Origin of the sequence: Methylobacterium sp. J-067, from assembly GCF_022829465.1 — a bacterium.
In the GTDB taxonomy this organism is placed as follows: Bacteria; Pseudomonadota; Alphaproteobacteria; order Rhizobiales; family Beijerinckiaceae; genus Methylobacterium; species Methylobacterium litchii.
The window spans coordinates 386,689-441,309 of record NZ_JAKSXZ010000110.1 but is presented as its reverse complement, the minus strand read 5'-3'; the positions used below and the strand labels follow the sequence as shown (position 1 = coordinate 441,309).

The window sequence follows — 54,621 nt, the reverse complement described above, 5'->3', positions numbered from 1 at the left end:
GCCGAGGCGGGACAGGGACCCACGGCCAGTGTTGGGCCCGTCGCCGGAAAGGCCCGATCCGCCCGCCTGCTTATCGACGTGCCGCGCTTGTCCCGCCCCGTCGAGATCCTCCGCGACCACCTCGCCGCATAGCCACTCAGGAGCACTCCATGGCAGATCGCACGCAATTCCGGCTCGGCCTCGTCGGCTACGGCGAGATCGGCAGCACGCTGGGCGCCGGCCTGCGCGGCGCCGGCCTCGAATCGATCGCCTGCTACGACAAGTACGCATTCGAGGGCCCCTACGCGGACCTCATCCAGGCACGGGCGAAGGAGGTCGGCGTCACCCTCGTCCGCTCGAACGCGGAGCTGGCCGAGGCCGCCGACCTGATCGTCAGCGTGACCCCCGGCGCGTCCTCGCTGGAAAGCGCCGACGCCTTCGCCCCGGTGCTGACGGCGCGCCACACCTTCCTCGACTTCGCCTCGGCCACGCCGAAGATCAAGCAGGGCGTCGCGGGCAAGCTCGAAGCGACCGGCGCGCTGCTGGGCGACGGCTCGATCGAGGGCACGCCCCTGCACGGCTATGCCATGCGGATGCTGTCGAGCGGCCCGGCCGGCGAGCGGGTGCGCGACCTTCTCGTGCCGTGGGGAATGCAGATCGAGTTCACCGGCCCGGTGCTCGGCACCGCCTCGGGGATCAAGATCATCCGCTCGGTCCTCATCAAGGGTATCGAGGCGCTGACCGACGAGATGCTGCTCGCCGCCCGGCAATACGGGATCGACGAGGTGGTCCTGGCCTCGGCCTGCAAGACCCTCGCCCGGCCGTGGATGGACACGGTCCAGAGCCTGACCCCGTCGGGGGTGATCCACGCCAAGCGGAGGGCCGAGGAACTGGAGATGTCGGCCGACGCCGTCGCCGATGCCGGGGTCGAGCCGATCATGACCCGCGCCGTCGCCCAGCGCCTGCGCTGGAAGGAGAGCCTTGGCCTCAAGGACCACTTCAAGGGCGTCGTCCCCCGGACCTACCAGGAGGCCCTGGACGCCATGGTGCTCAAGGCCGGTCTCACGCCCGTCGCCTGACACGCCCGCCCATCCCCCCGCATCGAAGGACGAACACCATGGCCATCGGTTTCAAGATCCATCCGCGCGCCCGCACGGTCGATATCGCCACCGTCGAGAGGTTCAAGGGCATCGCCGTCGCCAACATCAGCGATTCCATGAGCCGCATGAGCCATGGCGGCGCGCGACTTCGCCCGCTCCATGCCGGCGGCGTGCTCTGTGGCGTCGCGCTCACCGTCCGGGTGCGCCCCGGCGATAACCTGATGGTCCAGGCTGCCCTCAACCGCGCAAAGCCCGGCGACGTGCTCGTCGTCGATGGCGATGGCGACCTGACCAACGCCCTGATGGGCGAACTCATGCTCTCCCACGCCCAGCAGATCGGCATGGCCGGCGTCGTCGTGAACGGGGCGGTGCGCGACTACGGCTGGATCCGCAGCGGCGTGTTCCCGGTCTTCGCCGCCGGCATCACCCATCGCGGCCCCTATAAGAACGGGCCGGGGGAGATGAACGCCACCATCGCCATCGAGGGCATGGTGATCGAGCCCGGCGACCTGATCGTCGGCGACGACGACGGCTTCGTCTGCGTGCCCTTCGATCGGACCGAGGAGGTTTTCGCCGCCGCCGACAAGAAGCAGCAGGGCGAGGCGAAGACCATGGCGGCGATTAAGGCCGGCACCGTGGACCGCTCCTGGGTCGAGCGCGCCCTCGCGGAGGCGGGCTGCGAGGGGATCTGAGCCGCCGCAACGGCGGTGTCGTCGCACGGGAACAGGGAGGAAGGAACGTGAACGTCTCCGAGCAAGCCAAGCATCCGCTTGAGACCACGACCATGCGCCGGGTCACCCTGCGCCTCGTGCCGTTCCTAATGCTCTGCTACTTCTGCGCGTTGCTGGACCGGGTGAACGTGGGCTTCGCCGCCCTGCAGATGAACAAGGACCTGGGGCTCACCCCGGCCATGTTCGGCTTCGCGGCGAGCCTGTTCTTCATTTCCTACTTCCTGGTCGAAGTCCCGAGCAACCTCGCCCTGCAGAAGGTCGGCGCACGGCGCTGGATCGCCCGGATCATGATCACCTGGGGTTTCGTCACCATGGGCATGGCCCTCGTGACGGGACCTCACTCCCTCTACGTGATGCGCTTCATCCTCGGCGCGGCGGAGGCCGGATTCTTTCCCGGCGCCATCCTCTACCTGACCTACTGGCTGCCGAGCGCGTACCGGGCGCGGGTCCTGGCGACGTTCACGGTGTCGATCCCCCTGGCGACCTTCCTCGGCTCGCCCCTGTCGGTGTCGCTTCTCGAACTCGACGGCCTTCTCGGGCTGAAGGGCTGGCAATGGCTCTTCGTGCTGGAGGGCCTGCCCACAGTCATCCTCGGCATCACCTGTTTGTTCGTGCTGACCGACCGGCCCCGCGACGCCCGCTGGCTGAACGACGATCAGCGCGCGTGGCTCGTCGGGCGGCTCGAGGAGGAAACGGCACAGCGCAAGCCCATCGGCCACATTTCCCTCTGGCAACTCGTGCGCAACAAGTACTTCCTGACCATGGCGCTGGTCTGCTCCGGCGCCTCGGCGACCGGGAGCGTCCTGTCGGTCTGGCAGCCGCAGATGATCAAGTCCTTCGGGCTGACCAACCTGCAGACGGGCTTCGTCAACGCGATCCCCTACGGTTTCGCGACGGTGCTGATGGTGCTGTGGGGCCGCCACTCCGACCGGCGCAGCGAGCGGCGCTGGCACACGGCGATCCCGCTGCTGCTCGCGGCCTTCGGCCTGTCCTACCTGAACCTGACCGCCGGGATCGCCACCGCCGTCCTCGCCGTCACCTTCGCCCTCGTCGGCGCCTACTCGTTCAAGGGACCGTTCTGGGCGCTCTCCGCCGGGTGGCTCTCGCCGGGGACGCTGGCGGCCGGGCTCGCCGGGATCAACGCGATCTCGAACCTGATCGGCGGCGGCCTGATGGTGAACGTGGTGGCCTCGTGAAGAACGCGACCGGCAGCTTCCCCCTCGGGATGCTCCCCGTCGCCGCGCTGGATGCCGCCGCCGCGATCAGCGTGGTCCTGATCAGCCGCGCCCATGCCCGCGAGGTGCAAGCCACGGCGCTGCCCGCCTGAGCCCCAATCTTCGCCTCCTCGCCAGGAGCGGAACCTTGTTCATCTCCGAATCCGAGACCGGCAGCTTCCTGACCGCGCGGATGCCGGCCCCGGGCGAAACCCTCTTCTAGCATCGTTGAACGGACTGGACGGATGACCCCCTCGATGACCCGGCGCGCGCATCTCGCGGCCCTGATGGCCGGCGCTGCGGCCAGTGCCGGGCTGCGGCCGGCGTCGGCCCAGACGGTGCCCTGGTCCTCGGGCACGGAGCGGCCGACCATCACCGTGCCGCCGGGCGCCACGGACTGCCACCACCACATCTACGATGCGCGCTTCCCCGCCTCGCCCGCCGCGACCCTGCGGCCGCCGGATGCCAGCGTCGCCGATTACAAGCTCCTGATGCAGCGCCTCGGCCTCTCCCGGCACGTCGTGGTGCAGCCCTCGACCTACGGGCTCGACAACAGCCTGCTCGTGCAGTCCGTGAAGGAATTCGGGCCGACCGCCCGGGGCATCGCGATGCTCGACGCCTCCGTGACGCCCGAGGAGCTGAAGCGCCTGAACGCAGCCGGCATCCGTGGCGTTCGCTTCGGGACGCGCCTGCCGGGCGGGGCGCCGATCAGCGACCTGGTGCCTGTCGCCCGCAAGATCGCCGATTTCGGCTGGCACATCCAACTCGTCTCCGACGGCGACAAGATCGTGGAGCTGGCCGGCACCCTGAAGGAGATGCCGGTGCCGGTCGTATTCGACCATATGGGGCACCTGCCGGAGCCCGCCGGCCCCGACTATCCAGGCTTCAAGGTGATCGCCGACCTGATCGAGAAGAACGGAGCCTGGGTGAAGCTCACCGGCGCCTACATTCTCTCGAAGGTCGGGCCGCCGAGCTACGCGGACCGGAGCCGCCTCGCCCGCGCCTACGTGGCGCTTGCCCCCGAGCGCGTGGTCTGGGGGAGCGACTGGCCGCATCCGACCTCGCCGGCCGATGCGAAGCCGGACGATGCCGTGCTGCTCGACCTCCTGGCGAACTGGGCGCCCGACGAGGCGGTGCGCAACCGGATCCTCGTGGCCAACCCCGCCACGCTCTACGGGTTCTGACCTCGCTCGGCCTCAAGGATGATTTCCATGACAGATCCCAGGCCTCGAACGCGGCGGAGTTGTCTCGTGCAAGGCGGCGGCGTCGCCCTCGCCGTGGCCGCTGGCTTCAAAGGGTGGCCGGCGGGCGCGGTGGACTCCGTCCCATTCTCGGCCGGGACGGAGGCGCCCTCGATCCGCGTGCCGCCGGAGGCCTGCGACTGCCATATCCACATCCTCTCGACCCGCTTCCCGGCCTCGTCCCACTGGCGGGGTCAGCCGGTGCTGGACAGTGACGTCGCCGCGTACCGCCAAGTGCAGGCGCGCCTCGGGACGAGCCGGGTGGTGGTCGTAACGCCCTCGACCTATGGCACCGACAACCGCGCGACCCTCGACGGCGTGGCGCAGTTCGGCCGCTCGGCCCGCGCGGTGGTCGTGGTCGATCTCGACATCACCGAGGCCGAACTCCGGGCGATGGCGGCCCAGGGCGCGGTGGGCATCCGGGTGAATTTCGGAACGCCGCAATCCTGGGGGACGACCACCGCCGAGCGCCTGGAGACGATGGCCCGCAAGGTCGCACCGCTGGGTTGGCACGTCCAGATCTACGCGACCGGCGACCAGATTGTGGAGCTCGACCCCGTCTTGAGCCGCCTGCCGACGCCGCTGGTCATCGACCACCTGGCGCGCCTCCCGCCGGCCCAGGGCATCAATCATCCCGCCTATTTCATCGTGCGCCGCCTGCTCGACAGCGGCCGGGCCTGGATGAAACTCTCGGGGGCCTATCTCAACACCACGAGCGGGCCGCCCGCCTATGCCGATGCCACGGCGGTCGCGAAGTCCTTCGCGGCGGCGGCTCCGGAGCGGATGGTCTGGGGCAGCGACTGGCCGCACCGGGGCGAGAAGCACCTGCCCGACGATGCCCGGCTGCTCGATCTTCTGGCCGAATGGGTCCCCGACGAGCGGGCGCGCGCGCGAGTTCTCGTGGACAATCCTGCCGCGCTGTACGGGTTCGGCTGAAGGGACGTGGAGGATGAGTGCCGAGGTGAATCCTCGGCGCTCATGCCCGCGAGACCGATATGAGTGTTCGCTTTCTGTTGAGATCGGTGCGCCACCGGCGCAAATCCGGCAACGTTTGCAGCCAGTAAGCTTCGGTGGTAGCCGCGTTTCGAGCGCGGCGTCACGAGATGATCGGCCATGGGTCTGCTGGATGGATTGCTCGGTCATGGCTCGGCCGTCGATGGGGCCTCGCTGGAGCGACGGCTGGACGGGATACTGATCGAGGGTGAGACGGCGCGGCTCGCCTTCAAAATCATCCGTGACGTCTTCGTCTTTACCGAACGCCGGGTCATCCTGATCGACGTCCAAGGCGTGACCGGCAGCAAGGTCGAGTTCCTCTCGGTCCCCTATCGCGCCATCACACGGTTCTCGGTCGAGACGGCCGGCACGTTCGATCTCGACGCCGAACTGAAGATCTGGGTGTCGGGCGCGGCGGAGCCGATCCAGCGGACCTTGAAGAAGGGCGCGGACGTCCGGGGCATTCAGCGCGCCCTCGCGGAAGGCGTCTTGCGGTGAGCGACCGGATGACCGTCACCGTCATGATCTCCGGCGGCTTCGCGCTGGCCTACCAGACGGCCCTTCCGGAGTTCCAGCGTCGGACGGGGATCACGGTCGAGACGCTGTCGGGGGCCTCCCAGGGCAAAGGCCCGAAGACGATCCGTCATCAACTGGCCCACGGGGCCGAGGTCGATGTCGTGATCCTCTCGAACGAGGGACTGCACGAACTCGCGGAAGACGGCCGGGTCGCCGAGGGGACGGCCGTGGAACTCGCGACGGCTCCCCTCGCCGCCGCCGTGCGTGTCGGGGCGCGCAAGCCCGATGTCAGCTCGGTCGCGGCGCTGACCCGAACCCTGTCGGAGGCACATCTGATCGGGTTACCCGGCAGCACCAGCGGCCTTTTCATCCAGACCGACGTTCTCCCGGCCCTCGGCATCGCCGAGACGGTGCGCTTGAAGGTTTATCCAAGGGGAACGGATTCGACCGCTGCCCTCGTCGCGGGGGAAACGGACATCGCGCTGGGGCCCATCAGCGAACTGGTCAACATCCCCGGTGTCGAGCCCATCGGGCACCTGCCCGACGCGGTGCAACTCGTCCAAACCTTCACGGCGGCCATCGTCGCGGACGCGCGGCACCCGGAAGCGGCGAAGCGCTTGATCGCGTTCCTTCAGTCCGACGAGATGAGTGCCGCGATCAGGAGTGCGGGCATGGAGCCGGTGCGGGCGTAAGCCCCTCGCCTCAGCCTTGCAGGCTCTCGGCGAAGTCGTCGGGAATCTCACCCCATTGACCGAGGATGGTGACGCTTTCCAATTCGCCCGTCTCGTCGTCGGCGACGACCTTCAGCGCGGCCGCGCCCGGCATCCGCTTCGCCAGATTCTCGGCCTTCTTGACCGCGCCGCTTTCCGTCTGGGCCTGCTCCTGGCGGGCGGGCCGCAGGCGTTTGCGGTGAAGCTCGAACGGCTGCACCACGTAGCTCGTCTTCATCGCCATCGGCGGTCGGTCCTATCCTGAAGCTCAGTGGCGGCGGCCGAGGGCGGCGACGTAGAACCCGTCCGTTCCCGTGCGCAGCGGCGTCATCTGCACGCCGTGGGTCGTATGGCGGATGGCGTCGCCCAGGGAGGCCGGAGCCCCGGCCAGCAATGCGGCGGCAGGAACCGGCGCAAAGTCGCCCCGGCGCGAGAGCAGCGCGGCCACCGCGTCGTCGTTCTCAGAGAGGAACAGCGAGCAGGTGATGTAGACGACGCGTCCCCCCGGCCGCACGAGGCTCGCAGCGCGGTCGAGTACCGCCGCCTGCTCTGCGTGGCGGGTCGCGAGGCTGCCGGGACGAAGACGCCACTTGGCGTCCGGGTTGCGGCGCCATGTGCCGGAGCCCGTGCAGGGGGCATCCACCAGCACGCGATCCACCGTGCCGTCGAGGTCGGCGATCACGTCGGCGCGCTGCTTGCCGCCGCGCGGGGTGCGCACCTCGGCCTGCGCGCCGGAGCGGCGTAGGCGTTCGTGGATCGGGGCGAGGCGGCGCGGGTCGCCATCGGTGGCGATCAGCCGGCCGGCGTTGCCCATCGCGGCGGCGAGGGCCAGGGTCTTGCCGCCCCCGCCCGCGCAGAGGTCCACGACGGTCTCGCCCGGCTTCGCCCCCGCGAGCAGGGCCGCGAGTTGCGAGCCCTCGTCCTGAATCTCGTACCAGCCGTCGAGGAACTCCGCCTCGACATGGAGGGCGGGACCGCGCCCGTCGGCGCCGACGGGAACTCGCAGGCCCTGCGGCGCGTGCGGCGTCGGCGCGGCGCCGTAGCTTTCGAGGGCGGAAAGGATGGTGTCGCGCGGGCCGCGCAGGGCGTTGACGCGCAGGTCGAGGGGCGCGCGGCGGGCCAGTGCACGCAGTTCAGGGATCAGGTCGTCGCCGAGTACGGCTTCGAGCTCGGGCAGGACGAAGGCCGGGGCGTCGCCCGCGATCTCCGGTGGGGCGTCGTCGAGAGTCGCGGTCTCGATGCGCGTGCGCTCCTCGGCCGTGAGGGCGGGCGGGGCGTAGCCTTCGCCGGAGAATAGGGCGGCGATCGAGGGGGCGGCGAGGCCCTGCTGCAGGCGCAGGGAGCCGATCACGATGGCGCGCGGCGTGTCCGCACCCATGATCCAGGCGGCGGAGGCGCGGCGGCGCAGGGCATCGTAGACGAGGCTCGCGATCCCGGCGCGGTCGCCGGAGCCGGCGAAGCGGTGGGCGAGGCCCCAATCCTTGAGGGCGTCGGCGGCCGGGCGGCGGCGCTCGGTGATGTCGGACAGGACTTCGATGGCGGCAGCGCAGCGGGCGGCGGGGGTCAGGGGATCACTCCTCGAATCGGTTGGGTTCGCAACGGGATGTTCAGGGCGATAGCCCCGAAGTCGGCGGCGCGGAAGGGGTTTCGCGGCGGCCACGATAAGGCCAAGCTTTGGCGCGACGATGGATGGTCATGCCTCGCGGCCCGTTCGGGCGGCGGGCCTGCACCGGAGTCGCAACGTCCATGTCGTCCCACACTCAAATCGTCAGCCGGATCGTCCTGCTCGGCTTCGCCACGTCGCTGCTCGCCGCCTGCGCCACCGCGCCGACCGCCACCGATCTGACGCCGCCCCCTCGCCGGCCGGTCGATGCCAAGACGCAGCTGGAATACGGCAACCCGCCCCCGCCGCCGCCGCGCTACTGATCCCGCACGGGCGGCGCTTCGGCGCCGTCCTTCACGGGGCCTTGGTCTCGCGCGCGCGTCGCGCCTCGTAGGCCTTGAGGCCGGTATAGGCGAGGTCGAGCATCGGCGTCGCGATGCCCTGCGCCTGGCCGCGCGCGATGAGGTCGCCGATCACATGGTCGGCCTCGATGCGGCCCTTGCCCTCGATGTCCCGCAGCATCGACGCCGTGAAGGTCGAGCCCGCCGCCGTGAGTTGCCCCCGTGCGCCCGAGGCCACCTTCTCACGCGGGGCGAAGCCTGACGCGTCGGCGATGGCGGTGCATTCCTCGTGGAGGGCCGTCAGGAGGGCGGTGCCGCCCGGCGCGGCGACGATGTCGCCAATGGCCGCGCGCATCAGCGTCGTGCCGGAGGCGAGCGTCGCGAGGAAGACCCACTTCTCCCACATCTCGAGCTGGATGCGGTCGGAGAGGCGCGGCTGGAACTTCGGCGCGGCCATCTTCATCAGCGCATCGACCGAGGCGATGCGGTCGGAGGTGCCGCCGTCGCGCTCACCGTAGGTGATGCTGCACAGCTCGCTCATGTGCCGGATCGTGCCCTCCGGCGTCAGCATCGCCGCGATGGCGCAGCTTCCGCCGAGCACCTTCGCGGCGCCGAACCGGGAATCCAGCGCGTCGAGATGGGCCATGCCGTTCAGCACCGGCAGGATCGCGGTCCCCTCCCCCACGGCCGGGGCGACGTCGGCGATGGCCGCGTCGAGGTCGTAGGCCTTGCAGGACAGGAGCACGAGGTCGAACGCCCCGGCCTGCGGAAGGTCGGCGGCGATGATCGTGCGAGGCTCGCGCAGGTGCAGGTCCCCGAGGGGGCTGGCCACCTTCAGCCCCTCGGACGCCAGCCGCGCGGCGCGGGCCGGGCGGACGAGGAAGGTGATGTCGGCGCCGGCCTCCGCGAGGCGTGCGCCGTAATACCCACCCGTCGCACCCGCTCCGACCACCAGCGTCCGCATCGGCCTCGTCCTTCGTTCGTCAGGTCCGGGAGGGGTAGTTGGGGCTCTCGCGGGTGATCGTCACGTCATGGACGTGGCTCTCGCGCAGGCCCGCATTGGTGATGCGGATGAACTGCGCCCGCTCCTGGAACTCCGGCACCGTCGCGGCGCCGACATAGCCCATCGCCGCGCGCAGGCCGCCCGAAAGCTGGTGCAGCACGGCGGCCACCGGGCCCTTGTAGGGCACCTGACCCTCGATGCCCTCCGGCACGAGCTTGTGCGTGTCGCTCACCTCGGCCTGGAAGTAGCGGTCGGCCGAGCCGCGCGCCATGGCGCCCACCGAGCCCATGCCGCGATACGACTTGTAGGAACGGCCCTGGTGCAGGAACACCTCGCCGGGGGCCTCGTCGGTGCCCGCCAGCAGCGAGCCGAGCATGGCGACCGAGGCGCCCGCCGCGATGGCCTTGGCGAGGTCGCCCGAGTACTTGATGCCGCCGTCGGCGATCACCGGCACGCCGGCCTCAGACGCGGCCTCGACGGCTTCCATGAGAGCGGTCAATTGCGGAACGCCGACGCCGGCCACGATGCGGGTGGTGCAGATCGAGCCCGGCCCGATGCCGACCTTGATGGCGTCCGCCCCGGCATCGATGAGCGCCTGGGCGCCCTCACGGGTGGCAACGTTGCCCGCCACCACCTGCACGGCGTTGGAGAGCTGCTTCACCCGGCGCACGCTGTCGAGCACCTTGATCGAATGGCCGTGGGCGGTGTCGACCACGATCACGTCGCAGCCGGCATCGATCAGGCGCTCGGCCCGCTCGAACCCGCCGTCGCCGGTGGTCGTGGCGGCGGCGACGCGCAGGCGGCCCTGTTCGTCCTTCACCGCGTTCGGGTAGGCGACCCGCTTCTCGATGTCCTTCACCGTGATCAGGCCGATGCAACGGTAATGGTCATCGACGACGAGAAGCTTCTCAATGCGGAATTGATGCAGGAGGCGCTTGGCCTCGTCCTGCGTCGTGCCCTCGCGGACGGTGATGAGCCGGTCGCGGGTCATGAGCTCGGAGACGGGCTGACTCGCCTCGGTGGCGAAGCGCACGTCGCGGTTGGTGAGGATGCCGACGAGCTTGCCGCGGTTGCCGTTCGGCCCACGCTCGACCACCGGGATGCCCGAGATGCGGTTCGCCCGCATGATCTCCAGGGCGTCCGCCAAGGTCTCGTCGGGGTGGATGGTGATGGGGTTCATGACCATGCCGGACTCGTACTTCTTCACGAGGCGGACCTGTGCGGCCTGCTCCGGCGGCTCTAGGTTGCGGTGGATGACGCCGAGGCCACCCATGGCCGCCATGGCGATGGCCATCGGCGCCTCGGTCACGGTGTCCATCGCCGAGGACATGATCGGCATGTGGAGGGCGATGGTGCGGGTGAGCCGCGAGGCGATGTTCACCTCGGTCGGCATCACCGAAGAGGCGGCGGGCCTCAACAGCACGTCGTCGAAGGTCAGGCCCTCGATGATCGACGCGGAACTGAGTCGGGCCATGTGCCAACGGTCCTTGAAGCGAGCGGCGCGGGTCGCGCCGCGGGGAGCGGGTTGGCAAGTGGCCCTATCACGCAAGATGCAGCCACGCCAATGCGAGGATGCCGCGATGCGGTAGGCTTGTGTGCATGGCTGACAGGCGCGGACGCCTCAGCGCGCGGGGACGGCCGGTCCCTTGTCGGTGTATTCCGGCGGAAGGCCGATATAGTCCGCCGCGATGCCGTCGAGGCCGGGCGCCCGGCCGAAGGCCTCGCAATCCGGATCGAGGGGGGCCTCGCCGAGGATCGTCACGCGGATGCGGTCCCAGGTCGGCAGGGTGTTCGGGGCCAGGAACGGATCCTCGCCACGGGCCATGAAGTACCCGAAATCCTGCCCGAACTCGCCCGCGAGGTCGTAGGGATCGCTGGAGGCCGCGAAGCGCGGCTGGCTCGTGAAGGAGTTGGCGGCGCCGCCCCAGACCATCGCGGCCCGCTGCTGGTGGCGGCGGTCCAACGCCTCGGCCTCGACGGTGAGGCTGCCGAGGCCGATGGGCAGGCGCGGGATCGGGATGCGGCCGATGCCGTCCGCGAAGCCGACGCCGAGCTGCGAGGCGATGCTCACCGCCGCCGAGCCGGCGATGGTGCCGCCCGCGCCGATGAGGTTCGTCGGCACAACGCGCGTCACCTGAGCCCGGACGGTGAGGTCCGCGTCGCGGCTCGTCACGATGTCGTAGCGCAGCGACAGGTCGTAGCAGAGCGCCCGGTCGGCCGCGTTGGCGATGAGGCGACGGTCGGCGGCCGTGAGCGGCGCCGAGCCTTCCACCTCAGCCGGGAAGGAGGTCGGGATGATGCGCACGGTGCGCGCGCGCTCGACCGCGGGCTTGTCGATGTAGAGCCGCGCCTCGGTGGCGGTGGCCGCGGAACGCTGGAGCCGGTCGTAGCGAGTGAGCGAACCGGAAGTGTTGATGAGCACGGTGCCGCATGCCGCGACCCCCGTCATCAGGGCCGCCGCAGCAAACAGGCGAGACAAGGCGCGACGGTCAGGCCGGCTGGATTGCATCCGCTCTCTCAATATCACGCTCTCGGTGGAGCCCCCGCCACGCGGGCCGGACGGCGCAACGCCGGTCCTTCCCGAAAGCTTATCCGTCACGCCTCCGTGAGGATAGCGGCCAAGCTCCCTGAGCCATGCCGCCACGCTTCGGCTGTGGCTTCGCGGATACAATTCTGAAACGCCTAGGTGGAAAACGCCGCAACCCCACATGGCCTTGCGCGTCTCCCGTCCGATGCCCCGTTCCCTGACCCTCTCCCAACGGATCGTCCCCCTCACGGTGGCGACCGCCCTCTTCATGGAGAACACCGACTCGACGGTGATCGCCACCGCGCTGCCGAGCATCGCGGCGAGCCTTCACGAGGACCCCATCGCCCTGAAGCTCGCGCTGACGGCGTATCTCGTCAGCCTCGCGATCTTCATCCCCGTCAGCGGGTGGGCGGCCGACCGGTTCGGGGCCCGCACCGTGTTCCGCGCGGCCCTGTGCGTGTTCCTAGCGGGCTCGCTCGCCTGCGCCGGAGCGAACGGCCTCGGCGGGTTCGTGGCGGCCCGGTTCCTCCAGGGGATGGGCGGGGCGATGATGGTGCCGGTGGGGCGCCTCGTGGTGCTGCGCTCCGCGCCCAAGGCGCAACTCGTCACCGCCCTCTCCTATCTGACCCTGCCGGCCATGGTCGGGCCGGTGATCGGGCCGCCCCTCGGTGGGCTCATCACCACCTGGCTCGACTGGCGCTGGATCTTCTTCATCAACGTGCCCATCGGCATCGTCGGCTTCATCCTCGCGACGCTCTACTTCGAGGATCTGCGCGAGGAGGAGCGCCCGCCCCTCGACGTGCTGGGCTTCCTCCTGCTGGGCGCCGGCCTCGCCTCGTTGATGCTGGGGCTCGCATCGCTGGGGCGGCATCTGCTGCCCGTCTCCGTGACGTGGGGATGCTTCGTCGCGGCCTGCCTCCTGCTGCCCGGCTATTTCTGGCATTCACGCCGCGTGGCGCATCCGGTCGTGCGCCTCGACCTGCTGCGCTACCCGACCTTCCGCGCGGCGGTGACGGGCGGAAGCCTGTTCCGCATCGGCACGGGGGCCATCCCCTTTCTGCTGCCGCTGATGCTGCAGATCGGGTTCGGGCTCGATGCCCTGCGCTCCGGCCTCATCACCTTCGCGGCGGCGGGGGGGGCGATGTTCGTGAAGACGATGGCGCCCGCGATCCTGCGTCGCTTCGGCTTCCGGCGGGTGATGGTGGTGAACGCCGTGCTGGCCTCGGCCTTCCTGGCCGTGAACGGACTGTTCACGGCGCAGACGCCCCATCTGGTGATGCTGGCGGTCCTGTTCGTCGGCGGGTGCTGCCGCTCGGTGCAGTTCACCTGCGTGAACGCCATCGCCTATGCCGACCTCGACAAGCCGCAGATGAGCGCCGCGACGAGCTTCGCCAGCGTGGCGCAACAGCTCTCTTTGAGCCTCGGCGTCACCTTCGGGGCGCTGGCGCTGGAAGGCACGGCGGCCTACCATGGGCGGACGGCGATCGAGGCGTCCGATTTCGGCCCGGCCTTCCTGGCGGTGGCCGTCATCTCGCTGCTGTCTGTGTTTCCCTTCCGCGCCCTGACGCCGGAGGCCGGCGCCGAGGTGTCGGGCCGGCAGATCGCCGCGACGCCGTCGAACGCGGCGCCTGGGCGGAGTTGAACCTCAAGCCGCGCGAACCTGGGGCGCGCGGCGCCCGCCGCCGGATTTCGCGCTCGACTTGGAAGCGGGCTTCGCGCGCGGCGCGGGCGCGCCCATGCGCCAGCCCTGCCAGCTCCACGCCCCAGGGCCGGTCATCGCGTAGAGCAGGTAGCCGCCCGCGAGGCCGAGATCGGCCAGCATGAGCGTCCGCTCGGCCACCAGGGCCGGGCCGGTGAACTGCCAAAAGGCGTGGAGCACGCAGGCCGTCGCGGCGGCGAACAGCGCCAGCGCAAGGCCGGTGAGGCGCGGCAGCACCCCGAGGATGATCGCCAGCGGCCCGAAGACCTGCACCACGACCGCCGTCGTCGCGACGGCATTCGGGAACGGCATACCGGCCCCGGCGAGCGTCAGGGCGAAGCCGGAGACGTTCAGGGCCCGGGCGATGCCGGTGGGCAGCAGGGCCGCCGCCAGCAACAGGCGCGCGGCCAGAAGGGTGGCATCGTTGGCGCGGGCGAGCATGGGGTTCAGTCCGGGGCGCGAGGAAGTCCCTCAGACTCGCGGCTTCGATTGAACGCCCCGTTAAGCGCAACCGTGAATCAGGTGGATGACCCGGGCGCGAACAGGCGCCCGCGCTCCGTCCACGCGACCACGAGGAGGGCGAGGCCGCCGAGGGTGGCATAGCCGATGCCGATGGGCATCACGGTGCCGTCGAAGGCGTGGCCGATCAGGTAGCCGCACAGGGCACCGAGGATTGTGGTGTAGCAGCCGAGGAACGACGAGGCCGTGCCCGCCACCGCGCCGAGGGGTTCGAGCGCCAGGGCGTTGAAGTTCGGCATGGCGAAGCTGATGAGGAACTGGTTCGCCGCCAGCACGCCGAGGAACAGGGCGAGCGGCGGATGCCCGCCATAGGCGAAGCCGAGCGCCACCTGCCCCAGCCCGACGATCGTGAAGGCGATCGTCCCGGCCTGCGAGAGCGTCCGCATCCCGAGCCGGCGCACGACGCGGGCGTTGATGAGCGTCGCCGCGCCCATGGCGCCCGCCACGAGGCCGAAGGCCACGGGAAAGAGCGGTCCGAGCTTGTAGAGCCCCGTGTCGAACACCTGCTGCGCCGAGCCGACATAGCCCATGATGCAGCCGGTCAGCAGGCCCAGGGCCGTCGCGTAGCCGACCGCGACGCGGGTCGAGAGCGTGAGCCGCACCGCCTGCGCCGTCGCCTTGAGCGAGAGCGGGCGGCGATATTCCGGGTGGAGGGTTTCCGGCATCCGCCAGCCAAACCACGCCGTCACGATGAAGGCGAGGATCAGCATCGAGATGAAGACGTAGACCCACGAGCCGAACGCCAGCATCGCGCCGCCGATGGCCGGGGCGATCATCGGCACGATCAGGAACACCATCATGATGAGCGACATCACGCTCGCCATCTCGCGCCCGGCGAAGCGGTCGCGCACGATGGCGGTGGAGAGGACGCGCCCGCCCGCCGCGCCCATCCCCTGGATGACCCGCGCCACGAGCAGCCAGCCGAAGCTCGGCGCCAGCATGGCGAGGACGCAGCCCGCGACGTAGACGCCGAGGCTCGCCATCAGCACCGGGCGCCGCCCGAGGGCGTCCGAGAGCGGGCCGTAGACGATCTGCGCCGGCCCGAAGCCGAGCATGTAGACGTAGACGAGGAGCTGGAGGTGGTTCGGATCGGTGACGCCGAACCGCGTCTCGATGGCCGGAAAGGCCGGCAGCAGATTATCGATGGAGATCGCCGTCACCGCCATCATCAGGGCGACGATGGCGACGAACTCTGTGAAGCCGGGCCCCACCCAGGCGCGGCGGGTTTCGGCGGCCTTCACGGTCGGAAGGGCATCGGACAAGGAGCGACTCGCGAAACAGGAAGGCCGGGCGGCTGGCCGCCCCGGCGCGTATCCTTCTAACGCTCATCGCCCCGCGCGGGCCGCAGTTCAGGCCGGCTGCGGGTGCATCCCGACTTCGGCCTCGGGCCGGCGCCCGACGAACAGGGACATCATCGCCGCCACGAGGCAGAGGATGCCTGCCGCCACGAAGGCCTGGGTGTAGGTTCCGCTGCCGGTGCGGGCCACGCCCGCGAGCCACGCCGCCGAGGCCGCGCCGATCTGGTGCGCGGCGGCGATCCAGCCGAACATCAGCGCGGCGTTGCCCTCGCCGAACGCCTTGCCCGCGAGGTTCACCGTGGGCGGCACCGTGGCGATCCAGTCGAGCCCGTAGAACACCGCGAAGAGCGACAGGCCGTAGAAGTTGAGATCGAACGAGTAGGGCAGGAAGATCAGCGAGAGGCCGCGCAGGGCATAGTACCACGCCAGCAGCTTGCGCGAGTCGAACCGGTCGGTGAGCCAGCCGGAGGCCGTGGTGCCGACGAGGTCGCAGATGCCCATCAACGCCAGCAGGCCGGCGGCGGTGACTTCCGGGATGCCGTGATCGAAACAGGCCGGGATCAGGTGCGTGCCGACGAGGCCGTTGGTCGAGGCGCCGCAGATGAAGAACGTGCCGGCCAGCAGCCAGAAATCCTTCGAGCGCACGCCCATGGCGAGGCCACGCAGCGCCCGCTTGGCCGGGTTCTCGGTGAGTACCGGAACCGGCTGGAGCGCCGTTTCGCCGTAGCGCGGCAAGCCGAGATCCGACGGGCGGTCGCGCAGCAGCAGCCAAACCAGGGGCACGAGGACGAGGGTCGCCCCCGCGACGGTGAAGGACACCGTCCGCCAGCCGTGATCGACGGCGAGGTGCGCGAGCAGCGGCAGGAACACGAGCTGGCCCGTGGCGCTGCTCGCCGTCAACAGGCCGAGGACGAGGCCCCGGCGCTGGCCGAACCAGCGCCCGGCCACCGTGGCGCCGAGCACGTTGGCGACCATGCCGGAGCCCGAGCCGACGACGAGGCCCCAGAGGAGCATCATCTGCCAGGGCGTCTGCATCAGGCTGGTGGCGCTGGTGCCGACCGCGAGGACGAGCAGCGCGCTGCAGACCGAGGCGCGCAGGCCGAACCGCTCGATGATCGCCACCGCGAAGGGGCCGATCATCCCGTAGAGGAAGATGTTGATCGCGATGGCGATACCGATCGTCGCCGCGCTCCAGCCGAACTCCTTTTCCCAGGGCACGATGAGCACGCCCGGCGTCGCGCGCACCCCGGCGCCGACGAGGAGGACGACGAACGTCACCGCCGCGATCACCCAGGCGTAATGGAACCGTGGGGCCGGCCGGATCTCGGCGGAAGAGGTCATGGGTTCGGGTCTCCCGCGCTCATGCGCGCAACGCTTCGGCCAGCGACCGCACCGTATCGGGATCGACCCGCTGCGCCAGTTGCTCCTGCGCCGCCTGCCAATGCGGCGTTGCCTCCGCAAGGGTGGCGCGGCCGGCTTCCGTCAGTTCGGCCAGGCGGCTGCGCGCGTCGTTCTCCCCCGTGCCGACGCGCACGAGGCCGCGCCGCTCCAACGGGTCGAGGTTGCGCGCCATGGTGGTGCGTTCGAGGTCCGCCTCGGCGGCCAGCCGGGTGACGGGCAGCGGCCCGCAGCGGTCGAGGATCCTCAGGATGGCGTATTGCGTAACCCGCAGCCCGGTCGGCTTCAGGGCCTGATCGTAGAGGGCCGTGGCGGCACGGGCCGCCCGACGCAGCGCGCCGCAGGTGCAGACATCTCGCTCCAGGGCCGGCGGCGCGCTCATGGATGCGTGTATATGCACCTATCTGCCGCCGAGCAAGCGGGTGACGGATCGTCGTGATCGACTCCCCCGCCCTGACGGGTGTCATCGACTCGCTGAACGGCTCTGATAACGCTCAAACCGTCTGCAAACCCGGTACGGGAGACTCGCATGACCCTCGAAACCGCCACCGCCCTCTCCTCGCACGAGGAGCGCAGCGCCCGGACGGGGCTCATCGATGCAGCCGCCGATCTCGTAACAGGCCAGGGCGGGCCCGGCGGCTTCGTGCGCGACCTGTTCGGCCGCGTCCCGCCGGAGGATCTGTCGCCCTACCCGGCCGACGCCTTGGCCGACCTCGCGGGCCGCGCGCGGGAGTTCCTCGCCGCCCCCCGCCATCCGGGCGATCCGGCGCGGCTGCGTCTCACCGATCTCACGCTCCCCCGCGACGGCAAACAGCGGGACGTGACGGTGCTGGAGATCGTCAACGACAACCGCCCCTTCCTCCTCGATTCGACGCTGGCGGCGCTGACCTTCCACGGATTGACGGCGCAACTCGTCGCCCACCCGATCCTCGGCGTCGAGCGCGACGCGGGCGGCGGCTTGATCCGCGTCGTGGGCGAGACCACCGCCGACGCCCACGGCACGCTGGCGCGCGAAAGCCTGCTCCACATTCATCTGGATCGCCTCGAAGGCGAGGCGCGCAAGTTCCTCGAAGCGAGCCTCGTCCAGGTCCACCACGACGTCGCCCACGTCGCCGCCGACCACGAGAAGATGCGGGCGCGGCTCGCCGACCTCGCGGCGAGCTACGGGCGGACCCCGTCGCCCCTGCCGGAGGCCGAGACCAGCGAGGCCCGCGCCTTCCTCAACTGGCTGGCGGATGGCCATTTCACCCTGCTCGGGATGCAGGAACACGGCATCCAGGGCGACCAGCATCCGCTCGTGCCCGATACGAGCCTCGGCGTCCTGCGCGATCCCGGCACGGCGGTGCTGCGCCGGGGCGGGAGCCTCGTGGATTACACGCCCGAGATCCTCGCCTTCCTCGAAGAGCCGCAGGCGCTCATCATCACGAAGGCCAGCGCCCGCAGCCGCGTCCGCCGGTCGGACCATCTCGACTATATCGGCGTGAAGCTGTTCTCCGCCGCCGGCAAGCTCGCCGGCGAGGTGCGGATCGTCGGGCTGTTCACGGCGGCGGCCTATGCCAGCCCCGCCCGCGAGGTTCCGGTGATCCGCCGCAAGGTGGAGGCGGTCCTCGCCCGCGCCGGGCTCGACCCGACGAGCCATGCCGGCCGCAGCCTGCTCGCGGTGTTGGAGACCTACCCGCGCGACGACCTGTTCCAGATCGACATCGAGCGGCTGACGCGCTTCGCCCTCGGCATCGTGGACCTCGCCGACCGGCCGCGCATCCGCGTCCTGTCCCGGCCCGACCGATTCGGGCGGTTCGTCTCGCTCCTCGTCTACGTGCCGAAGGACCGCTACGACTCGGGCATCCGCGCGAAGATCGGCGCCTGCCTCGCACAGAGCTACGGCGGTCGACTTTCCGTGGCGCAGCCGGACTTCCCGGAAGGGCCGCTGGCGCGCACCCACTACATCATCGGCCTGTCGGAGGAGGCGCCGCCGGAGCGCGACCCCGCCACGCTGGAAGCCGGGATCGCCGCCATCGTCCGCACCTGGGCGGACGGGTTGCGCGCGGCCCTGGCCGAGCGCGGCCGGGCACGGGGGCTCGCCGCCCGCTACGCCGAGGCGTTCTCGGCCGCCTACCGCGAAAACTTCCTGCCGGAGGTGGCGGTCGATGACATCGCGACCCTCGATGCCCTGAGCGAGACCAACCCCCGCGCCGTCTCCATCGGCCGGCGGGAGACGGACCCGCCCTCGCAGATCCGCCTGAAGGTCTTCTCGCGGGGCACTGCCATCGCCCTTTCGGACCGGGTGCCAGGGCTCGAAAATCTAGGCTTCCGGGTCATCAACGAGCGGACCTATCGCGTCGAGCCGCCCGGTACGGGCGAGGCGGACCGGGTCTGGCTGCACGACATGCTGATCGAGCGCGCGACCGGCGCGCCCATCGACGTGTCCACGCTGGAAAAGCCCCTCGAAGCGGCGATGCTCGCCATCGCCGACGATCTCGCGGAATCGGACGGCTACAACCGCCTCGTCCTCGAAGCCGCCCTCCCCTGGCGCGAGGCCGCGCTGTTGCGCGCCTTCGGCCGCTACCTGCGCCAGCTGCGCATCCGCTATGGGCAGGATTACATCGCCGGGACGCTCGCCCGGCACGCGGGTATCACCCGCGATCTCGTCGCCCTGTTCCACGCCCGCTTCGACCCGGCGGCCGAGGGTGACCGCGACGCGGCGCAGGCGGACATCCGCGCGCGGATCGAGGGGGCGCTCGCTGAGGTCACGAGCCTTGACGACGACCGCATCCTGCGGCGGTTCGTGAACCTGATCGAGGCGGCGATCCGCACGAACTTCTTCCAGGTGGACGAGGCCGGCGCCCCGCGCGGCACGATCAGCTTCAAGTTCGCCTGCGCCAAGGTCTCGGGGATGCCCCTGCCCCGGCCGCTCTTCGAGATCTTCGTCTATTCGCCCCGCGTCGAGGGCGTGCACCTACGCTTCGGCTACGTCGCGCGCGGCGGTCTGCGCTGGTCCGACCGGCCGGAGGATTTCCGCACCGAGATCCTGGGCCTCGTGAAGGCGCAGCAGGTGAAGAACGCGGTGATCGTGCCGGTGGGCGCCAAGGGCGGCTTCTTCCCGAAGCGCCTGCCGCCGGCCTCCGACCGCGCCGCCTGGATGGCGGAGGGCACCGAGAGCTACCGGATCTTCATCCGCACGCTCCTCGAACTCACCGACAACATCGTGGACGGCGAGATCGTCCCACCGCCGAACACCGTGCGGCAGGACCCCGACGACGCCTATCTCGTCGTCGCGGCGGACAAGGGCACGGCGACCTTCTCGGACATCGCCAACGCCATCTCCATCGAGAAGGGCCATTGGCTCGGCGATGCCTTCGCCTCCGGCGGCAGCCAGGGCTACGACCACAAGGGCATGGGCATCACGGCGCGGGGCGCCTGGGAAGCGGTGAAGCGCCACTTCCGCGAGATGGACGTGGATACCCAGTCCGACCCGTTCACGGTGGTCGGCGTCGGCGACATGTCGGGCGATGTGTTCGGCAACGGGATGCTGCTCTCGAAGACGATCCGCCTCGTGGCGGCCTTCGACCACCGCGACATCTTCCTCGACCCGAACCCCGACGCCGCGACGAGCTTCGCGGAGCGCGAGCGGCTGTTCGCCCTCGGCCGCTCTTCCTGGGCCGATTACGACAAGTCGCTGATCTCGGCCGGCGGTGGCGTCTTCCCCCGCAGCCTGAAAACCATTTCCCTGTCGCAGGAGGTGCGCGCCGCCCTTGCCTTCGACCGCGCCGAGGCGACGCCTGCCGAACTGATGCAGGCGATCCTGAAGGCGCCGGCCGACCTGCTCTGGTTCGGCGGCATCGGCACATACATCCGCGCCACCACCGAGACCGACGAGGATGCCGGCGACCGGGCGAACGATGCGATCCGCATCGCCGCCCCGGAACTCCGCGCCAAGGTGATCGGCGAGGGCGCCAATCTCGGCCTGACCCAGCGCGGGCGCATCGAGGCGGCCCGCTCCGGCGTGCGCCTGAACACCGACGCCATCGACAACTCGGCCGGCGTGAACACCTCCGACGTGGAGGTGAACATCAAGATCGCCCTGATGGGCCCCGAACGCGACGGACGCCTGACCTACGACGCGCGCAACGACCTCCTCGCCGCCATGACCGAGGAGGTCGGGCACCTCGTCCTGCGCAACAACGAGTTGCAAACGATAAGTCTGTCCCTCGCCCAACGCGGCGGGCTCGGCGAGACCGGCTTCGCCATGCGGACGATGCAGGCGCTGGAAGCCGAGAACCGGCTCGACCGGTCGGTGGAATACCTGCCCGACGATGCCACCCTCACCGAGCGGATGCGCCGGGGCGAGGGCCTGACCCGGCCGGAATACGCGGTGCTTCTCGCCTACGCGAAGCTGTCCCTGCACGACGCGATCCTCGCGAGCGCCGTGCCGAACGACCCGTATTTCGACCGCGAGTTGCAGCGTTACTTCCCGAAGGAGCTGCGCGAGCGCTTCCCCGACGCGATCAAGGGCCACCGCCTGCGCCGGGAGATCATTGCGACGGCGCTCGCCAACATCATCGTCAACCGGGGTGGCCCCTCGCTGGTGACGCGTCTCGTGGACGGCACGGGGGCGGATGCCGCCACCATCGCCAAGGCCTACGCGGCGACGCGCGACGCCTTCGGGCTGATGGAACTGAACCTCGCCATCGACGGGCTCGGCAACCGGATCGGGGGGCAGGCGCAACTCGGTCTCTACGCCGAGGTGCAGGAGGTCCTGGCGAACCGCATCGTCTGGTTCATCCGCAACCTCGATCTGTCGGGCGGCCTCTCGCCCATCGTCGCCCGCTACCGGGACGGCGTCGCGGCGGTGGAGGCGGCACTGCCGCAGGTGCTCGGCGAGGACGCCCGTGCCGAAGTCGAGGCCCGGGAGGCCGAACTCACCGAGCGCGGCATGGCGCAGCCCCGCGCCCGCCGCCTCGCCGGCCTGCGGGCGCTGGTCTCTGCGCCGGACATCGTCCGCGTCGCCGAGATGAGCGGGCGGCCGGTGGAGGAGATCGCCTCGACCCACTTCGTCCTGGAGCGCGAATTCGGCCTCGACGCCCTGGCCGCCGCCGCGCGGACGGCGCCCGTGTCGGACACGTTCGACCGCATCGCCCTGGAACGGGCGGTCGCCGGCATCGCCTCGGCCCACCGCCGATTGACGGCCGAGGTCGTGGCGGATATCGGCGCCGGCCCGGAGGCGGTGGCCGCCTGGGTGAAGGCGCGGGGGCCGGCGCTCGCCCGCATCCGCGACGCGGTGGAAGGCATCGCCGCCTCGGACCTGACGGTGTCGAAGGCGACCGTCGCCGCGAGCCTGCTCGCGGATCTGGCGCGGGCCAATTGACGGCAAACGCAGCATTGCCGTGTCGGGAAAGCTCTCGGCATCCGCGTTAGCAATGGATGGATTGCCTCCGAACGATCTCGGGGGCTTAGCGCCGTTGACTGGCCATTAACCGTACCCTGCTACGACCAATTAACCATGATGGTCGGCAGCAATCGACGCTGTCATTTCGGCTATCGGCCGATTTTCAGTTGCGTTTTGCGGGACGGGGGCGGCGAGTGCGGGGCTGGAAGACCGACAGCGATGCCGTGACGACGCGAGCCGTCTTCGTGCCGGTCGCCGGCGCTGCTCTGGCCCTCGGCTTCGTCGGGCTTTCCACCGTCGCCACCGCGCAAGCCCCGCCCCGCTTCGACGCCATCAGCCCGGTGCAGGGCGCGCCGGACAATCCCGGTTCCGGGCTCGATGCCGGCGCCAACGGCCTGCCGCAGCTGCGCAGACGCCTGCCCGACAACCCGAACAGCGATGGCCGCACCGCCCCGGCGACGCCGGGACTCGGCGGCGAATCCGGCGCGGGCGCGTCCCAATCGAACGCGACGAGCCAGGGCTTCCAGGACCCGAACACCTTCCGCCTCGACGACCGCGTGACGACGAGCGGGGAACGCACGGGCGGCAAGTCGACGGCGGTCTTCAATCGCGGACTCTCTCCGACCCTGCGGTTCCGCGCGGCGCCGTCCCGCCGCAACGGCTCGGCCATCCGCGGGACCATTCGGGAAAGCACCCAGACCTCGGTGCAATCGCCCCGGCTGACGCCCGTGGTGCAGGAGGCCGTGGTCGGCGTGCCCCTGCCCTACACGAGCACGGGCTCGCGTCTGCCGCTGCTGGCCACCAACCCGGCGCTCGGTCTGCTGACGCCGGGCTTCATCCTCGGCACCGACCTGTCGCGGCCGATCGCTGCCGCCGATCCCGCCTACGCGCAGGTCGGCTACCGGATCGGCACCTTCACGGTGTTGCCGACCTTCACCCAGAGCATCGGCTACGATTCGAACCCGGACCAGACCACCCGCCAGTTCGCGAAGGGCTCGGCCGCCCTGCGCACCGAGGGCACGGTGGATTTCCGCAGCGATTGGTCGTCCAGCTCGCTGGATGGCTCGCTGCGCGGCGCCTACCTCGAAACGCCACAGAACGAGATGGCGAGCCGCCCGGCGGCGGACGGCATCGTGAACCTGCGTGTCGATGCCAACCGCGACCTGCGGATCGATGCCCAGGGCCGTTTCCTCATCGACACCCAGCGGACGACGACGCCGAACCTTCAGGCGGCCTCGGCCGTCAGCCGCCCCCTCATTGCCCTGTACGGCGCGACACTCGGCGCGACGCAAACCTTCAACCGCCTCTCGGTGACGCTGAGCGGCCTCGTGGACCGCTCCGAGTTCGAGGATGTCCGCCTGACCAACGGCGGCACGATCCGGCAGGCGGACCGCAACCTCAACCAGTACAGCCTGCGCCTGCGCACCGCCTATGAGATCAACCCCGACCTCTCGCCCTTCGTAGACGTGATCGGCGATACCCGCGTTTACGATCAGCGCATCGACTCCTCGGGTGTCCAGCGCGATTCGGATGGCGTCGGCGTGCTCGTGGGCGCCTCCCTCGGCCTCGCCCGTCAGGTGACCGGTGAGGTCTCGGCCGGCATTCAGCACCGCAGCTACGCCGACCGCACCCTCCGGGACATCGACGCCCCCCTCGTCAACGCGACGCTGGTCTGGACCGCGACGCCGCTCACCACCGTACGCTTCAACGCGGCGACGGGCGTCACCGAGACGACCATCCCCGGCTCGGCGGGCGTGCTCACCGAGGTCGCCACCTTGGAGGTGCAGCACGATCTGCTGCGCAACCTGTCCGTCGTGCTCGGCGGCTCGATCCTGCACAACGAGTACAAGAACAGCCCCATCCGCGATAACGGCTTTTCGGCCACCGCGCGGCTCGATTACCGCTTCAACCGCTGGCTGACCCTGCGCGGCACGTATATCTACCAGCATATCGACAGCACCTCGGCCTTCTCCAGCTTCCGGGACAACACGTTCCTGATCGGGATGCGGGTGAACCCCTAATCGCGCCGCGCGGCGAAGAAGTCGCGCAGCATCGTGGCGGCCTCGCCCTCGCGGAAGCCACCATAGACCTCCGGCGCGTGGTGGCAGGTCGGCTGGTTGAACACACGCGGCCCGTGCTCCACCCCGCCCCCCTTCGGATCGAGGGCGCCGTAATACAGGCGGCGGATCCGGGCGAAGGAGATCGCGCCCGCGCACATCGGGCAGGGTTCCAGCGTCACGTAGAGATCGCAGCCCGACAGGCGCTCGTCATCGAGCGCGAGGCAGGCCGCGCGGATCGCCAGGATCTCCGCATGGGCCGTGGGGTCGCGCAAAGCCTTCGGCCGATTGTGCGCCACGGCGACCACCCGCCCGTCCTTCACGACGGCCGCGCCGACCGGCACCTCCCCCTCCTCCGCCGCTCGGCGGGCGGCCGCGAAAGCCAGATCGAACGGCGCCGTTCCATCACTGAGCGACACACGGCGCTCCGATCTTCGTGATCATCGAAGATGTTAACAAGCGGAACATTCCTGGATGCATGCCCGTTACTGGTCCGACGCGGCTATGCCGTAACAAGACAGAATGGAGTGACGCCATGAGCAGCACCACTGACAAGATCAAGGGCGCGGCCAACGAGCTGGTTGGCAAGGCCAAGCAGGGCATCGGCGACGCCACCAACAACGACAAGATGAAGACAGACGGCGCCGCCCAGGAGCTCAAGGGCAAGACCCAGAGCACGGTCGGCGACGCCAAGGATACCGTCAAGTCGGCCACCGACAAGCTCTGATCCATCGGCGGCCCGGCGCGTGGTTTCATTGAAGCGTCCGCTGCCGGGCCGTATTGTCTTCGATAGATGCGGTACCGTGAGGGTATTGCACTGCCCCACGGCGTAGGAGTTTCCCATGATCGGCTGGGCCATAACCTTTCTCGTCGTCGCCCTCGTGGCAGCCCTCCTGGGTTTCGGCGGCATCGCCGGCACGGCCGTCGAAGCAGCCAAGCTCGTGTTTTTCGTCGCGATTGCCCTGTTCCTGATCTCCGCCGTGTTCGGCGTGATGCGTGGGCGTTCGCCCAGGCTGTAACAAACTCAGATAAGCGATCCGGCCGGGCGATTGCGTATCCTCGCCCGCCAGATGCCTCCGGCGGTCTCGCCTGAGAGGGGCGGCTCTGCTATGGGCCGCCAATGACCGACATTCCAAACGACGAAAACCCGGGCAAGGACCGGGACGACGCGCAATCGAAAGAGCGCGAGGCTTCCTGGCAGCCGTCCACCGATGCGGGCAGCGCCAAGGATCTCGCGGAGGAGAAGGCGCCGCGCGGCAAGAGCCGCTCCGCCCCCTCCGGCGATGCCACGATGAAGCGCCGCGCCGCTGCGCCGGCTGCTCCCACCGACGAGACGACAGCTGCCGAGGACGAGCCGGAGAACGGCTTCGCGGGCGAGCGGATCGCGAAGGCCATCGCGCGGGCGGGTCTCGCCTCCCGGCGCGACGCGGAGGCGATGATTCTCGCCGGCCGCGTGAGCGTGAATGGCGCGGTGATCGATTCGCCCGCCCTCAACGTCACCGACGACGACAGCATCGTAGTGGACGGCGAGCCCATGCCCGCCCGCGAGCGCACCCGGCTGTGGATCTTCCACAAGCCGCGCGGCCTCGTGACCACCGCCCGCGACCCCGAGGGTCGGCAGACCGTGTTCCAGGTCCTGCCCGAGGATTTGCCCCGCGTCGTGGCCGTCGGCCGCCTCGACATCAACACCGAGGGGCTGCTGCTCCTGACGAATGACGGCGGCCTCGCCAAGGTCATCGCCCATCCCGACACGGGCTGGCTGCGCCGCTACCGCGTCCGCGCCCACGGCGACACCGATCAGGCGCAACTCGACCGCCTCTCCAAGGGCGTGACCATCGACGGCATGGAATACGGGCCCATCGAAGCCACCCTCGACCGCGTCCAGGGCGACAATCTGTGGCTGACGCTCGGCCTGCGCGAGGGCAAGAACCGCGAGGTCAAGCGGATCCTCGAACATCTCGGCCTGCAGGTGAACCGGCTCATCCGCATGTCGTTCGGGCCGTTCCAGCTCGGCGACCTCGAAGTCGGGCTGGTGGAGGAGGTGCGCACCCGCGTCCTCAAGGATCAGCTCGGCAAGACCCTGTCGGAGCAGGCCGGCGTCGATTTCGAGAGCCCGGTGCGCGAGCCCATTGCGGCCTTCGGCGGCGCGGCCAAGCCCGCCCGCTCGGACGCCGACCAGGGCAAGCGCCAGGATCGCCGCGCGCCCGCACGACCCGCCCCGCAGCGGGTTTCGACCGGCGGTTCCGGCCCTAACCCGCAGCGCTCCGTATGGCGGGACGAAGCGCCGAATGACGGGCCCTACAAGCCCGGCCGTCCGCCCCGGCGTGGCGCCGATCCGCGTATCGATCAAGCGCAGGCGGCCGAGCGCGGCCGCGAGCGCGTCGGCGCCATCAAGTCCGGCGACCGGCGGGTGCTGGTGGAGCGGCTGTCGCCCACCCCCGCCCAGCCCGCCGCGCGGGAGGAGCCCCGCCGCCGCTACTCGAAGGCCCCTCCCGCCGGGGCCAGCTTCGAGGGACGTCGCGACGAGCGCGCCCCGCGCGTACAGGACCGGCCGACGGGCGCCCGTCCGCCGAGGGCGTCGCGTCCCCGCGAGGAGGGCGAGAACTCGGGCTTCCGGGGCAACGGCCCGCGCCGCGAGGGGGGAGCCCCGCCGCGCGGACGCTCCTTCGACCGCAACGAGGGCGGCGGGCAGCGCGGCGAGCGTCGCGCACCGCGCCCCGAGGGCGAGGGCTTCAAGGGCCGCTCCGGCGGGCCGGCAAAATCCTTCGGGGATCGTCCGGCGGGCAAGTCCTTTGGGGAACGCCCGGCCGGCAAGTCGTTCGGGGATCGCCCGGCGGGCAAGTCCTTCGGCGGCGGTGGCCGTCCCGGCGGGGGCAAGCCGGGTGGCGCGGCCGGTCGCGGTGGCAAGCCGGGCGGCGGCGGGTTCAAGGCCGGCGGGTTCAAGCCGGGCGGAAGCCGTCCCGGCGGCGGCAAGCCCGGCGGGTCGAAGGGCGGCGGACGTCCGCCGCGCGGCACCCGCTAAGGCCGGCGTCCATGCGGATCGTCGGCGGGCAGTGGCGCGGGCGGCGTCTTGCCACCCCTCGGACGGACTCTATCCGTCCGACCTCCGACCGCCTGCGCGAATCGTTGTTCAACGTGCTGACGCATGGCTACGACGATGCCGTGGAGGGCGCGCGGGTGCTCGACCTGTTCAGCGGGACGGGCGCCCTCGGGTTCGAGGCCCTGTCGCGGGGGGCGTCCTACGCGCTCCTCGTCGATGAGGGCACCGAGGCGCGCAGCGTGATCCGCGCGAACATTGAGGCGTTCGGGGCCGAGGGCATCACCCGCCTGTTCCGGCGCGATGCGACGAAGCTCGGCCCTGCAGGGCCGGCGGGGCGATTCTCGCTGCTGTTCTGCGATCCGCCCTACGGCAAGGACTTGGCCCCGGCGGCTCTGGCCAGCGCTGCTGCCGGAGGCTGGCTGACCGACGATGCCCTCGCCGTGGTGGAGGAGGTCGCCTCGGAAACGTTGGCGCTGCCGCCGGGCTTCACCGAACTCGAACGGCGGGTCTACGGCGACACGGCGGTGACGATCGCGCGCTACGCGGCGTAGCCCGCGCTCAGTGCGCGGCCGGCTTCTCCGCGCGCACCTCGGCGGCCTCGGCCTTCGTCGCGGGGGCCTTGGCCGTCTCTTCCTCGGCGCCGGACGTCGTGGCCTTGGAGACGCGCAGCATCGCCTTCACCATCGTGAGGATGCTCCGGCGCACCTCTTCGTCGGTGATCGTGGCGTAGGCGCGCAGCAGGTCGATGGCCCCGTCGCTGTGCAGCAGCATCTCGATGGCGTCGTCGGGCGGCGGCTGGGTCGTGTCCTCGAAAAAGGTCGCGACGGAGACGCCAAGCCGGTCGGCGATGGCCTGAAGGCGTCCGGCGCCGACGCGGTTCTTGCCGGCCTCGTACTTCTGAACCTGCTGGAAGCTGATCCCCAGCGCTTCGGCAAGCTGCGACTGGCTCAGTCCATTGGCGGTGCGCAGGAGCGCGATCCGGCTGCCGATACCATGATCGACGGGGGTGGATTGCTTCGGCTTCGTCTTTCTCATCGCTACCGCTCCGGCAGGGATCCGGCGCCGCCGAATTCCTCGGCACCTCAACCCCTGGTCGTAAGGCGATCTAACGCGATGACGATGAACAGGCTATGGGCGCCGCGCGGAAAGGATGCCGTCGCCTGACGGGAAAACAGCCAGGCACCGCAGGGCGCCCGGCTTCCAGTGCATGGCTCAGGCGTGGAAAGGGGTGCCGCGCCCGATGCGGTGGCCGTAGCCCCGCGAGCGGATCGGCTTCTCCGGCGACAGGGCTCCGGCGGCGGCGACGATGCCCTCCGCATCGATTCCGTAATGGCGGTACAGGTCTGCGACGGTGCCCGTTTGCCCGAATCGCTCGATGCCGAGGGCGCGGGTGCGGTGGCCGTGGACCGCACCGAGCCAACCCAGCGTCGCCGGGTGCCCATCGACCACGGTCACGAGCCGGCAATGGGGCGGCAGGCCGTCGAGAAGGTCCTCGATATGCGAGCGGGCCTCCCGGTCCCCCGACTCGCGGGCGCGCTGGGCCGCCGACCATCCGGCATTGAGCCGGTCGTAGGAGGTCACGGCGAGGAGGCCGATGTCGCGGCGGTCCTCGGCCATCAGGCCCACCGCCTCGATCGCCTCGGGCGTCGGCGCGCCCGTCACGGCGACGATGAGGTCGGCGTTCGGTCCGGGCTCGCGCAGCCAATAGGCGCCCTCGATGATCCCGTGCTTCAGCGCAGGGCTCATCTCACGCTGAGGTTGGGCGAGGCTGCGGGTGGAGAGCCGGAGGTAGACGGAACCACCCTCCTTCCCGTCGCGCTGCACGTAATCGAAGGCGTGGCCCATGATGACGGAAAGCTCGTCGACGAAGGCCGGCTCGAAGGTCAGCAGCCCATCCTGCGCCATGCCGATCAGCGGCGTGTTGATCGACTGGTGCGCGCCGCCTTCCGGCGCCAGCGTCACGCCCGAGGGGGTGGAGCCGATGATGAAGCGGGCATCCTGGTAGCAGGCGTAATTGAGGGCATCGAGGCCCCGGCAGATGAAGGGATCGTACAGCGTCCCGATGGGAATCAGCCGCTCGCCGAACAGCCGGTCGGACAGGCCGAGCGCCGAGAGCAGCAGGAACAGGTTCATCTCCGCGATGCCCAGTTCCATGTGCTGGCCCTTCGTCGAGAAATCCCAGTTGAAGGTCGAGGGGATGCGTTCGGACTTGAACAGGTCCCGCATTTCCTGTTTCGCGAACAGGCCGCGCCGGTTCACCCAGCCGCCGAGATTGGTCGAGACGGTCACGTCCGGCGAGGTGGTGACGATACGCTCGGCGAGCGGCGTCTCCTGCTTGCCGAGTTCGTTGAGGATCAGGCCGAAGCCGGCCTGCGTGGAAAGGCTCGGCTGGCGCGGGCACGGGAAATCCGCCGGCACTGGCAGCTTCGGCGCCGAGTAGCGGCGCGGCCCCGCCGAGAAGAACGGCGAATGCTCGATGAAGCGGCGCAGATCCGCCTCCGGCATCTGCGCGCCCTCGAAGGGCTCCCATTCGTGGCCGGCGCGGACGCCGACCTTCTCGCGGAACAGCTCGGTCTGCGCGGGGGTGAGGAGGCCGGAATGGTTGTCCTTGTGGCCGGCGAGCGGCAGGCCGTAGCCCTTCACGGTGTAGGCGATGAAGACGGTCGGGCGGTCGTTGTCGGCCGCCTCGAAGGCCTTCAGCAAATTCACCATGTCGTGCCCGCCGAGGTTGCCCATCAGCGCGGCGAGTTCGTCGTCGTCGCGGCGGGCGACCAGGGCCAGGGCGTCAGGCTCGTTGGCGAGGTCCTGGTTCAGGCGCTTGCGCCACGCCGCGCCGCCCTGGAACGTCAGGGCCGCGTAGAGCTGGTTCGGCGCGGTGTCGATCCAGCGGCGCAGGCTCTCGCCCCCGGGCTCGGCGAAGGCCGCATCCATCAGGCACCCGTATTTCAGGACGACCACGTCCCAGCCGAAGGAGCGGAAGATCTCCTCGAAGCGGCTGTACAGGCCTTCGCGGATCACCGCGTCCAGGCTCTGGCGGTTGTAGTCGATGATCCACCACGTCCGGCGCAGGCCGTGCTTCCAGCCCTCCATCAGGGCCTCGAAGATGTTGCCCTCGTCCATCTCCGCATCACCGACGAGGGCGACCATGCGGCCCTCCGGCTTGTCCAGGCCCCAGCCGTGGGCGCGGACGTAATCCTGCACCAACGAGCCGAACAGCGTCTGCGCGACGCCGAGGCCGACCGAGCCAGTGGAGAAATCGACGTCGTCGGTGTCCTTGGTGCGGGACGGGTAGGATTGCACGCCGCCGAAGCCGCGGAAATTCTCCATCTTCTCGCGGGTCTGGCGCCCGGCGAGGTATTGCAGGGCGTGGAAGACCGGCCCGGCATGGGGCTTCACCGCCACCCGGTCCTCGGGCCGAAGCGCGGCGAAGTAGAGCGCCGTGAGGATGGTCGCCATGGAGGCAGACGAGGCCTGATGCCCGCCGACCTTCATTCCGTCGTGGTTCGGACGGATGTGGTTGGCGTTGTGGATCATCCACGTGGACAGCCACAGGGCCCGGCGCTCGAGCTCGCCGAGGAAGGGCAGGCGCGGATCGGCGTGGGTGGCTTCGGGCGAAATGGCGGGGGACATCGGCGGTCTCTTCGGCAGATGTACCAGCATCGCATGAGGCCAACGGCAGGAATTGCCAATTCCGCTCCGCAGCCATATTTTTTTGGCCGATCCCGCTAAGATTGCGGCCGTGGACAGCAGAAAATGCCAGAACGCGCGATAGATACCATCGACCGCAAGATCCTCGCCGAATTGCAGCGGGATGGGCGGATCACGGTGCAGGACCTCGCCGAACGGGTCGGGCTCTCACCCTCCCCCACCCTGCGGCGCATCCGGCTGCTGGAGGAGGCGGGCATCCTGAAGGGCTACGTCGCCCTAGTCGATCAGGCGCGGGTCGGCCTTCCGATCTCGGTCTTCGCCTCGGTGAAGCTCGAACGGCAGCGCGAGGAGGAGCTCGACCGCTTCGCGGAGGCCGTGGCCCGCTGGCCGGAGGTGGTGGAGTGCTACTTGATGACCGGGCGGCACGACTACCTTGTGCGGGTCGTGGTGCCCGATCTCGCCGCCTACGAGCGCTTCCTCAAGGACAAGCTCACACGGCTGGGCGGCGTCGGCTCCATCGAGTCGAGCTTCGCCCTGGGACAGGTGAAGTACACGAACGTACTGCCGGTGTGACCGGCAGTCGCCGCCGCCCTGGATCGCGACCTGCCGCTCAATCAATCCCGAGCTTCGCCTTCAGCAGGGCGTTGACGGCAGCCGGGTTGGCCTTGCCGCCGGTCGCCTTCATCGTCTGGCCGACGAACCAGCCGAGCAGGGTCGGCTTTTCCTTGGCCTGGGCGACCTTGTCGGGGTTCTTGGCGATGATCTCGTCCACGGCGGCTTCGATGGCGCCGGTGTCCGTCACCTGTTTCATGCCGCGCGAGTCCACGATGGCGCGCGGGTCGCCGCCCTCGGTCCATACAATCTCGAACAGGTCCTTGGCGATCTTGCCGGAGATCACGCCCTCGCCGATCAGGTCCACGATGGCGCCGAGCTGGTCGGCCGAAACCGGCGTCTGCTCGATGCCGACGCTTTCCTTATTCAGGCGGCCGAACAGCTCGTTAATGACCCAATTCGCTGCCGCCTTGCCGTCGCGACCCTTGGCGACCGCCTCGTAATAATCGGCGGAGGCCCGCTCGGCGACGAGCACGCCGGCGTCGTAGGTCGAGAGCCCATAATCCTTGACGAAGCGGGCCTTCTTGGCGTCCGGCAGTTCCGGCAGGCCCTTGGCGAGTTCGTCCACGAAGGACTGCTCAAATTCCAGCGGCAGCAGGTCCGGATCGGGGAAGTAGCGGTAATCGTGCGCCTCTTCCTTGGAGCGCATCGAGCGGGTCTCGCCCTTGCCCGGATCGAACAGGCGCGTCTCCTGATCGATCTTGCCGCCATCCTCGAGGATCGCGATCTGGCGGCGCGCCTCGGTTTCCACCGCCTGCCCGATGAAGCGAATCGAGTTGACGTTCTTGATCTCGCAGCGCGTGCCGAGGGGATCGCCGGGGCGGCGCACGGAGACGTTCACGTCGGCGCGGAGGTTGCCCTTCTCCATGTCGCCGTCGCAGGTGCCGAGGTAGCGCAGGATCGTGCGCAGCTTCGTCACGTAGGCCTTCGCCTCCTCGGAGGAGCGCAGGTCCGGCCGGGAGACGATCTCCATCAGGGCGACGCCGGAGCGGTTCAGGTCCACGAAGCTGCGGGTCGGGTCCTGATCGTGCAGCGACTTGCCGGCATCCTGCTCCAGGTGAAGCCGCTCGATGCCCACGGTGAAGGACGTGCCGTCGGGCATGTCCACCAGAACCTCGCCCTCGCCGACGATGGGGTCCTTGTACTGCGAGATCTGGTAGCCCTGCGGAAGATCCGGGTAGAAGTAGTTCTTCCGGTCGAACACCGAGCGCAGGTTGATCTGCGCCTTCAGGCCGAGCCCCGTGCGCACCGCTTGCGCGACGCATTCCTGATTGATGACCGGCAGCATGCCCGGCATCGCCGCATCGACCAGCGAGACGTGGTCGTTAGGCTCGCCCCCGAACGCCGTCGCGGCGCCGGAGAAGAGCTTCGCCTTGCTGGTCACCTGGGCGTGGATTTCCATCCCGATCACGACTTCCCAGTCGTGCAGGCCGCCCTTGATCAGCTTCTTGGGGTCAACGGGTGCGTTCATGGTCTTCCGGGCCGCAACGGCTTCAACGTGTTCGGCAGTTAGGAGCCCCCTGCCGGAGGGGTCAAGCGCGCCGCCGGGTCGCGTAGCGGGCGCCATAGCCGAGCATCGCCCAGAGCAGGGCCGCCACGGCGCGAACGGTGAAGAAGGTCGGCCCGTCATGGGTGATCGGCGCCGGCCAGGGGATGCCTGCCGCCGACACCGCCCACGAGAACAGCACGGCGATCGCGAAGGCGATGATCGCCGCGATGAAGCACTTGCCGAACTGGTCGGCCTTCCAGCCGAGATAGACCGCCACCACGATCAGCGCCGGGTCGAACCCGGCCCAGATCCAGACGGTCCAGGGATAGAACGGGACGGTCATGCCCACCACGCGGCGGGCAACTGCGTCCGTCCGGCGGAATCCTCGATCACCTGCGCGGCGGCGAACAGCGTCTCCTCATCGAACGGACGGCCGATGAGCTGCAGGCCCAGGGGCAACCCTTGCGAATCAAGCCCCGCCGGCACGGCGATGCCTGGCAGGCCCGCCATGTTCACCGTCACCGTGAACACGTCGTTGAGGTACATCTCCACCGGGTCGGCGTTGGCCTTCTCGCCGATGCCGAAGGCCGACGAGGGCGTCGCCGGGGTCAGGATGGCATCCACGCCGTCCGCATAGGCGGCCTCGAAGTCGCGCTTGATCAGCGTGCGGATCTTCTGGGCGCGCACGTAATAGGCGTCGTAATAGCCCGCCGAGAGCACGTAGGTGCCGATCATGATCCGGCGCTTCACCTCGCGGCCGAACCCGGCGGCGCGGGTGTTCTCGTACATCGCGGCGATGTCCTTGCCCGGCACGCGCAGGCCGTAGCGGACGCCGTCGTAGCGCGCGAGGTTCGAGGACGCCTCGGCCGGCGCCACGATGTAATAGGCTGGCAGGGCGTAGGAGGTGTGCGGCAGCGAGATCTCCTTGATCGTCGCGCCGGCCGCCTTCAGCCACGCCGCGCCCTCGTCCCAGAGCTTCTGGATCTCGGCCGGCATGCCATCGACCCGGTACTCCTTCGGGATGCCGATGGTCAGGCCCTTCACGCCGCGACCCACCGACGCCTCGAAATCCGGCACGGGCAGGTCGGCGCAGGTGGTGTCGCGGGCATCCGCGCCGCTCATGGAGGCGAGCAGGATCGCGCAATCCTTCACCGTGCGGGCGATGGGGCCCGCCTGATCGAGCGAGGAGGCGAAGGCCACCGTGCCCCAGCGGGAGCAGCGCCCGTAGGTCGGTTTGATGCCGACCGTGCCGGTGAAGGCGGCGGGCTGGCGGATGGAGCCGCCCGTGTCCGTCGCCGTGGCGCCGAGGCAGAGCCGCGCGGCGACAGCCGCCGCCGACCCGCCGGAGGACCCGCCGGGGACGAGGGGCGCGTCCGAATCCTTCCGGCGCCAGGGCGAGACGACGTTGCCGAAGGCGCTGGTCTCGTTCGACGAGCCCATGGCGAACTCGTCGAGATTGAGCTTGCCGAGCATCACGGCACCATCGCGCCAGAGATTGGCCGACACCGCCGATTCGTAATGCGGCTGGAAGCCCTTGAGGATCTTGGAACCCGCTGTCGTCTCGACGCCCTCGGTGCAGAACAGGTCTTTGATGCCGAGCGGGATGCCCTCCAGCGGGCGGGCCTCGCCGGCGGCGATCTTCGCGTCCGACGCGTCGGCCATCGCCAGCGCGCGGTCGGGCGTTTCGAGGAGGTAGGCGTTCAGCGCCCGCGCCTTGGCCATGGCGTCGAGATGCGCGCTCGTCAGCTCGCGGGCGGAAAGGGTCTTCGCCTTCAGGGCGTCCCTCGCCTCGGCGAGGGTGAGTTCGTTGGGGCTGCTCACGCGTCTCAAGTCCCTGCGCGCCCCGGGGGCGCGTGCAATCGGAAAGGCCCGGCCCGGAGGATTACTCGACCACCTTCGGCACGAGAAAGTAGTGATCCTCCGTCTCGGGCGCGTTGGCGATGACGGCGTCGGCGCGGCCGCCATCGGTTACGGCATCCTCGCGCTTCTTCATCGCCATCGGCAGCACGGAGGTCATCGGCTCGACGCCGGAGACATCGACCGTGCCGAGTTGCTCCACGAAGGCTAGGATATTGTTCAGTTCGGCGCCCAGCGGCCCGACTTCCTCGTCGGTGACCGCGATCCGCGCCAGATGTGCGATCCGCCGCACAGTCTTCTCGTCGACCGACATGCCGCCCCGTTCATCGCGGCCGGGGACTCGTTCCCTCGGCCGGGCGGGCTATAGCATTGCGGTTCCAAGCCCCGCAACGCAATGCGCTCAGGTGACGACGTGGTTCGGCCTCAGGGTCTGTTCCACGGCGATGCCCGGCGCCTTGACCGGCCGCAGCACGGATTGCGCGGCGCCGAACACCAGCACCTCGAAAGCCAAGAGGAGCATCCAGCGATGCCGGCGGCGCCGCGCCCGCTGATCCTGAGTCGTGGTTGAAGCGACCGCCACAGCCGTCCCCGCTCGATCGGTTAACGAAGTCTTAACCAACCTACTTAGCGGGCTTGGGCTCCCCGTACATCCGGCCTGAGCGCAGAGATGGTTAAGCCTGTGGACGGGACGGTGGCGCCGAGCCCGCGCCTCGCGTAGGCCCTCCACCATGGACAAGCAGACGTTCCGCGATTTCGCGGTGGCCTCGCGCGGGGGCGCCCGCCTGATCGGCCTCGACCTCGGCACGAAGACGATCGGGCTCGCCCTGTCGGATCTCGGCCGGCAGATCGCGACTCCGTTGGAGACGATCAAGCGGGTGAAATTCACGCCGGACGCCCTGCGGCTGAAGGCGATCTGCGAGACGCATCGCGTCGGCGGGCTGGTACTGGGGCTGCCCCTCAACATGGACGGGAGCGAGGGGCCGCGCGTGCAATCGACCCGCGCCTTCGCCCGCAACCTCGCGCCGATTCTGCCCCTGCCGGTGCTGTATTTCGACGAGCGGCTTTCGACGGCGGTCGTCACCCGCGCGCTGATCGAGGCGGACGCCTCGCGCCAGCGCCGGGGCGAACTCGTGGACAAGCTCGCCGCCGCCTACATCCTGCAGGGATGCCTCGACGCGATGCGCAACGTCGCCGACGAGGATGCCGACGACGAGGAGGAGGCGTAGCGCGTTACGCCCCGGCGCTGGCCCGCATGCAGACGCGGTCGTCCGCGTCGAGGGTCACGCCCTCCCAGCCATCTGGCGTCAGGCGACCGCAGACGCAAAAATCCTGATTCGCGGTCATGGGCGAGACGCCCCGGTGGCGGAAACGCGCCGGCACCCGACCGAGCATCGCCGTCGCGAGGTTCATGAGCAACGTCGCCTGGATCGGCCCATGCACCACGAGGTCGGCATAGCCTTCCACCTGCGTCGCATAAGGGTGATCGTAGTGGAAGCGATGGCCGTTGAAGGTCATGGCCGAATAGCGGAACAGCAGTGTCGGCGTGGCCGGCAGCGTACAGCATTGCGCGTAATCCGCTGCGTCGCCGCGCTCGGGCTCGGCGCCCGCGCCGGTCGGGGCGCCGGCCGCCTCGCGGTAGACGATGTCCTGCCGTTCTCTGATCGCAGGGCCGCGCGGACCGCTGACGACGTGATCGACGGTCACGAAACACAGCCGCCCGCTGCGGCCCTCCTTGAATGCGACGTCCCGCACGGTCTCGACGCGTGTGACGGCATCGCCCTCGCGGAGCGGCGCCAGCGTCACGACCTCGCCGCCGGCCCACATCCGCCGGGGCAGCGGCACCGGGGGGAGGAATTCGCCCTTCGCGGCATGGCCATCCGGCCCGAGGGCGTCGATGGCCGGCGTGTCCGGCGCGAGGCACCAGTGCAGCGCGGGCCACGCCACGCCCGCCGGGACGGGCGCCAGATGTGGTGTGAAGGTCGCCCGGAACTCGGCCATCAGCCGGGGCGTCACGAGGTCTTGGCCCTCGCGCGTCCGGCCGATCCAATCCGCGAAATCGCCGCCCATTCCCGAATCCCTCACGCGGTGCGACCGCCATCGACGGGCAGATCGATGCCCGTGATGAACTCCGCCTCGTCGGAGGCGAGGAACAGCGCCGCCGCCGCGATGTCCTGCGCCGTCGAGAGACGGCCGAGGGGTATCGTGGAGATGAACTTGATGCGGTTCTCCGGCGTGTCGGGCACGCCCATGAACTCTTCGAGCAACCCCGTCGCGCCCATCACCGGGCAGAGGGCGTTCACGCGGATCTTCCACGGGGCGAGTTCGAGGGCCAGCGAATGGGTCGCTAGGCTCGCCGCCCCCTTCGAGGCGTTGTACCACGTCAGCCCCGGACGCGGCCGGAGCGCCGCCGTCGAGCTGACGTTCAGGATCACCCCGCCGCCGTTGTCGCGCATCACGGGCGCGGCCGAGCGGACGAAATGGAAGATCGATTTCACGTTGACGCGGAAGACCCGGTCGAAATCCTCCTCCGTCACCTCCATCAGCGACTTGTTGCGGTGGGTGGTGCCGGCGTTGTTCACGAGGATCTGCGGCGCGCCGAACCGCTTGCCGGTCTCCTCGACAACGGAGGCGACGTCGGCGGCCAAGCCGACATCCGCAGCCAGCGCGATGGCCCTGTCGCCGAGGCTGCGTGCCAGATCCTCCACCGCCTCCCGGCGGATATCGACCAGCGCGACCCGCGCGCCTTCGGCCACGAAGCGCTCCGCGATGCCTGCGCCGAACCCGCCGCCCGCACCCGTGACGATGGCGATCTTGCCTTCGAGCCGCATGTCGTCCTCCCGTTGTCGTTGGTGTCAGTCGGCCCGGAACTCCTCGCGGATCCGGGTGCTGTGCTCGCCGATGGCCGGCACGGGGCCGAGGGGGCGGACTTCGCCGTCAATCAGGACCGGCGGCGCCACGATCCGCGCAGTCCCGGCCGGTGTCTCGACCTCGGCGCGGATCAAAGCCGGATGGGTGGCGAGGTCGGCCAGGGTGTTCACGAAGCCATAGGCGGTGCCCGAAGCCTTCAGCCGCGCGGCGGCGGCGTCTCGGGTGAGTTTCCCGATCACCTGCCTGATCAGCCCATCGACGGCCTCGCGGTTGGCGACGCGGGCGTTGTTCGAATCGAACCCCTCAGCGCGGGCGAGCGAGGGCTGTTCGAGAACGCCCGCGCAAAAGGCGGCCCATTCCCGCTCGTTCTGGATGGAGATCAGCACGAGGCTGTCGTCGGCGGTGGCGAAGGCACCGTAGGGACTGATCGAAGGGTGGGCGAGGCCGAGCCGTTGCGGCGTGTGCCCGGTGCCTTCGAAATACAGGAGCGGAACGTTCATCCAATCCGCCGCGCCGCTGAACAGGCTGACCTCCAGGGCGGCGCCCTCCCCCGTGATGCCCCTGGCGATCAGGGCTTCGAGCACGGCGGCATGGGCGTCCATCCCGCAGGCGACATCGCAGACCGAGACGCCGACCCGCCCCGACCCGGCGGGATGCCCGGTGATCCCGGCAAGCCCGCTCTCGGCCTGCACCAGCAGGTCGTAGGCCTTCATGTCCGAATAGGAATGGCCGGTGCCGTAGCCGGTGATGTCCACGGTGATGAGGCGCGGATGGCGGCGGCGCAATTCCGCGGAGCCGAAGCCGGCCCTGGCGGCGGCGCCGGGCGCGAGGTTCTGCACGAAGACGTCCGACTCCGCGAGGATCCGGTGCAGCAGCGCCGCGTCGTCCGGGTCCTTGATATCGGCCACGAGGCTTTCCTTGCCCCGGTTGAGCCACACGAAATAGCTCGCCAGCCCGTTCACCGCCGCATCGTAGCCCCGGGCGAAATCACCCTCCGGCCTCTCGATCTTGATGACGCGGGCGCCGGCATCCGCCAGCCGCGAGGTGCAGTAGGGCGCGGCCACCGCCTGCTCCAGGGCGAGCACGGTCAGCCCCGTCAATGGCAGTGAAGTCCCTCGGCCCTGCCTCTCAGGCGGCATCGCACCCCTCCCCCGATCCGCCCCTCACATGGCGCGGGATCGCCGGCCTGTCCAACCCACCCAGAGCGGCAGGTCCAATCGTCGAGAGGGGAACGGAATCACCTACAAAGTGCGGCCACTAGATTGCCCAAAACCTCGGGTTTAGTTTATGCGCCCACATTATGGTGATCCGCAGCAAAAGTAACATTGGGATCTTGAAACGACCCTGTCTGTGATGACATTGCTGACGAACGAATCAAGATAACGGGGATCGACAACATGTCCGATGACGCCACGCAACCCGCAGGCGGTGATGTAATGCATCAGCTCGCGCTGTACGCGAGCGATGTCATCTCCGCGTACGTGGCGAACAACCCGCTCCCGGCCGCCGAGCTTCCGGCGCTCATCAGCAGCGTGCACGCGGCCCTCAAGCGTCTGGCCGAGACCGACATGGCGGAGAGCGGCGCGAAGGAGGCGGACAAGGCCCATCGTCCGTCCAACGCGGAGATCCGCAAGTCCATCGGCCGCGACGGTCTGGTGAGCTTCATCGACGGCAAGGTCTACAAGACCCTGAAGCGGCACCTGTCGAGCCACGGGCTGGACCCGGAGACCTATCGGGAGCGCTTCGGCCTGCCGTCCGATTATCCGATGGTGGCGCCGAGCTACGCGGCCCGCCGTTCCGCCCTCGCGAAGGAGATCGGCCTCGGTCGTCCCGGCGCGCTGGCCGCGCGGCAGGCGAATCGCGACGCCGCCTAACGAAATCCGGTCGTCGCGCAACAACGGCCGGCTTTCGTCCCTCTCGGCTGGGCAATGCCTCATATTCGGGCTGGACCACGCTGGCGTGGAACAGTACCGAATGGCCCAAACTCACCAGGGAGGTACGACATGGACGCTGTCGTCTTTGCGATGACGCGCGCGTCGGCTTCGAACGACGTGGATCTTCGGCAGAAGAAGGCTGACGCGGACGCACTTCACTCGGCGCTCCGCGCCAACCTCCGGGCCTGCGACGAGCGCACCGCGCGGTTGCGCGCCATGCTGCTGGCCGTCGGGGATGAAGCCCGCTCCTAATCCGTCAACACAGTATCCGTCAGGTCTCGGACGGCTCATCGAGATGGGCCGCCAGTGCGCGGGCGGCGGCATAGGCCAGGAGTTCCGCCCAGGCGATCATCGCCGGATCGCCCTCTTTCCGCGCGGCGTCGAGCATCGCGAGCGCCAGCCGCGCTGCGGCAATGTCGGGAGGCTCGTCGGACCTCTCATCCTGCCCCTTCTGGCTCGTCATATCGGGTCGATCATCGGCACGGCGTTGAACGTCAGGCCCTTCGCTGAACGAGGGATGCGTGGTCCCGTTCCACCCGCTGCGGCACTGCGAAACAGCCCGTCGCATTTCCATGAGGTTGCATTCGCGACGTGCAATCCTGCGGGGATCGCGCCGCGTCGGTCTTGACGCACCGTCGAGCATGATCCTTGCTCCGCCGGCTTTGACCGAGGACAAGACGAGGCCATCGTGCTGCTCACCCCCCGCGAGAAGGACAAGTTGCTGATCGCGATGGCGGCGCAGGTGGCGCGCAACCGCCTCGCCCGGGGCGTGAAGCTCAACCATCCCGAGGCGGTGGCGCTCATCACGGATTTCGTGGTCGAGGGCGCCCGCGACGGGCGCACCGTGGCGGAACTGATGGCGGCGGGCGGCACCGTGCTGACGGCCGATCAGGTCATGCAGGGCGTGCCGGAGATGATCCACGACATCCAGGTTGAGGCGACCTTCCCGGACGGCACCAAGCTCGTGACCGTGCATCACCCGATCCGCGGCGCCCCCTCGGACGTTGTGCCCGGCACGGTGACGACCTTGCCCGGCGAGATCGTCTTCAACGCCGACGCCGAGCGTACGGTGATCGAGGTCGCCAATGTGGGCGACCGGCCGATCCAGGTCGGCTCGCACTATCATTTCTTCGAGGCCAATCCCGGCCTCGTGTTCGACCGGCCGGCGTCGCGGGGCAAGCGCCTCGACATCGCGCCGGGCACGGCGGTGCGGTTCGAGCCGGGCTCGACCCGGCAGGTGGCGCTGGTGCCGCTGTCGGGCGACCGCATCGTCCACGGGTTCCGCGGCGACGTGATGGGCAAGCTGTGATGGGTGCGGGCGCACTACGGAGGCCGACGCCGTGAGCAACACCCCGAAGCCCGCGAGCCTGCCGCGCGCGGCCTATGCCGACATGTTCGGGCCGACGACCGGCGACAGGATCCGTCTGGCCGACACCTCCCTCGAAATTACGGTGGAGCGCGACTTCACCACCTACGGGGAGGAAGTGAAGTTCGGCGGCGGCAAGGTAATCCGCGACGGCATGGGCCAATCGCAGGCGCCGAATGCGGCGGGTGCGGTCGATACCGTCATCACCAATGCCGTGGTGTTGGACCATTGGGGCATCGTGAAGTGCGATGTCGGGATCGTGCGCGGCCGGATCTTCAAGCTCGGCAAGGCCGGCAACCCGGACGTGCAGCCGGGCGTCGACATCGTCGTTGGGCCGGGCACGGAGGTGATCGCGGGCGAGGGCAAGATCCTCACGGCCGGCGGTTTCGACAGCCACATCCACTTCATCTGTCCGCAGCAGATCGAGGAGGCCCTGTGCTCTGGCGTCACCACGATGCTCGGCGGCGGAACGGGGCCGGCTCACGGCACCTTCGCCACCACCTGCACCCCCGGCCCCTGGCACATCGCGCGGATGATCGAGGCGGCGGACGCCTTCCCGATGAACCTCGCCTTCGCCGGCAAGGGCAACGCCTCCCGGCCGGAGAGCCTGATCGAGATGGTGCGCGGCGGCGCCTGCGCGCTGAAGCTGCACGAGGATTGGGGCACCACCCCCGCCGCCATCGACACCTGCCTGAGCGTCGCCGACGAACACGACGTGCAGGTGATGATTCATACCGACACGCTGAACGAATCGGGCTTCGTGGAGGATACGATCGCCGCCTTCAGGGGCCGGACGATCCACGCCTTCCACACCGAGGGCGCGGGTGGCGGCCACGCGCCAGATATCATCAAGGTGGCGGGGCTGCCGAACGTCCTGCCCTCGTCCACGAACCCGACGCGGCCCTTTACCCGCAACACCATCGACGAGCATCTCGACATGCTGATGGTGTGCCACCACCTCGACCCGTCGATCCCCGAGGATCTGGCCTTCGCCGAGAGCCGGATCCGCAAGGAGACCATCGCCGCCGAGGACATCCTGCACGACATCGGCGCGCTCTCGATGATGTCGTCGGATTCGCAGGCCATGGGCCGGGTCGGCGAGGTCATCATCCGCACGTGGCAGACGGCCGACAAGATGAAGCGCCAGCGCGGCGCCCTGCCGGGGGATTCTTCCGACACGGACAACCTGCGCGCCCGGCGCTACGTGGCGAAGTACACGATCAACCCAGCCATCGCCCATGGCGTGTCCCGGCATATCGGCTCGGTGGAGCCCGGCAAGCTCGCCGATCTCGTCCTATGGACGCCGGCTTTCTTCGGCGTGAAGCCCGATCTGGTGCTGAAGGGCGGCACCATTGCTGCCGCGCCGATGGGAGACCCGAACGCTTCGATCCCGACGCCGCAGCCGGTCCATTACCGGCCGATGTTCGGCGCCTACGGCCGCGCGCCCTATTCCACCGCCCTCACCTTCGTCTCGAAGGCGGCCCTGGAGGATGGCCTGCGGGAGAAGCTCGGCGTGCAGAAGCAGATGGTGGCGGTCGAGAACGTGCGCGGCGGCATCTCCAAGAAGAGCATGATCCTCAATGATGCGACTCCGGTCATCGAGGTCGATCCCGAGATCTACGACGTCCGCGCCGATGGCGAGTTGCTGGTCTGCGAACCCGCCGAGATCCTGCCGATGGCCCAACGGTACTTCCTCTTTTGATCCGCGCCACACGCTTCCTCCGCGCCGCCACCCTCACGGGCGGCGAGATCGTCGACCGCGTCGTGCTGGACCATGGCGAGCGCCACCGCCGCCGCACCGCCATGCGGGGTGTCGGCGGCACGCGTTTCCTGCTCGATCTGGCCGACGCGACGGTGCTCGATGACGGCGATGCCCTTGTTCTCGAGAACGGGCGGCTCGTGGAGGTCGAGGCAGCGCCGGAACGCCTTCTCGAAATCCGTGCGCCGAGCGAGCACGCCCTGCGGCGGCTGATCTGGCACATCGGCAACCGTCACATCCCGGCCGAGATCGGGCCGGAGGCGGTCTGGATCGCCTACGATCACGTGCTCGCGGAGATGGTTCAAGGCCTCGGCGGCACGGCCCAGGAGGTGGAGCGCCCGTTCCGCCCCGAGGGCGGCGCCTATTCCGGCCACGGCCATTCGCATTCTCATGGCTGAGGACGCCGCCGAGGCGCTTCGGCTATTCGCGTGGCTCTCCCCCGGCTATCCGGTGGGGGCCTACGCCTATTCTCATGGGCTCGAAGCAGCGGTGGAGGCCGGCGACGTCACCGGCGAGGACAGTCTCACCGCGTGGCTCGGCGATGTCTGCGAGCGCGGGTCGCTCCGCAACGATTTGATCCTCGTGCGTCATGCCCACGCCGCCGCCCTGGCGGGGCGGACGGACGACCTCGCCGCCGTCAACGATCTGGCTTTGGCCCTCGCCCCCTCGCGAGAGTTGCACTTGGAGACCAGCCAGCAAGGCCGCAGCTTCCTCGACGCGACGCTCGGTGCATGGCCCTGTCCGGCCCTCATGGACATGGCGGCTGCCCTGGCGGGGGCGGTGGCCTATCCGGTGGCGGTCGGCGCGGCTTCCGGCGCGCATGGCATGAGGCTGTCGCCCGTTCTCGGCACCTACGCCGTCGCCTTCGTGCAAAACCTCGTCTCGGCCGCCCTTCGCTCGGCGCCCGTGGGGCAGGCAGCGGGCACGCGCGTGGTGGCCGCCCTCTCCGCCCGTCTGGTCTCGCTGGCGCAAGCCGCCGAGGGCGCAAGATTGGACGCAATCGGCTCCTCCTGCCTGCGGCTCGACCTTGGCTCGTTCCGGCATGAGACACAGTATTCCCGCATCTTCCGATCATGAGGCTTCAGCGATGAGCACATCCGCCAACGGACCCCTGCGAGTCGGCATCGGCGGCCCGGTGGGCTCCGGCAAGACGGCGCTGATGGAACAGCTCTGCAAGCGGTTCCGCGACCGCTACGAAATCTGCGCGATCACCAACGACATCTACACGAAGGAGGATGCCCGCATCCTCACCGTGGCCGGCGCCCTGCCGGAGGAGCGGATCCTCGGCGTCGAGACCGGTGGTTGCCCGCACACGGCGATCCGCGAGGACGCCTCGATCAACCTCGCCGCCGTGGCGCAGATGCGGGCGAAGTTCCCGAAGCTCGATCTGGTGCTGATCGAATCCGGCGGCGACAACCTCGCCGCGACGTTCTCGCCGGAACTCGCCGACATCACCCTCTACGTGATCGATGTGGCGGGCGGCGAGAAGATCCCGCGCAAGGGCGGGCCGGGCATCACGCGGTCGGACTTGCTGATCGTCAACAAGACCGACCTCGCGCCCCTCGTCGGGGCGGATCTCTCGGTGATGGAATCGGACACGAAAAGGATGCGCGGCGCGCGGCCCTACGTCTTCGCGTCCCTGCGGGCGGGCGACGGGGCGGATACCGTCGCCCGCTTCATCGAGCAGGCCGGCGGCCTCGGGCGCTAGCGCTCGGCGGAGGCCGATCGGGTGCGCGCAACGGGCGCCGTTCCCATCAGGGCGTCGAGGCGGTTCATCCGCGCGGAGAAACCGTCCATCGCGGCCTGCCGAGCCTTCGCCGGAGCCGCCGCTGCGACCTTGCCGTGGTGGACCGGGCGGGCTTGCGCGGCTAGCGTCGTCACCGACAGCGCGACGCCGAGTGCGAGTATGCGGAAGAGATTCGTCATGGGACGTGTCTCGAAAGTCAGAAGACCCGAGCGTAATCCCGGCTTGGCCATTCGAAGGTGCGCTTCCGCACGATCATAACGGCGGCAGTTTTGTCGGCTACGGTGAACCGTCCGGCGTCATGCACCGTTCCTCCCTCGCCCGGCCGCCCTGGCGGCTTCTGCGGAGGAGGCAGTCCATGCGGCATCTCCGGTGGCTGGCGGTTCTGCCGTTTCTCGGCATGCTGGTCGGCCCGTATTTCCTGAACCGGGTCGAGCCCTTCATCCTGGGCCTGCCGTTCCTGCTGGCGTGGCTGGTCTTCTGCGTGCTCGCCACCAGCGCGATCATGGCGCTCATCTACATCACCGATCCGCAGAACCGCACGCCGGAGGAAGGCCGTTGAGCGCCGCCCTCCTCATCGTCGCGGCGGCCTTCGCGGTCGCCCTGGGCCTCGGTCTGCGCGCCCGTGCCGGGCGGGACATGGGTCTCGAACAATGGACCGTGGGCGGGCGGGGTTTCGGCACCGCCTTCGTCTTCCTGCTGATGGCGGGCGAGATCTACACGACCTTCACCTTCCTCGGCGGCTCCGGCATCGCCTACGGCAAGGGTGCGCCCGCCTATTACATCCTCTGCTACATCACGCTCGGCTACGTGACCTCGTATTGGCTGCTGCCGCCGGTCTGGCGCTTCGCCAAGGAGCGCAGGCTGTTCACCCAACCCGATTTCTTCGCCGCGAAATACGACAGCCCCGCCCTGGGGATGCTCGTCGCCCTGGTCGGGCTCGTGGCGCTCGTTCCCTACATGGTGCTGCAGTTCAAGGGGCTCGGCATCATCGTCTCAACGGCCTCCTATGGGGCGATCTCGCCCACCGTGGCGGTCTGGATCGGCGCCGTCGCCATTACGGCCTATGTCGTGGTGTCGGGTGTGCACGGATCGGCCTGGAACGCCGTGCTCAAGGATATCAGCATCCTCTGCGTGGTGGTGTTCCTCGGCATCTACCTCCCGCTGCACTACTACGGCGGCTACGAGGCGATGTTCCAGGCGATCGAGGCGCAGAAGCCCGGCTTCCTGGCGCTGCCCGCTTTGGGGCAAAGCCCGACATGGTTCGCCTCGACCACCCTGCTGACGGCGCTCGGCGCGTTCATGTGGCCGCACACGTTCGGCTCGCTCTACACGGCGAAGGAGCCGCGCTCGTTTCGGCGCAACGCGGCGATCTTGCCGCTCTACCAGCTCATCAACCTGTTCGTGTTCGTGGTCGGCTTCGCCGCCGTGCTGCAGGTGCCGGGGCTGACGGGGCCTGATGTCGACCTCGCCCTGTTCAAGCTGTCGCTCCAGAGCTTCCCGCCGTGGTTCGTCGGCATCATCGGCGCCACGGGCGTTCTGACGGCCCTCGTGCCCGGTTCGATGATCCTGATCGCCGGGGCGACGCTTCTCGCGAACAACATCGTGCGGCCCCTGCGGCCCGGCATGGACGACGCGGCGACGGCGAGCCTGTCGAAGGCCTTCGTGCCGGTGATGGCGCTGGTCTGCGTCGGCTTCACGCTGTCGGGCGGCGATACGATCGTTCAGTTGCTGCTGATGGGCTACAACTTCGTCACGCAGCTCTTCCCGTGCTTCCTGGCGAGCCTCATGCGCCGCAACCCCCTCGACAAGCGCGCGGCGGCGGCGGGGATCGTGGCGGGCGTGGCGGTGGTCGCGGCCACCACCATCGGCGGGTTTAGCCTCGCGCGTTACCCGCAGCTGGGGCCGCTGCGCGACGTAAATATCGGCGTGCTGGCCCTGGTGCTGAACCTCGTCATCACGGCGCTGGTCGCGAAGCTCGTGCAGCCCTCCGTGCGGATCAGCCGCCTCGCTTCGCGGTGAGGATCGAGGCGGCCAGGACCGCGACGCTGACGAGGCCGACGAGCAGCGTCGAGGCCGCGTTGATCTCGGGGTTCACCCCGAGCCGCACCTGGCTGTAGAGGCGCATCGGCAGGGTGGTCGCCCCGGGGCCGGAGACGAAGCTCGCGATGACGAGATCGTCCAGCGACAGGGTGAAGGCGAGGAGCGCCCCCGCCACGATGGCCGGCGCCAGGAGCGGCAAGGTGACGGTGCCGAGCACCCGCAGCGGCCCGGCGCCGAGATCGGCCGCCGCCTCCTCCAGCGAGCGGTCGAGCCCCCGCAGCCGGGCCGAGACCACCACCGCCACGAAGCCCGTGCAGAAGGTGGCGTGGGAGATGACGATGGTCGCGACGCCCCGGTCGAGCCCGATGCCGATGAAGGTGAGGAGCAGAGAGAGGCCGATCATCACCTCCGGCATCACCATCGGCCCGTAGACGAGGCCCGTGAACAACGTGCGCCCGCGAAAGCGTCCGTGCCGCTCCATCGCGAGGGCGGCGAGCGTCCCGAGGATCGTCGCGATGAGGCTCGCGAGCACGGCCACGCGCAGGGAGACCCAGGCGGCGGCGATCAGCGGCGCATCGGAGAACAGGGCCGTGTACCAGCGGGCGGAGAACCCACCCCAGACCGTGACGAGCGCGGAGGCGTTGAAGGAATACGCGACCAGCACGAGGATCGGCGCGTAGAGGAAGCCGAGCCCGAGCCAGAGGGCGGTGCGCGTCACCCCGTTCATGCGCCCTCCCCGCCCGCCCGCAGGCTGTCGCGGAACAGCATCACCGGGCCGATGACGATGACGAGGAGCACGACCGCCACCGCCGCCGCGAGCGGCCAGTCGCGGTTCGAGAAGAACTCGCTCCACAGCACCCGGCCGAGCATCAGTGTCTCGGAGCCGCCGAGGAGGTCGGGGATCACGAACTCGCCGACCATCGGGATGAAGCACAGCCCGGCTCCGGCCGCGATGCCGGGCAGGCTGAGGGGCAGCGTCACGGTCCAGAACACCCGCGTCGGGCTCGCGCCGAGATCGGCGGCGGCCTCGCGCAGGCTCGGATCGAGGCGGTTCATCACGGCGTAGAGCGGCAGCACCATGAAGGGCAGGTAGGCGTAGACGAGGCCGATCATCACCGCAGCGTCGGTGTTCAGGATCTCCAGCGGCTGCGAGATCACCCCGAGCTTGAGCAGCGCGAGGTTCAGCAGGCCTTCCTGCTTCAGGATCGCGATCCAGGCGTAGATGCGGATCAGGAAGCTCGTCCAGAACGGCACCACCACGAGCGCCACGAGCAAGGGTTGGCAGCGTTCGGGGGCGCGGGCCAGGGCGTAGGCGATAGGCGTGCCGATGAGGGCAAGCACCAAAGTCGCCGTCCCGGCATAGGAGAGCGAGCCGATGACGGCCGCCTGATAGAGGTCGTCGCGGGCGAGCGTCAGGTAATTCGTGAAATTCAGCGCTTCGAGGAAGCTCGACCAGCCGTCGAGGCCGCCCTGCCAATCAAGGATCGGCAGGTAGGGCGGGATGGCAGTCGCCGGCTCGGACAGGCTGATCTTCAGCGTGACGAGGAACGGCAGCAGAAAGAACGCGCCGAGCCACAGGAACGGCGGAAGCCGCAGCAGGCGGGCGACGATCCTATCGGGCTTGGGAGCCGCCATCGCGCGCCTCAGGCCTGGAGGATGACGGCATCCGCAGGGGCGAAGCCGACCTGCGTCGTGGTCCCGCGCTCAGGGCTGGCGCCGGGCGGGCCGCTCGCGCGCAGGAGTGTTCCATCGGGCAGGCGCAGGACGCGGCGGATGCGGTCGCCGAGGAAGGTCTCGTCCTCGACGGTGGCGGTCAGGCTGCCTTGGCCGAGGATCAGGCTTTCCGGCCGCACCGCGACCACTACCTCCGCGCCTTCAGCGAATATGGCATCGCCAGCCTGGGCCGTCAGCGCGCCATGGGCGGTGACAATCTCGCGCGTGTCGTCCGGACCCGCCGGGCCGAGCCGGCCGGGGATAAGGTTCACATCGCCCAGAAGCCCCGCCACGTAGCGGCTCGCCGGGCGGCGGTAGAGGTCGACGGGCCTGGCGACCTGCACGAGGCGCCCGCGTTCCATCACCCCGATCCGGTCGCCCAGCATCATCGCCTCCTCGGGATCGTGCGTGACCACCACGAAGCTCGTGCCGAGCCGCCGCTGCAGGCCCCGCAACTCCCCTTGCGTCTCCTCTCGCAATCCCCGGTCCAGGGCACCCAGGGGCTCGTCCAGCAGGAGAAGCCCCGGCTCGCGGGCCAGCGCGCGGGCGAGGGCGACGCGCTGGCGCTGTCCGCCGGAAAGCGTCTCCGGCCGGCGCTCGCCGAAGCCGTCGAGGCGCACGAGGCGCAGCAAGTCCGCGACCCGGTCCTTGACGTCCGGCCGCCCCTTCAGCCCGTAGGCGATGTTCGCCGCGACGCTCATGTGGGGAAACAGGGCGTAGGACTGGAACATCATATTCACCGGCCGCCGATGGGGCGGCAGGGCGGTGATGTCGGCGCCGCCGACCTCAATGACGCCGTCGCTCGGGCTCTCGAACCCGGCGATCATCCGCAGGAGCGTGCTCTTCCCGCAGCCCGAGGGGCCGAGCAGGCAGAAGAACTCCCCCGGCGCCAAATCCAGATCGACGCCATCGACGGCGACATGCGTGCCGAACCGTTTGACGAGACCCCGGATCCTCAGGGATGGCGCCGCCAAGGGGTCAGGAATCCTCGCGCAGGGCCTCGGCGACCCGCGCCTCCAGCAGATCGGGCCGGCGCAGGACCAGCGCGCCGCGCGTCCGGTCCACGAGGCCCTCGGCCGCCATGGCGGTGAATTCCCGCGTCACCTGCTCCCGGCGGCAGCCGATGCGCGCCGCGAGGACGTGGTGATAGGGCGGCGGCGTCACCACGCGCTCGCCGCCGGCCCCGGCGCGGGGCACCGAGAGGCGCAGCAATTCGGCGTAGAGCCGGTGCCGTAGGTCGAGGAGCGCGTGCTCCATCAGGCGGGTGTTCAGTTCGCGCACGCGCTTGGCGAGCAGGCGCATCAACCGGTCGGCGATGGCCTCCGAGGCGAAGACGATCTGCCGGAACACGCTGGCGGGCACGACGCAGACTTCGCCACGCGTGAGCGCCGTCACGTTGGCCGAGCGGCCGATCCCGTCGATGGCGGCGAGTTCACCGAAGAAGGCGCCCCCGCGCATCTCGCCGAGGATGACTTCCTTGCCCGATTGGGTGCGGTTCAAAATACGCACCTCGCCCGAGGCGATGAAATAGACGTCGGTAGAGATGTCGTCGAAATCGACAAGCGTCTCGTTCTCATCGAACCGCCGCCAATGACAGCGGTTCTCGAAGGTCGCGAGCTCGATGCCCGCATCCTTGAAGAACGGAATGGTCCCCAGGCGCGCCATTACCGATGTACCTCGCCGTCCCCAGCCCCTTCGGCTTCCGGCCGGCGTCCCCGGGAAAGAAACCGCCCGATCCCTCGCGCCGCGAGATCCGCCGAGCCCTTCGGGATGGTGGCCGGGGCGTTGCGCAGGGTCAACCCACCACGACAGTGTGATTCCTCCTTTGGCGTGGATCACGGCATATGGATCCACTTGCCAATCCTTCTCTTCCTCGATGCCGAACGTCTCGAACCTCTCCGCTCCGGCGCCCTTCGCGGCCACGGGACGGCGCCAAGCAACCCTGGGCGCTGCCTTCGAGCGATCCGGACGCGGCTTGCATACCGGCCGCAGCGCGCGGGTAAGGGTGTCGCCCGCGCCCGCCGGGCATGGGATCGTGTTCCGTCGGCGGTTTCGGAACGGACGCTCCGTCGATATCCCCGCCCTTTGGCACCACCAGGAGACCGCGCCCGCCTGTACGGCGCTGCGCGCCGAAGGCGTCCTCGTGCGCACCGTCGAGCACCTGCTCGCCGCCCTCTACGCGCTGCGCATCGATAACGCGCTGATCGACACCGACGCGGAGGAGATGCCGATCTTCGACGGCAGCGCCCTCCCCTGGTGCGAGGGGATCGCGGGGGCGGCGCGCGTCGAGCAGGCCGAGCCGACGCGGGTCCTGCGCGTCCTGCGCCCGGTCAGCATCGTGGACGGGCATCGCCGGCTCTCCATCGGCCCGGGACGCGGCCTGACGGTCTGCGCGCATATCGAACTCTGCCGTTTCGGCACGTTCGATTGGCAGGGGGCGATCACACCCCAGAGCTTCCAGCGGGAGATCGCCCCCTCGCGGAGCTTCGGCCGCTTCATGCGGGCGATGGCGGGGCGGGCCTACGGCTTCCTGATGCGCAAGCCGCTGCTTCAGGGCTGCGGGCCGCGCTCGGCGGCACTCCTGTTCCGCGACCGGGTGATCGGGGGCCTGCGCATGGAGGACGAACTCGTCCGCCACCGGGTGCTCGACATCGTGGGCGACTTCGCCCTCATCGGGTATCCGGTGGAAGGGCTCGTCATCGCCTCTCACACCTGCCACGACCTCAATCACGCCCTCGTCGCCGCGCTGATGCGCGACCGGACGGCGTGGGAACTGGTCTGAGCCCTCAGGCCGAGAGCTGCACGTCCTCAAAGTCGCTGGCGAAGGCCACGGGGCCGAAGGCGCGCAACAGGTCCATATCGAGCTTGCCGGTCATGTCGAGCATGATCCCGTAGGCGGTGCGGGCACCCATCGGCGCCTTGTAGGTTCGCCGTTCTATCAGCGCCGCGAAGATATCGCAGATCGTCACCAGCCGCACGATGTCCGGGATCTCCTCTCCGCGCAGGCCGTCGGGATAGCCCGCGCCGTCCAGGGTCTCGTGGTGCGAGCGCACCACCCGCATCGCGGTGTCGCTGAAGCCCTTCCCCTCCAGCATCTCGAAGCCGATCTGCGCGTGCTGCGCCATGATCTTGCGCTCGGGCACGGTGAGGGGGCCCGGCTTGTTCAGGATCTCCAGGGGGATCCGCGCCTTGCCGATGTCGTGCAGCAGCGCGCCCTTGGTGAGGAGGTGCGCGTCGGCGGGGTTGAAATGCAGCGAGGCGGCGAAGGCCGCCGCCAGCCCCGCGACGGTGAGGCAATGCCGGTGGGTCACGTCATCGAAGGCGGCGACGAGGCTCAGCCAATTCCCGACCTTCATGTCGAGGATCGCGCGGTTGACGATCTCCGTGCCGTGATCGACCAGATCGTGCGCCGGGCCTTCTGCCGTGAAGAGCAAGGCGAACGCTTCCCGCGCCGCCTCGACATGCTCCACGGGCGTTTTCGGAGCCGCCGGAGCAGGCGTCAGCGCCTCGACGGTTTTCGCCAGCAAGGCGGCGGCGGACATGGCGGGAAGGGATTTCGAGGCGCCGAGCATCGCGGCCTGGATCTCGCCGCGCTCCTGGCTGCCATGGAACAGGTAGAGCAGCGGCGTCGCCGGCCCGCGTGCGCTGGCCAAGGCCCGCTTCAGCCGGTTGATCGAATCCGAATGCGGGAGGTGGATGTCGGCGATGATGAGCCGCGCCTCGGTGGTGGTGGGGCCATCCTCGTACAGGTCACGGACGAGCGTGGCGGCGCCGACCGCGCGGGCGAGGCGGTTTCCGCTCTCGGGATCGTCGGTGAGGATCAAGATCGGGCTCGCCACGCAAACTCTCTCTTTGTGTGATATGAAACTTTATAAAGGCCAATTCGGAAGTGCAATCAGGCTAAATGTAGCGTCGTTAGACTGTTATGCGCTTAAGATGCCAAACCGTTAAGGCGGCGGCGAAACTCGGGCCTTGCTTCGCGGGCTTCGCCCGGCCAGAACGCCGCGATGCTGCGCGTCAACGACCTGACCTACCGCATCGGCGAGCGCCTGATTCTCGACGCTGCGAGCTTCACCATCCCGGAGGGAGCCCATGTCGGGCTCGTCGGCCGCAACGGCGCCGGCAAGACGACCCTGTTCCGGGCGATCATGGGCGACCTGCCGGTGGATTCTAAGGCGGTGTCCCTGCCGAAGGGCATGCGCATCGGCGCCGTGGCGCAGGAGGCGCCAGCCGGGCCGGAAACCCTTCACGCGGTGGTGCTCGCGGCCGACACCCAGCGCGCCGCGCTGATGGCGGAGGCCGAACACGCGGACGGCTTGCGCCGGGCCGAGATCGAGACGCGGCTCGTGGATATCGGCGCCCATTCGGCCCCCGCCCGTGCGGCGGCGATCCTGCACGGCCTCGGCTTCGACGCGGCGGCGCAGGCCCGGCCATGTGCGGACTTCTCCGGCGGCTGGCGGATGCGTGTGGCCCTGGCGGCGGTGCTGTTTTCGGAGCCCGACCTGCTGCTGCTGGACGAGCCGACCAACTACCTCGACATCGAGGGCACGCTCTGGCTCTACGATTACCTCGAGCGCTACCCGCGCACGGCCATCGTCATCAGCCACGACCGCGACCTGCTCGACACATCGGTCGATCACATCCTGCATCTCGACCGGGGCAAGCTCTCGATCTACCGGGGCGGCTACACGAGCTTCGCGCGGCAACTCTCCGAGAAGCGGATGCTTCAGGCGAAGGCCAAGGCGAAGCAGGACGTGGAGCGGGCGCATCTCCAGAGCTTCATCGACCGGTTCAAGGCCAAGGCGACCAAGGCGCGGCAGGCGCAATCGCGCATGAAGCGCCTCGCCAAGATGGAGCCCATCGCCGCGCTGCTCGAAGACGACGTGCCGGTGATCCACCTGCCGAGCCCAGAGAAGCCGCTCTCGCCGCCCATCGTGGCGATGGATCGGGTGAAGGCGGGCTATGGCGAGCGCGTGGTGCTCACCGGGCTTAACCTCAGCCTCGCCCCGGACGACCGGGTGGCGCTGCTCGGCGCCAACGGCAATGGCAAGTCGACGTTCTGCAAGCTGATCGGCGGGCGCCTGCCGCCCCTGGCGGGTGAGATGAAGCGCTCGTCCAAGATGGACGTGGCCTATTTCGCCCAGCACCAGCTCGACGAGTTGCGCCCGGCCGAGAGCGCCTACGCCCATGTGCGCACCATGATGCCGGACGTGCCGGAGGCGAAGGTGCGCTCCGCGACCGCCCGCCTCGGCTTCGGGGCGTCCAAGGCGGACACGCCGGTCGAGAAGCTGTCCGGCGGCGAGAAGGCCCGCCTGCTGATGGGGCTCGCGGCCTTCCACGGGCCGCACCTGCTGATCCTCGACGAGCCGACCAACCACCTCGACATCGAGAGCCGTCAGGCCCTCGTGGAGGCGATCAACGATTACGAGGGCGCCGTGATCCTCGTGAGTCACGACCGCTTCCTCATCGAGGCCTGCGCCGACCGGTTGTGGCTCGTCACGGACGGCACGGTGAAGACCTTCGACGGCGACATGGACGATTACCGCCGCCTCGTGCTGGCGGGGCCGGAGCGTGAGGGCGAGCGCGCGGCCGACGCCGCCGGGGGGCAGAAGGCCGAGGCCCGGCGGGCGGGCGTCGAGAAGCGCGCGGCCCTGGCGCCCCTGCGCAAGCGACTCGAAGGGGTGGAGGCGCGGATGGCGAAGCTCACCGCCGCCATCCAGAAGATTGACGCCGCCCTGGAGGACGGCTCGGCCTTCCGCGAAAACGCGGCCAAGGCCGGGGAGATCGCCAAGATGCGCGCCGACGCCGCGAGTGCTCTCGCGACGGCGGAAGAGGAATGGCTCGAACTCTCCGGGGAGATTGAGGCGGCCCTGGCCTGACGGGCCGCCTCCCTCGCTCACGCGGCGCGCACGGTCCTGAGGAAGCGGGCGACTTCCTCCGTCAGGTGCTCGGACTGGCGGGACAACTCGCCCGAGGCCGCCAGCACATGCGTCGCGGCGGTACCCGTATCCTCGGAGGCGCGGGCGACGCCGACGATGTTGCTCGTCACCTCGCTCGTGCCCGACGAAGCCTGCGAGACGTTGCGGACGATCTCCTGCGTCGCCGCGCCCTGCTCCTCCACGGCAGCGGCGATGGAGGTCGCGACGGTATTGATCTCGCGGATCCGGCCGGTGATCGCGCCGATGGCGGTGATGGCCCGGTCGGTGACGCCCTGGACCTCACCGATCTGCCCG

General features: G+C 69.5%; 54 protein-coding genes and 2 pseudogenes (2 of these 56 cut by a window edge). 29 read left to right on the top strand and 27 right to left on the bottom strand.

Features of this window, described 5'->3' with window-relative positions:
- The 8 genes and pseudogenes from MKK52_RS17245 to MKK52_RS17210 form a co-directional block, all read left to right on the top strand.
- Positions 1–132 carry the 3' portion of a hypothetical protein gene (locus tag MKK52_RS17245; protein ID WP_243955826.1) on the top strand. The gene continues 54 nt to the left of window position 1, outside the view, so only the last 132 of its 186 coding nucleotides appear in the window; its start codon lies beyond the left edge, outside the window; its stop codon occupies positions 130–132.
- Between the two features lie 17 nt (positions 133–149).
- Positions 150–1,058: a DUF1932 domain-containing protein gene (locus MKK52_RS17240; protein WP_243955825.1), complete on the top strand. Its 909-nt coding sequence runs from the start codon at positions 150–152 to the stop codon at positions 1,056–1,058.
- A 38-nt stretch (positions 1,059–1,096) separates the two neighbouring features.
- Entirely contained in the window at positions 1,097–1,771 is a 675-nt protein-coding gene (locus MKK52_RS17235) for an RraA family protein (RefSeq protein ID WP_243955824.1), read from the top strand.
- 47 nt (positions 1,772–1,818) lie between these two features.
- Positions 1,819–3,137, top strand: a pseudogene (locus tag MKK52_RS17230) (MFS transporter).
- A 132-nt stretch (positions 3,138–3,269) separates the two neighbouring features.
- A complete protein-coding gene (locus MKK52_RS17225) occupies positions 3,270–4,208 on the top strand; it encodes an amidohydrolase family protein (RefSeq protein WP_243955823.1) in 939 nt (312 codons plus the stop codon).
- Positions 4,209–4,274: 66 nt separating this feature from the next.
- Positions 4,275–5,201, top strand: a complete 927-nt coding sequence (locus tag MKK52_RS17220; protein ID WP_243955822.1) for an amidohydrolase family protein — start codon at positions 4,275–4,277, stop codon at positions 5,199–5,201.
- Positions 5,202–5,378: 177 nt separating this feature from the next.
- On the top strand, positions 5,379–5,756 hold the full coding sequence (locus MKK52_RS17215; protein WP_243955820.1) for a PH domain-containing protein: 378 nt from the start codon (positions 5,379–5,381) through the stop codon (positions 5,754–5,756).
- A gap of 8 nt (positions 5,757–5,764) precedes the next feature.
- Positions 5,765–6,466, top strand: coding sequence for a substrate-binding domain-containing protein (locus tag MKK52_RS17210; RefSeq protein WP_243955818.1), 702 nt, complete (start codon positions 5,765–5,767; stop codon positions 6,464–6,466).
- A 10-nt stretch (positions 6,467–6,476) separates the two neighbouring features.
- On the opposite strand, the gene MKK52_RS17205 is transcribed toward MKK52_RS17210, so the two are convergent.
- Together MKK52_RS17205 and MKK52_RS17200 are read right to left on the bottom strand one after the other, a co-directional pair.
- Positions 6,477–6,728, bottom strand: a complete 252-nt coding sequence (locus MKK52_RS17205; protein WP_243955816.1) for a hypothetical protein — start codon at positions 6,726–6,728, stop codon at positions 6,477–6,479.
- A gap of 24 nt (positions 6,729–6,752) precedes the next feature.
- Positions 6,753–8,051, bottom strand: coding sequence for an RsmB/NOP family class I SAM-dependent RNA methyltransferase (locus MKK52_RS17200; RefSeq protein ID WP_243955896.1), 1,299 nt, complete (start codon positions 8,049–8,051; stop codon positions 6,753–6,755).
- A gap of 179 nt (positions 8,052–8,230) precedes the next feature.
- On the opposite strand from MKK52_RS17200, the gene MKK52_RS17195 reads away from it, so the two are divergent.
- Positions 8,231–8,410 carry a hypothetical protein gene (locus MKK52_RS17195; RefSeq protein ID WP_243955814.1) on the top strand — a complete coding sequence of 60 codons (180 nt, stop codon included), beginning with the start codon at positions 8,231–8,233 and terminating at the stop codon, positions 8,408–8,410.
- A 31-nt stretch (positions 8,411–8,441) separates the two neighbouring features.
- Here the strand turns inward: MKK52_RS17195 and panE are convergent, their stop codons facing one another.
- From panE to MKK52_RS17180, 3 genes are all read right to left on the bottom strand, one after another.
- Entirely contained in the window at positions 8,442–9,392 is a 951-nt protein-coding gene (gene panE / locus MKK52_RS17190; protein ID WP_243955812.1) for a 2-dehydropantoate 2-reductase, read from the bottom strand.
- A gap of 19 nt (positions 9,393–9,411) precedes the next feature.
- A complete protein-coding gene (gene guaB / locus MKK52_RS17185) occupies positions 9,412–10,905 on the bottom strand; it encodes an IMP dehydrogenase (RefSeq protein WP_243955810.1) in 1,494 nt (497 codons plus the stop codon).
- A 147-nt stretch (positions 10,906–11,052) separates the two neighbouring features.
- Positions 11,053–11,940 (bottom strand): DUF3313 domain-containing protein, encoded by an 888-nt coding sequence (locus MKK52_RS17180; RefSeq protein WP_243955808.1) that lies wholly within the window; start codon positions 11,938–11,940, stop codon positions 11,053–11,055.
- A 223-nt stretch (positions 11,941–12,163) separates the two neighbouring features.
- Here MKK52_RS17180 and MKK52_RS17175 point away from each other — a divergent pair, with 223 nt between their 5' ends.
- A complete protein-coding gene (locus MKK52_RS17175) occupies positions 12,164–13,600 on the top strand; it encodes an MDR family MFS transporter (RefSeq protein ID WP_243955806.1) in 1,437 nt (478 codons plus the stop codon).
- 3 nt (positions 13,601–13,603) lie between these two features.
- Here MKK52_RS17175 and MKK52_RS17170 read toward each other — a convergent pair whose 3' ends face one another.
- The 4 genes from MKK52_RS17170 to MKK52_RS17155 all read right to left on the bottom strand — a co-directional run bounded on the left by MKK52_RS17170 (position 13,604) and on the right by MKK52_RS17155 (position 17,254).
- A complete protein-coding gene (locus tag MKK52_RS17170) occupies positions 13,604–14,098 on the bottom strand; it encodes a DoxX family membrane protein (protein ID WP_243955804.1) in 495 nt (164 codons plus the stop codon).
- Positions 14,099–14,175: 77 nt separating this feature from the next.
- A complete protein-coding gene (locus MKK52_RS17165; RefSeq protein ID WP_409564690.1) occupies positions 14,176–15,342 on the bottom strand; it encodes a multidrug effflux MFS transporter in 1,167 nt (388 codons plus the stop codon).
- A gap of 183 nt (positions 15,343–15,525) precedes the next feature.
- Entirely contained in the window at positions 15,526–16,815 is a 1,290-nt protein-coding gene (locus MKK52_RS17160) for an MFS transporter (RefSeq protein WP_243955802.1), read from the bottom strand.
- A 19-nt stretch (positions 16,816–16,834) separates the two neighbouring features.
- Positions 16,835–17,254 carry a MarR family winged helix-turn-helix transcriptional regulator gene (locus MKK52_RS17155; RefSeq protein WP_243955800.1) on the bottom strand — a complete coding sequence of 140 codons (420 nt, stop codon included), beginning with the start codon at positions 17,252–17,254 and terminating at the stop codon, positions 16,835–16,837.
- Positions 17,255–17,401: 147 nt separating this feature from the next.
- On the opposite strand from MKK52_RS17155, the gene MKK52_RS17150 reads away from it, so the two are divergent.
- Both MKK52_RS17150 and MKK52_RS17145 read left to right on the top strand, forming a co-directional pair.
- Entirely contained in the window at positions 17,402–22,237 is a 4,836-nt protein-coding gene (locus MKK52_RS17150; protein WP_243955798.1) for an NAD-glutamate dehydrogenase, read from the top strand.
- Positions 22,238–22,482: 245 nt separating this feature from the next.
- The gene (locus MKK52_RS17145) at positions 22,483–24,279 is read left to right on the top strand and encodes an outer membrane beta-barrel protein (protein ID WP_243955797.1); all 1,797 of its coding nucleotides are present in this window, start codon (positions 22,483–22,485) and stop codon (positions 24,277–24,279) included.
- On the opposite strand, the gene MKK52_RS17140 is transcribed toward MKK52_RS17145, so the two are convergent.
- Complete coding sequence (locus MKK52_RS17140) at positions 24,276–24,734, bottom strand: nucleoside deaminase (RefSeq protein WP_243955796.1); 459 nt, start codon at positions 24,732–24,734, stop codon at positions 24,276–24,278. The two genes, MKK52_RS17145 and MKK52_RS17140, sit on opposite strands and share 4 nt — an antisense overlap.
- Before the next feature lie 116 nt (positions 24,735–24,850).
- Here MKK52_RS17140 and MKK52_RS17135 point away from each other — a divergent pair, with 116 nt between their 5' ends.
- The 4 genes from MKK52_RS17135 to rsmD all read left to right on the top strand — a co-directional run bounded on the left by MKK52_RS17135 (position 24,851) and on the right by rsmD (position 27,906).
- Positions 24,851–25,042, top strand: coding sequence for a CsbD family protein (locus MKK52_RS17135; protein ID WP_243955795.1), 192 nt, complete (start codon positions 24,851–24,853; stop codon positions 25,040–25,042).
- 115 nt (positions 25,043–25,157) lie between these two features.
- Positions 25,158–25,334 (top strand): DUF1328 domain-containing protein, encoded by a 177-nt coding sequence (locus MKK52_RS17130; RefSeq protein ID WP_238249729.1) that lies wholly within the window; start codon positions 25,158–25,160, stop codon positions 25,332–25,334.
- Positions 25,335–25,435: 101 nt separating this feature from the next.
- Positions 25,436–27,337: a pseudouridine synthase gene (locus MKK52_RS17125; RefSeq protein ID WP_243955794.1), complete on the top strand. Its 1,902-nt coding sequence runs from the start codon at positions 25,436–25,438 to the stop codon at positions 27,335–27,337.
- 11 nt (positions 27,338–27,348) lie between these two features.
- Positions 27,349–27,906 (top strand): 16S rRNA (guanine(966)-N(2))-methyltransferase RsmD, encoded by a 558-nt coding sequence (gene rsmD / locus MKK52_RS17120; RefSeq protein WP_243955793.1) that lies wholly within the window; start codon positions 27,349–27,351, stop codon positions 27,904–27,906.
- Positions 27,907–27,913: 7 nt separating this feature from the next.
- Here the strand turns inward: rsmD and MKK52_RS17115 are convergent, their stop codons facing one another.
- Positions 27,914–28,390 carry a helix-turn-helix domain-containing protein gene (locus tag MKK52_RS17115; RefSeq protein WP_243955792.1) on the bottom strand — a complete coding sequence of 159 codons (477 nt, stop codon included), beginning with the start codon at positions 28,388–28,390 and terminating at the stop codon, positions 27,914–27,916.
- A gap of 177 nt (positions 28,391–28,567) precedes the next feature.
- Positions 28,568–30,985, bottom strand: coding sequence for a transketolase-like TK C-terminal-containing protein (locus MKK52_RS17110; RefSeq protein ID WP_243955791.1), 2,418 nt, complete (start codon positions 30,983–30,985; stop codon positions 28,568–28,570).
- Between the two features lie 123 nt (positions 30,986–31,108).
- On the opposite strand from MKK52_RS17110, the gene MKK52_RS17105 reads away from it, so the two are divergent.
- Positions 31,109–31,576 (top strand): Lrp/AsnC family transcriptional regulator, encoded by a 468-nt coding sequence (locus MKK52_RS17105; protein ID WP_243955789.1) that lies wholly within the window; start codon positions 31,109–31,111, stop codon positions 31,574–31,576.
- A gap of 37 nt (positions 31,577–31,613) precedes the next feature.
- On the opposite strand, the gene gatB is transcribed toward MKK52_RS17105, so the two are convergent.
- From gatB to gatC, 4 genes are all read right to left on the bottom strand, one after another.
- The gene (gene gatB / locus MKK52_RS17100) at positions 31,614–33,086 is read right to left on the bottom strand and encodes an Asp-tRNA(Asn)/Glu-tRNA(Gln) amidotransferase subunit GatB (protein WP_243955787.1); all 1,473 of its coding nucleotides are present in this window, start codon (positions 33,084–33,086) and stop codon (positions 31,614–31,616) included.
- A gap of 61 nt (positions 33,087–33,147) precedes the next feature.
- Positions 33,148–33,447 carry a hypothetical protein gene (locus tag MKK52_RS17095; RefSeq protein WP_243955785.1) on the bottom strand — a complete coding sequence of 100 codons (300 nt, stop codon included), beginning with the start codon at positions 33,445–33,447 and terminating at the stop codon, positions 33,148–33,150.
- On the bottom strand, positions 33,444–34,925 hold the full coding sequence (gatA, locus tag MKK52_RS17090; protein ID WP_243955783.1) for an Asp-tRNA(Asn)/Glu-tRNA(Gln) amidotransferase subunit GatA: 1,482 nt from the start codon (positions 34,923–34,925) through the stop codon (positions 33,444–33,446). Before gatA ends, MKK52_RS17095 begins: the two co-directional genes overlap by 4 nt.
- Before the next feature lie 61 nt (positions 34,926–34,986).
- A complete protein-coding gene (gene gatC / locus MKK52_RS17085) occupies positions 34,987–35,274 on the bottom strand; it encodes an Asp-tRNA(Asn)/Glu-tRNA(Gln) amidotransferase subunit GatC (RefSeq protein WP_243955781.1) in 288 nt (95 codons plus the stop codon).
- Positions 35,275–35,689: 415 nt separating this feature from the next.
- Here gatC and ruvX point away from each other — a divergent pair, with 415 nt between their 5' ends.
- Positions 35,690–36,187 (top strand): Holliday junction resolvase RuvX, encoded by a 498-nt coding sequence (gene ruvX / locus MKK52_RS17080; protein ID WP_243955779.1) that lies wholly within the window; start codon positions 35,690–35,692, stop codon positions 36,185–36,187.
- A gap of 4 nt (positions 36,188–36,191) precedes the next feature.
- On the opposite strand, the gene MKK52_RS17075 is transcribed toward ruvX, so the two are convergent.
- From MKK52_RS17075 to MKK52_RS17065, 3 genes are read right to left on the bottom strand one after another with little or no spacing between them, the layout of a single operon-like run.
- The gene (locus MKK52_RS17075; protein ID WP_243955778.1) at positions 36,192–37,028 is read right to left on the bottom strand and encodes a MaoC family dehydratase N-terminal domain-containing protein; all 837 of its coding nucleotides are present in this window, start codon (positions 37,026–37,028) and stop codon (positions 36,192–36,194) included.
- Between the two features lie 11 nt (positions 37,029–37,039).
- Complete coding sequence (locus MKK52_RS17070) at positions 37,040–37,789, bottom strand: glucose 1-dehydrogenase (protein WP_243955777.1); 750 nt, start codon at positions 37,787–37,789, stop codon at positions 37,040–37,042.
- A gap of 24 nt (positions 37,790–37,813) precedes the next feature.
- Entirely contained in the window at positions 37,814–38,968 is a 1,155-nt protein-coding gene (locus tag MKK52_RS17065; protein ID WP_243955776.1) for a CaiB/BaiF CoA transferase family protein, read from the bottom strand.
- A 297-nt stretch (positions 38,969–39,265) separates the two neighbouring features.
- Between MKK52_RS17065 and MKK52_RS17060 the strand changes: the two genes are divergently transcribed.
- On the top strand, positions 39,266–39,703 hold the full coding sequence (locus tag MKK52_RS17060) for a MucR family transcriptional regulator (protein WP_243955774.1): 438 nt from the start codon (positions 39,266–39,268) through the stop codon (positions 39,701–39,703).
- Positions 39,704–39,832: 129 nt separating this feature from the next.
- Entirely contained in the window at positions 39,833–40,015 is a 183-nt protein-coding gene (locus tag MKK52_RS17055; protein WP_243955772.1) for a hypothetical protein, read from the top strand.
- A gap of 19 nt (positions 40,016–40,034) precedes the next feature.
- Here MKK52_RS17055 and MKK52_RS17050 read toward each other — a convergent pair whose 3' ends face one another.
- A complete protein-coding gene (locus tag MKK52_RS17050) occupies positions 40,035–40,226 on the bottom strand; it encodes a hypothetical protein (protein WP_243955770.1) in 192 nt (63 codons plus the stop codon).
- 225 nt (positions 40,227–40,451) lie between these two features.
- Here MKK52_RS17050 and MKK52_RS17045 point away from each other — a divergent pair, with 225 nt between their 5' ends.
- From MKK52_RS17045 to ureG, 5 genes are read left to right on the top strand one after another with little or no spacing between them, the layout of a single operon-like run.
- Positions 40,452–41,072 carry an urease subunit gamma gene (locus tag MKK52_RS17045; RefSeq protein ID WP_243955768.1) on the top strand — a complete coding sequence of 207 codons (621 nt, stop codon included), beginning with the start codon at positions 40,452–40,454 and terminating at the stop codon, positions 41,070–41,072.
- 31 nt (positions 41,073–41,103) lie between these two features.
- Complete coding sequence (gene ureC / locus MKK52_RS17040; protein ID WP_313898762.1) at positions 41,104–42,831, top strand: urease subunit alpha; 1,728 nt, start codon at positions 41,104–41,106, stop codon at positions 42,829–42,831.
- Positions 42,828–43,286 carry an urease accessory protein UreE gene (locus tag MKK52_RS17035; protein WP_243955767.1) on the top strand — a complete coding sequence of 153 codons (459 nt, stop codon included), beginning with the start codon at positions 42,828–42,830 and terminating at the stop codon, positions 43,284–43,286. The genes ureC and MKK52_RS17035 overlap by 4 nt, the downstream gene beginning before the upstream one ends.
- Positions 43,279–43,965, top strand: coding sequence for an urease accessory protein UreF (locus tag MKK52_RS17030; RefSeq protein WP_243955766.1), 687 nt, complete (start codon positions 43,279–43,281; stop codon positions 43,963–43,965). Before MKK52_RS17035 ends, MKK52_RS17030 begins: the two co-directional genes overlap by 8 nt.
- Positions 43,966–43,975: 10 nt before the next feature.
- Positions 43,976–44,596, top strand: a complete 621-nt coding sequence (gene ureG, locus MKK52_RS17025) for an urease accessory protein UreG (protein ID WP_243955765.1) — start codon at positions 43,976–43,978, stop codon at positions 44,594–44,596.
- On the opposite strand, the gene MKK52_RS17020 is transcribed toward ureG, so the two are convergent.
- Positions 44,593–44,814, bottom strand: a complete 222-nt coding sequence (locus MKK52_RS17020; protein ID WP_243955764.1) for a hypothetical protein — start codon at positions 44,812–44,814, stop codon at positions 44,593–44,595. The genes ureG and MKK52_RS17020 overlap by 4 nt on opposite strands.
- A gap of 176 nt (positions 44,815–44,990) precedes the next feature.
- Here MKK52_RS17020 and MKK52_RS17015 point away from each other — a divergent pair, with 176 nt between their 5' ends.
- Positions 44,991–45,194 (top strand): DUF3311 domain-containing protein, encoded by a 204-nt coding sequence (locus tag MKK52_RS17015; protein WP_243955763.1) that lies wholly within the window; start codon positions 44,991–44,993, stop codon positions 45,192–45,194.
- Positions 45,191–46,654: a sodium:solute symporter gene (locus MKK52_RS17010; protein WP_243955761.1), complete on the top strand. Its 1,464-nt coding sequence runs from the start codon at positions 45,191–45,193 to the stop codon at positions 46,652–46,654. The genes MKK52_RS17015 and MKK52_RS17010 overlap by 4 nt, the downstream gene beginning before the upstream one ends.
- Here MKK52_RS17010 and MKK52_RS17005 read toward each other — a convergent pair.
- The 4 genes from MKK52_RS17005 to MKK52_RS16990 are packed head-to-tail and all read right to left on the bottom strand — an operon-like array spanning position 46,632 to position 50,053.
- Positions 46,632–47,402, bottom strand: a complete 771-nt coding sequence (locus tag MKK52_RS17005; RefSeq protein WP_243955759.1) for an ABC transporter permease — start codon at positions 47,400–47,402, stop codon at positions 46,632–46,634. The genes MKK52_RS17010 and MKK52_RS17005 overlap by 23 nt on opposite strands.
- Positions 47,399–48,310 carry an ABC transporter permease gene (locus MKK52_RS17000; protein ID WP_243955757.1) on the bottom strand — a complete coding sequence of 304 codons (912 nt, stop codon included), beginning with the start codon at positions 48,308–48,310 and terminating at the stop codon, positions 47,399–47,401. The genes MKK52_RS17005 and MKK52_RS17000 overlap by 4 nt, the downstream gene beginning before the upstream one ends.
- An 8-nt stretch (positions 48,311–48,318) precedes the next feature.
- A complete protein-coding gene (locus MKK52_RS16995; RefSeq protein WP_243955755.1) occupies positions 48,319–49,362 on the bottom strand; it encodes an ABC transporter ATP-binding protein in 1,044 nt (347 codons plus the stop codon).
- 4 nt (positions 49,363–49,366) lie between these two features.
- A complete protein-coding gene (locus tag MKK52_RS16990; RefSeq protein WP_243955752.1) occupies positions 49,367–50,053 on the bottom strand; it encodes a Crp/Fnr family transcriptional regulator in 687 nt (228 codons plus the stop codon).
- Between the two features lie 211 nt (positions 50,054–50,264).
- Here MKK52_RS16990 and MKK52_RS16985 point away from each other — a divergent pair, with 211 nt between their 5' ends.
- Positions 50,265–51,170 (top strand): UDP-3-O-acyl-N-acetylglucosamine deacetylase, encoded by a 906-nt coding sequence (locus MKK52_RS16985; RefSeq protein WP_243955749.1) that lies wholly within the window; start codon positions 50,265–50,267, stop codon positions 51,168–51,170.
- A 4-nt stretch (positions 51,171–51,174) separates the two neighbouring features.
- Here the strand turns inward: MKK52_RS16985 and MKK52_RS16980 are convergent, their stop codons facing one another.
- Positions 51,175–52,227, bottom strand: a complete 1,053-nt coding sequence (locus MKK52_RS16980) for an HD-GYP domain-containing protein (RefSeq protein ID WP_243955747.1) — start codon at positions 52,225–52,227, stop codon at positions 51,175–51,177.
- Between the two features lie 168 nt (positions 52,228–52,395).
- Here MKK52_RS16980 and MKK52_RS16975 point away from each other — a divergent pair, with 168 nt between their 5' ends.
- A complete protein-coding gene (locus tag MKK52_RS16975) occupies positions 52,396–54,267 on the top strand; it encodes an ABC-F family ATP-binding cassette domain-containing protein (protein WP_243955746.1) in 1,872 nt (623 codons plus the stop codon).
- Positions 54,268–54,284: 17 nt separating this feature from the next.
- Here MKK52_RS16975 and MKK52_RS16970 read toward each other — a convergent pair.
- Positions 54,285–54,621 (bottom strand): annotated as a pseudogene (locus MKK52_RS16970) (methyl-accepting chemotaxis protein); it runs 1,361 nt beyond the window's last position.

What these genes read in the sequence shown, in the direction of transcription:
- MKK52_RS17240 (WP_243955825.1), top strand. Translation starts at nt 150, where the DNA reads ATGGCAGATCGCACGCAATTCCGGCTCGGCCTCGTCGGCTACGGCGAG.
- MKK52_RS17235 (WP_243955824.1), top strand. Translation starts at nt 1,097, where the DNA reads ATGGCCATCGGTTTCAAGATCCATCCGCGCGCCCGCACGGTCGATATC.
- MKK52_RS17225 (WP_243955823.1), top strand. Translation starts at nt 3,270, where the DNA reads ATGACCCCCTCGATGACCCGGCGCGCGCATCTCGCGGCCCTGATGGCC.
- MKK52_RS17215 (WP_243955820.1), top strand. Translation starts at nt 5,379, where the DNA reads ATGGGTCTGCTGGATGGATTGCTCGGTCATGGCTCGGCCGTCGATGGG.
- MKK52_RS17210 (WP_243955818.1), top strand. Translation starts at nt 5,765, where the DNA reads ATGACCGTCACCGTCATGATCTCCGGCGGCTTCGCGCTGGCCTACCAG.
- MKK52_RS17205 (WP_243955816.1), bottom strand. Translation starts at nt 6,728, where the DNA reads ATGGCGATGAAGACGAGCTACGTGGTGCAGCCGTTCGAGCTTCACCGC.
- MKK52_RS17195 (WP_243955814.1), top strand. Translation starts at nt 8,231, where the DNA reads ATGTCGTCCCACACTCAAATCGTCAGCCGGATCGTCCTGCTCGGCTTC.
- panE (WP_243955812.1), bottom strand. Translation starts at nt 9,392, where the DNA reads ATGCGGACGCTGGTGGTCGGAGCGGGTGCGACGGGTGGGTATTACGGC.
- guaB (WP_243955810.1), bottom strand. Translation starts at nt 10,905, where the DNA reads ATGGCCCGACTCAGTTCCGCGTCGATCATCGAGGGCCTGACCTTCGAC.
- MKK52_RS17180 (WP_243955808.1), bottom strand. Translation starts at nt 11,940, where the DNA reads ATGCAATCCAGCCGGCCTGACCGTCGCGCCTTGTCTCGCCTGTTTGCT.
- MKK52_RS17175 (WP_243955806.1), top strand. Translation starts at nt 12,164, where the DNA reads ATGCCCCGTTCCCTGACCCTCTCCCAACGGATCGTCCCCCTCACGGTG.
- MKK52_RS17170 (WP_243955804.1), bottom strand. Translation starts at nt 14,098, where the DNA reads ATGCTCGCCCGCGCCAACGATGCCACCCTTCTGGCCGCGCGCCTGTTG.
- MKK52_RS17165 (WP_409564690.1), bottom strand. Translation starts at nt 15,342, where the DNA reads ATGGCGGTGACGGCGATCTCCATCGATAATCTGCTGCCGGCCTTTCCG.
- MKK52_RS17160 (WP_243955802.1), bottom strand. Translation starts at nt 16,815, where the DNA reads ATGACCTCTTCCGCCGAGATCCGGCCGGCCCCACGGTTCCATTACGCC.
- MKK52_RS17155 (WP_243955800.1), bottom strand. Translation starts at nt 17,254, where the DNA reads ATGAGCGCGCCGCCGGCCCTGGAGCGAGATGTCTGCACCTGCGGCGCG.
- MKK52_RS17150 (WP_243955798.1), top strand. Translation starts at nt 17,402, where the DNA reads ATGACCCTCGAAACCGCCACCGCCCTCTCCTCGCACGAGGAGCGCAGC.
- MKK52_RS17135 (WP_243955795.1), top strand. Translation starts at nt 24,851, where the DNA reads ATGAGCAGCACCACTGACAAGATCAAGGGCGCGGCCAACGAGCTGGTT.
- MKK52_RS17130 (WP_238249729.1), top strand. Translation starts at nt 25,158, where the DNA reads ATGATCGGCTGGGCCATAACCTTTCTCGTCGTCGCCCTCGTGGCAGCC.
- MKK52_RS17125 (WP_243955794.1), top strand. Translation starts at nt 25,436, where the DNA reads ATGACCGACATTCCAAACGACGAAAACCCGGGCAAGGACCGGGACGAC.
- rsmD (WP_243955793.1), top strand. Translation starts at nt 27,349, where the DNA reads ATGCGGATCGTCGGCGGGCAGTGGCGCGGGCGGCGTCTTGCCACCCCT.
- MKK52_RS17115 (WP_243955792.1), bottom strand. Translation starts at nt 28,390, where the DNA reads ATGAGAAAGACGAAGCCGAAGCAATCCACCCCCGTCGATCATGGTATC.
- MKK52_RS17110 (WP_243955791.1), bottom strand. Translation starts at nt 30,985, where the DNA reads ATGTCCCCCGCCATTTCGCCCGAAGCCACCCACGCCGATCCGCGCCTG.
- MKK52_RS17105 (WP_243955789.1), top strand. Translation starts at nt 31,109, where the DNA reads ATGCCAGAACGCGCGATAGATACCATCGACCGCAAGATCCTCGCCGAA.
- gatB (WP_243955787.1), bottom strand. Translation starts at nt 33,086, where the DNA reads ATGAACGCACCCGTTGACCCCAAGAAGCTGATCAAGGGCGGCCTGCAC.
- MKK52_RS17095 (WP_243955785.1), bottom strand. Translation starts at nt 33,447, where the DNA reads ATGACCGTCCCGTTCTATCCCTGGACCGTCTGGATCTGGGCCGGGTTC.
- gatC (WP_243955781.1), bottom strand. Translation starts at nt 35,274, where the DNA reads ATGTCGGTCGACGAGAAGACTGTGCGGCGGATCGCACATCTGGCGCGG.
- ruvX (WP_243955779.1), top strand. Translation starts at nt 35,690, where the DNA reads ATGGACAAGCAGACGTTCCGCGATTTCGCGGTGGCCTCGCGCGGGGGC.
- MKK52_RS17075 (WP_243955778.1), bottom strand. Translation starts at nt 37,028, where the DNA reads ATGGGCGGCGATTTCGCGGATTGGATCGGCCGGACGCGCGAGGGCCAA.
- MKK52_RS17070 (WP_243955777.1), bottom strand. Translation starts at nt 37,789, where the DNA reads ATGCGGCTCGAAGGCAAGATCGCCATCGTCACGGGTGCGGGCGGCGGG.
- MKK52_RS17065 (WP_243955776.1), bottom strand. Translation starts at nt 38,968, where the DNA reads ATGCCGCCTGAGAGGCAGGGCCGAGGGACTTCACTGCCATTGACGGGG.
- MKK52_RS17060 (WP_243955774.1), top strand. Translation starts at nt 39,266, where the DNA reads ATGCATCAGCTCGCGCTGTACGCGAGCGATGTCATCTCCGCGTACGTG.
- MKK52_RS17055 (WP_243955772.1), top strand. Translation starts at nt 39,833, where the DNA reads ATGGACGCTGTCGTCTTTGCGATGACGCGCGCGTCGGCTTCGAACGAC.
- MKK52_RS17050 (WP_243955770.1), bottom strand. Translation starts at nt 40,226, where the DNA reads ATGACGAGCCAGAAGGGGCAGGATGAGAGGTCCGACGAGCCTCCCGAC.
- MKK52_RS17030 (WP_243955766.1), top strand. Translation starts at nt 43,279, where the DNA reads ATGGCTGAGGACGCCGCCGAGGCGCTTCGGCTATTCGCGTGGCTCTCC.
- ureG (WP_243955765.1), top strand. Translation starts at nt 43,976, where the DNA reads ATGAGCACATCCGCCAACGGACCCCTGCGAGTCGGCATCGGCGGCCCG.
- MKK52_RS17020 (WP_243955764.1), bottom strand. Translation starts at nt 44,814, where the DNA reads ATGACGAATCTCTTCCGCATACTCGCACTCGGCGTCGCGCTGTCGGTG.
- MKK52_RS17015 (WP_243955763.1), top strand. Translation starts at nt 44,991, where the DNA reads ATGCGGCATCTCCGGTGGCTGGCGGTTCTGCCGTTTCTCGGCATGCTG.
- MKK52_RS17005 (WP_243955759.1), bottom strand. Translation starts at nt 47,402, where the DNA reads ATGAACGGGGTGACGCGCACCGCCCTCTGGCTCGGGCTCGGCTTCCTC.
- MKK52_RS17000 (WP_243955757.1), bottom strand. Translation starts at nt 48,310, where the DNA reads ATGGCGGCTCCCAAGCCCGATAGGATCGTCGCCCGCCTGCTGCGGCTT.
- MKK52_RS16990 (WP_243955752.1), bottom strand. Translation starts at nt 50,053, where the DNA reads ATGGCGCGCCTGGGGACCATTCCGTTCTTCAAGGATGCGGGCATCGAG.
- MKK52_RS16985 (WP_243955749.1), top strand. Translation starts at nt 50,265, where the DNA reads ATGCCGAACGTCTCGAACCTCTCCGCTCCGGCGCCCTTCGCGGCCACG.
- MKK52_RS16975 (WP_243955746.1), top strand. Translation starts at nt 52,396, where the DNA reads ATGCTGCGCGTCAACGACCTGACCTACCGCATCGGCGAGCGCCTGATT.